The sequence below is a fragment of the Streptomyces sp. DSM 118878 genome, assembly GCF_052936595.1.
This window is the reverse complement of the sequence record NZ_CP193622.1, coordinates 7,759,191-7,816,861: the sequence shown is the minus strand read 5'-3', so window position 1 is coordinate 7,816,861 and position 57,671 is coordinate 7,759,191. Positions and strand designations below refer to the sequence as shown.

Here is a 57,671-nt window from a genome sequence, read left to right as displayed (position 1 = left end):
GGCGGCCACACCTTCATAGGCGGCGACAACTACGCCCGCGTCATCAAGGACGTCACCGTCTGGCAGGCGCTCGGCAACACCCTGATATACAGCGCCATCGGGCTCACCGCGCTGCCGATCGCCATCGTCGTCGCGTCCCTGCTCAACCGGCGCGGACTGCGCGGCGTCTCCCTCTACCGCGCCCTGTACTTCGTGCCGTTCGTGACGCTGCCCGTCGCCGTGGGCCTCGTGTGGAACTGGCTCTACAACGGCGACTACGGCCTCTTCAACGAAATGCTCGGCTGGTTCGGCATCGACCGGAGCTACTGGGTGTCCGACCCCTCCACCGCCGTCTACGCCATCGGCACGGTGATGGTCTGGTCGACCACCGGCTACTACCTCATCATCTTCATGGCGGGCATCAAGGGAATACCGCGGGACTACTACGAGGCGGCGGAGCTCGACGGAGCCGGAGCGCTGCGCAGGTTCTTCACCATCACCCTGCCGCTGCTGAGCCCGACCCTCTTCTTCGCCTCCATCATCTGCATGATCAATTCACTGCAGACCTTCGACCTCATCTACATCATGATGGCCGAGAAGAACCCCGCGATCGGCGATACCCAGTCGGTCGTCGGCCTCTTCTACAAATGGGCCTTCATCGAGAACGCCCAGGGCGCCGCCGCGGCGCTCGCCTTCCTGCTCATGCTGCTCATCGCCGCACTGACGTATGTCCAGTTCCGGCTCCAGAAGAGGTGGGTGCACTATGCCTGAGACGCCCGAGACACGCACGGCACCCGCGACGCGGCGGCGTGTGAACGCCGGTTCCTTCGCCACCCACGCCGCGCTCTCGCTCGGCGCCCTCGTGATGGTCTTCCCGTTCCTGTGGCAACTGCTCACCGCGCTCAAGACCCTCGCGGAGACGTCACGGGTGCCGCCCACCTTTCTGCCCGACCGCTGGAACTGGTCGAGTTTCGAAGAGGTCTTCACCGCACTGCCGTTCCGCGAAATGCTCACCAACAGCGCGATCAACACCGTCGGGCGCACGCTGGGCCAGCTCGTCTTCTGCTCCCTCGCCGCCTATGCCTTCGCGCGCCTGCAATTCAGGGGCCGCAACGTCCTCTTCGCGCTCTTCCTCTCCGTCCTGATGGTCCCGAGCTCCCTGCTCGTCCTGCCGCAGTACGACATCATCCAGCAGCTGGGGCTGCTCAACTCCGCGCCCGCGCTGTTCCTGCCGGGCATGTTCAGCGCGTTCGGCACCTTCATGCTGCGTCAGTTCTTCCTCGCGCTGCCCAGGGAGCTCGAAGAGGCCGCCCGCATCGACGGCGCGGGCTCCTTCCGCATCTTCTGGTCGGTCATGCTGCCGCTGATCAGGCCCGCCCTCGCGGCCCTCGCCGTCATCACGGCGATGTGGTCCTGGAACGACCTGCTCTGGCCCCTCATCGTCAACACCGACCCACGGGCCATGCCGATCAGCGCGGGACTGACCTCACTCGAAGGGCAGTACGAGACCAACTACCCGGTGATGATGGCCGGTTCCCTGATCGCCAGCCTGCCCATGCTGCTCGTCTACCTCTTCCTGCAACGCCACTTCGTCCAGAGCGTCGCCCTGTCCGGCTCCAAGAGCTGATCCCCCACAACGCCCCCTACGAAAGGCAGTCCCTCTCCATGCCTCCGCTCCACATCGGCATGCTCGGCGCGGGCGGCATCGCCCGCGCCCACCTGCCCGGCTGGCTGGCGCTCGGCGCCCGCGTGAGCGTGTACACCCTCGACGGCTCCGCGCGAAAGCTCGCCGGTGAGTACGCCGGACGCGGCCACGACGTACGGGCCGTCGACGACCTCCGCGGCCTCCTGACCGAGGTGACCGCGGTGGACGTCTGCACCCCCACCCCGACCCACAAGGAGCTCGCCCTCGCGGCCGTCGCCGCGGGCCGGCACGTCGTCTGCGAGAAGCCGCTCGCCCTCACCGCCCGCGACGCCGAGGAGATGGCCGCCGCGGCGGTCACGTCGGGGGTGCGGCTGCACCCCGCCCACGTCGTGCGCCACTTCCCGGCCTACGCGGCGCTGCGCACGGCCGTGGCCAGGGGCGACCTCGGGGAACTCGCCGTGCTGCGCTTCACGCGCGGCGGGGCGCGCCCGCAGTGGGCGCCCTGGTTCGGTGACCCCGCGCAGTCCGGTGGCGTGATCATGGACCTGATGATCCACGACATCGACATCGCCCGCTGGCTCGCCGGCGACGTCGTACGGGTGCACGCGCGCACCCGCGGTGTCGAGCACGCCACCCGCACCCCCGCCGAGGTCGTCACCGCCACCGCCGTCCTCACCCACGCCTCGGGCGCCGTCAGCCACGTCAACGGGCTCTGGGGCCTGCCCGACCAGCAGTTCCGTACGACGTTCCGGGTCGCGGGCGCCGACGGGCTGCTGCACCACGACTCCACGGCCGTGCCGGGCTTCCGCATCTCCGCGCAGGGCGTGCGCGCGGCGAACGAGGGGATACCCACCAGCCCGATGACCGAGAGCCCCTTCCTCGCCGAACTGCGCGACTTCGTCGCCTCCTGGCGGCCCGGCGGCCCCGAACCGCGGGTGAGCACCCGCGACGGCGTCGAAGCGGTACGGATCGCCGAGGCCGCGGTGGAGTCCAGCCGTACCGGCCGCGTCATCGAGATCGAGGAGGCAGCGCGATGAAGGTCGCCGTCCTGTCGTTCGCCCACGTCCACGCGGCCGGCTACCTGAGGCTGCTCTCCCGGATCCCGGGGGTGGAGGTCCTCGGCAGCGACCCCGACCAGGACCTCGCGGCCCCCGGCGAGGTGCGGGGCCGCGCGCTCGCCGACGAGCTGGGGGTCGCGTACGCGCAGACGTACGAGGAGGCCTTCGCCTGGGGCCCGGACGCGGTGATCGTCTGCTCCGAGAACGCCCGCCACCGCCCGCTCGTGGAGCGCGCCGCGCTGCACGGCGTCGACGTGCTGTGCGAGAAGCCGCTGGCCGCGTCCGTGGCGGACGGCGAGGCGATGGTCGAGGCCTGCCGTGCCGCCGGGGTGCGGCTCGCGGTCGCCTTCCCGGTCCGCTTCAGTCCCGCGTACGCCGCGGTGAAGGCGGCCGTCGCCTCGGGTGGGGCGGGCCGCGTGCTCGCCGTGTCGGGCGCGAACAACGGCTCGATGCCGAACCGTGCGCGCCGCTGGTTCGCCGAGCCCGAGCTGTCGGGCGGCGGGGCGCTGATGGACCACACCGTGCACATCGCCGACCTGCTCGACGACCTCTTCGCGGGCGCCCGCCCCGTCGAGGTCTACGCGCAGACCAACAACCTCATGTACGCGGACGAGGTCGCCGTCGAGACGGCCGGGCTCGTCAGCGTGACCTACTCCGACGGGGCCGTCGCCACGATCGACTGCAGCTGGTCCCACCCGCGCTCGCACCACTCCTGGGGCGGCCTGGAACTCACCGTCGTCGGGGAGCGGGCCACCCTGGAGATGGACGCCTTCGACCAGAAGGTGCACGGCTTCGACGAGCGCCGGGGCAGCGGCACCGAGCTGTCCTTCGGCGCCGACCTGGACGAGCTGATGCTCCGCGCCTTCCTGTACGGGCCGGGGGAGGGCGGCATGGACGTCGCCGACGGGGAGGGCGGCCTGCGGACGCTGCGGGTGGTGGCCGCGGGGTACGCGTCGGCGCGCGGCGGAGTACCGGTGGCGGTCGACTGAGGCGGGGCGGCGAGGGCCGGTCGGCGCGCGGGTATTAGCGTGGACGGGACAGATCGATCGATTCAGATCCGAGGTGCCCGGTTCATGACAACCCGCAGCGAGAGCCGTACCCAGCTCATCGAGTCACTCATGGAGCGGTTCCCGCACGTGCCGCGGGAAGCCGTCATCAAGGAGGATCTGCTGCGCGGCGGCATGGCCTTCGACGAGTCGGCGCTCAGTGACAACGAGGGCGGCGAGGTCAAGCCGAAGTCGTACTTCATCTTCTCCTTCGACCACAGCACCCTCCCCGAGCTCGGCGCCGCCGCCCTGCGCCGCCCGCCCGAGGAGATCGTCCTCACCGGCGGCCCCTACGAACTGCGCCGCACGGTCGTCTCGGTCCGCGTGAACCCGTCCTCGCCCTACCGCGTCGCCGCCGACGACAACGGCGTGCTCGGCCTCTACCTGGACGGCGTACGCATCTCCGACGTGGGCCTGCCGCCGATGCCGGACTACTACCGGCACACGCTGGAGAACGGCAAGTCCGTGATGGAGGTCGCGCCCACCATCCAGTGGGGCTACCTCATCTACCTGACGGTCTTCCGCGTCTGCCAGTACTTCGGCGCCAAGGAGGAGTGCGGGTACTGCGACATCAACCACAACTGGCGCCAGCAGAAGGCGGCGGGCCGTCCCTACACGGGCGTGAAGCCGATGGAGGAGGTCCTCGAAGCCCTCGCCATCATCGACAAGTACGACACCGCCAAGTCCTCCACCGCGTACACGCTCACCGGCGGCGCCATCACCTCGCACATCGGCGGCAAGGACGAGGCCGACTTCTACGGGCAGTACGCCAAGGCCATCGAGGAGCGCTTCCCCGGCCGCTGGATCGGCAAGGTCGTCGCCCAGGCCCTGCCCAAGGCCGACGTGCAGCGCTTCCACGACTACGGCGTGCGGATCTACCACCCCAACTACGAGGTGTGGGACCCGTACCTCTTCGAGCGCTACTGCCCCGGCAAGGAGCGCTACGTCGGACGTGACGAGTGGCACCGCCGCATCCTCGATTCGGCCGACGTCTTCGGGCCGCGCAACGTCATCCCCAACTTCGTCGCGGGCGTCGAGATGGCGGAGCCGTTCGGCTTCAAGACGGTCGACGAGGCGATCGACTCCACGGTCGAGGGGCTCCAGTACTTCATGTCCCGCGGCATCACGCCCCGCTTCACCACGTGGTGCCCGGAGCCCACGACGCCGCTGGGCAAGGCGAACCCCCAGGGGGCGCCGCTCGAATACCACGTCCGCCTCCTGGAGGCCTACCGCGCCACGATGGAGGCCAACGGCCTGTCGTCGCCCCCCGGCTACGGCCCCGCGGGCCCGGGCAACGCGGTCTTCTCCGTGAGCAGCTTCATGGACAGCCTGCCGGCGGAGGCGGCGGCCCCGGAGGACGCGGTCGTCTCCCCCCAGGGGTAGCCCGATCCGTAGGATGACCGGCGGCGCGACGATCGAAGACCCACAGCCGGAGGCCCCCGTGCAGAACAACCCCGTCCACCGTCGTCGGGTCTTCGATCGTCGCGCCGCCGGTCATCCTACGGATCGGGCTACCCCTGGGGGGAGACGACCGCGTCCTCCGGGGCCGCCGCCTCCGCCGGCAGGCTGTCCATGAAGCTGCTCACGGAGAAGACCGCGTTGCCCGGGCCCGCGGGGCCGTAGCCGGGGGGCGACGACAGGCCGTTGGCCTCCATCGTGGCGCGGTAGGCCTCCAGGAGGCGGACGTGGTATTCGAGCGGCGCCCCCTGGGGGTTCGCCTTGCCCAGCGGCGTCGTGGGCTCCGGGCACCACGTGGTGAAGCGGGGCGTGATGCCGCGGGACATGAAGTACTGGAGCCCCTCGACCGTGGAGTCGATCGCCTCGTCGACCGTCTTGAAGCCGAACGGCTCCGCCATCTCGACGCCCGCGACGAAGTTGGGGATGACGTTGCGCGGCCCGAAGACGTCGGCCGAATCGAGGATGCGGCGGTGCCACTCGTCACGTCCGACGTAGCGCTCCTTGCCGGGGCAGTAGCGCTCGAAGAGGTACGGGTCCCACACCTCGTAGTTGGGGTGGTAGATCCGCACGCCGTAGTCGTGGAAGCGCTGCACGTCGGCCTTGGGCAGGGCCTGGGCGACGACCTTGCCGATCCAGCGGCCGGGGAAGCGCTCCTCGATGGCCTTGGCGTACTGCCCGTAGAAGTCGGCCTCGTCCTTGCCGCCGATGTGCGAGGTGATGGCGCCGCCGGTGAGCGTGTACGCGGTGGAGGACTTGGCGGTGTCGTACTTGTCGATGATGGCGAGGGCTTCGAGGACCTCCTCCATCGGCTTCACGCCCGTGTAGGGACGGCCCGCCGCCTTCTGCTGGCGCCAGTTGTGGTTGATGTCGCAGTACCCGCACTCCTCCTTGGCGCCGAAGTACTGGCAGACGCGGAAGACCGTCAGGTAGATGAGGTAGCCCCACTGGATGGTGGGCGCGACCTCCATCACGGACTTGCCGTTCTCCAGCGTGTGCCGGTAGTAGTCCGGCATCGGCGGCAGGCCCACGTCGGAGATGCGTACGCCGTCCAGGTAGAGGCCGAGCACGCCGTTGTCGTCGGCGGCGACGCGGTAGGGCGAGGACGGGTTCACGCGGACCGAGACGACCGTGCGGCGCAGTTCGTAGGGGCCGCCGGTGAGGACGATCTCCTCGGGCGGGCGGCGCAGGGCGGCGGCGCCGAGCTCGGGGAGGGTGCTGTGGTCGAAGGAGAAGATGAAGTACGACTTCGGCTTGACCTCGCCGCCCTCGTTGTCACTGAGCGCCGACTCGTCGAAGGCCATGCCGCCGCGCAGCAGATCCTCCTTGATGACGGCTTCCCGCGGCACGTGCGGGAACCGCTCCATGAGTGACTCGATGAGCTGGGTACGGCTCTCGCTGCGGGTTGTCATGAACCGGGCACCTCGGATCTGAATCGATCGATCTGTCCCGTCCACGCTAATACCCGCGCGCCGACCGGCCCTCGCCGCCCCGCCTCAGTCGACCGCCACCGGTACTCCGCCGCGCGCCGACGCGTACCCCGCGGCCACCACCCGCAGCGTCCGCAGGCCGCCCTCCCCGTCGGCGACGTCCATGCCGCCCTCCCCCGGCCCGTACAGGAAGGCGCGGAGCATCAGCTCGTCCAGGTCGGCGCCGAAGGACAGCTCGGTGCCGCTGCCCCGGCGCTCGTCGAAGCCGTGCACCTTCTGGTCGAAGGCGTCCATCTCCAGGGTGGCCCGCTCCCCGACGACGGTGAGTTCCAGGCCGCCCCAGGAGTGGTGCGAGCGCGGGTGGGACCAGCTGCAGTCGATCGTGGCGACGGCCCCGTCGGAGTAGGTCACGCTGACGAGCCCGGCCGTCTCGACGGCGACCTCGTCCGCGTACATGAGGTTGTTGGTCTGCGCGTAGACCTCGACGGGGCGGGCGCCCGCGAAGAGGTCGTCGAGCAGGTCGGCGATGTGCACGGTGTGGTCCATCAGCGCCCCGCCGCCCGACAGCTCGGGCTCGGCGAACCAGCGGCGCGCACGGTTCGGCATCGAGCCGTTGTTCGCGCCCGACACGGCGAGCACGCGGCCCGCCCCACCCGAGGCGACGGCCGCCTTCACCGCGGCGTACGCGGGACTGAAGCGGACCGGGAAGGCGACCGCGAGCCGCACCCCGGCGGCACGGCAGGCCTCGACCATCGCCTCGCCGTCCGCCACGGACGCGGCCAGCGGCTTCTCGCACAGCACGTCGACGCCGTGCAGCGCGGCGCGCTCCACGAGCGGGCGGTGGCGGGCGTTCTCGGAGCAGACGATCACCGCGTCCGGGCCCCAGGCGAAGGCCTCCTCGTACGTCTGCGCGTACGCGACCCCCAGCTCGTCGGCGAGCGCGCGGCCCCGCACCTCGCCGGGGGCCGCGAGGTCCTGGTCGGGGTCGCTGCCGAGGACCTCCACCCCCGGGATCCGGGAGAGCAGCCTCAGGTAGCCGGCCGCGTGGACGTGGGCGAACGACAGGACGGCGACCTTCATCGCGCTGCCTCCTCGATCTCGATGACGCGGCCGGTACGGCTGGACTCCACCGCGGCCTCGGCGATCCGTACCGCTTCGACGCCGTCGCGGGTGCTCACCCGCGGTTCGGGGCCGCCGGGCCGCCAGGAGGCGACGAAGTCGCGCAGTTCGGCGAGGAAGGGGCTCTCGGTCATCGGGCTGGTGGGTATCCCCTCGTTCGCCGCGCGCACGCCCTGCGCGGAGATGCGGAAGCCCGGCACGGCCGTGGAGTCGTGGTGCAGCAGCCCGTCGGCGCCCGCGACCCGGAACGTCGTACGGAACTGCTGGTCGGGCAGGCCCCAGAGCCCGTTGACGTGGCTGACGGCGCCCGAGGCGTGGGTGAGGACGGCGGTGGCGGTGACGACCTCGGCGGGGGTGCGGGTGGCGTGCTCGACACCGCGGGTGCGCGCGTGCACCCGTACGACGTCGCCGGCGAGCCAGCGGGCGATGTCGATGTCGTGGATCATCAGGTCCATGATCACGCCACCGGACTGCGCGGGGTCACCGAACCAGGGCGCCCACTGCGGGCGCGCCCCGCCGCGCGTGAAGCGCAGCACGGCGAGTTCCCCGAGGTCGCCCCTGGCCACGGCCGTGCGCAGCGCCGCGTAGGCCGGGAAGTGGCGCACGACGTGGGCGGGGTGCAGCCGCACCCCCGACGTGACCGCCGCGGCGGCCATCTCCTCGGCGTCGCGGGCGGTGAGGGCGAGCGGCTTCTCGCAGACGACGTGCCGGCCCGCGGCGACGGCCGCGAGGGCGAGCTCCTTGTGGGTCGGGGTGGGGGTGCAGACGTCCACCGCGGTCACCTCGGTCAGGAGGCCGCGGAGGTCGTCGACGGCCCGTACGTCGTGGCCGCGTCCGGCGTACTCACCGGCGAGCTTTCGCGCGGAGCCGTCGAGGGTGTACACGCTCACGCGGGCGCCGAGCGCCAGCCAGCCGGGCAGGTGGGCGCGGGCGATGCCGCCCGCGCCGAGCATGCCGATGTGGAGCGGAGGCATGGAGAGGGACTGCCTTTCGTAGGGGGCGTTGTGGGGGATCAGCTCTTGGAGCCGGACAGGGCGACGCTCTGGACGAAGTGGCGTTGCAGGAAGAGGTAGACGAGCAGCATGGGCAGGCTGGCGATCAGGGAACCGGCCATCATCACCGGGTAGTTGGTCTCGTACTGCCCTTCGAGTGAGGTCAGTCCCGCGCTGATCGGCATGGCCCGTGGGTCGGTGTTGACGATGAGGGGCCAGAGCAGGTCGTTCCAGGACCACATCGCCGTGATGACGGCGAGGGCCGCGAGGGCGGGCCTGATCAGCGGCAGCATGACCGACCAGAAGATGCGGAAGGAGCCCGCGCCGTCGATGCGGGCGGCCTCTTCGAGCTCCCTGGGCAGCGCGAGGAAGAACTGACGCAGCATGAAGGTGCCGAACGCGCTGAACATGCCCGGCAGGAACAGCGCGGGCGCGGAGTTGAGCAGCCCCAGCTGCTGGATGATGTCGTACTGCGGCAGGACGAGCAGGGAGCTCGGGACCATCAGGACGGAGAGGAAGAGCGCGAAGAGGACGTTGCGGCCCCTGAATTGCAGGCGCGCGAAGGCATAGGCGGCGAGGGAGCAGAAGACGAGCTGGCCCAGCGTGCGCCCGACGGTGTTGATCGCGCTGTTGGTGAGCATTTCGCGGAACGGCAGTGCGGTGAAGACCTCTTCGAAACTCGACCAGTTCCAGCGGTCGGGCAGAAAGGTGGGCGGCACCCGTGACGTCTCCGCGAGGGTCTTGAGCGCGGTGAGCAGTTGCCACAGGAACGGGAAGACCATCACGAGGGCGCCGAGCGAGAGCGCGGCGTGGGTGGCGAAGGAACCGGCGTTCACACGCCGCCGCGTCGCGGGTGCCGTGCGTGTCTCGGGCGTCTCAGGCATAGTGCACCCACCTCTTCTGGAGCCGGAACTGGACATACGTCAGTGCGGCGATGAGCAGCATGAGCAGGAAGGCGAGCGCCGCGGCGGCGCCCTGGGCGTTCTCGATGAAGGCCCATTTGTAGAAGAGGCCGACGACCGACTGGGTATCGCCGATCGCGGGGTTCTTCTCGGCCATCATGATGTAGATGAGGTCGAAGGTCTGCAGTGAATTGATCATGCAGATGATGGAGGCGAAGAAGAGGGTCGGGCTCAGCAGCGGCAGGGTGATGGTGAAGAACCTGCGCAGCGCTCCGGCTCCGTCGAGCTCCGCCGCCTCGTAGTAGTCCCGCGGTATTCCCTTGATGCCCGCCATGAAGATGATGAGGTAGTAGCCGGTGGTCGACCAGACCATCACCGTGCCGATGGCGTAGACGGCGGTGGAGGGGTCGGACACCCAGTAGCTCCGGTCGATGCCGAACCAGCCGAGCATTTCGTTGAAGAGGCCGTAGTCGCCGTTGTAGAGCCAGTTCCACACGAGGCCCACGGCGACGGGCAGCGTCACGAACGGCACGAAGTACAGGGCGCGGTAGAGGGAGACGCCGCGCAGTCCGCGCCGGTTGAGCAGGGACGCGACGACGATGGCGATCGGCAGCGCGGTGAGCCCGATGGCGCTGTATATCAGGGTGTTGCCGAGCGCCTGCCAGACGGTGACGTCCTTGATGACGCGGGCGTAGTTGTCGCCGCCTATGAAGGTGTGGCCGCCGAACGCCCCGAATTCGGTGAAGCTGAAGTAGAACGTCTGGAGGAGCGGCCAGAAGTAGAAGACGGCGAAGCCGATGCCGAGCGGTGCGATGAAGAGGTACGCGGCGCGCTGGCTGCGGGGCCGGGGGCGTGACCCTGAGGCGGTGGCGCGGCGTTCCGCCGCCTTCGCGGCGGCCGTGGCGGGAAAGACACTCATGAGCCGCTCTCCTCCTTCAGGGCCCGGTCCATCTGTTCGCCGAGGGTCCGCGCGGCGCTCTCGATGCCGCCCTTTCCACTGAACGCGGCGCCGAGGAGCGGGTATTGCATGCTCTCCCAGACCGCGGTGTTCCGAGAGCTCGGATAGGGGACGCCGTACTCCTGCATGTCGATGCAGCTCTTCAGGTCGAATTCCGGCATCGACTTCAGCCAGGCGTCCTGCGTGCCCTCGTACGAGGAGATGGTGGCGCCCGCCTGCGCCTGTATCTCGGCGGCCTCGCGTCCCGCCATGAAGTGCACGAATTTCCAGGCGGCCTCCTTCTTGCGGCTCTTGGCGGATATGACGTTCGCGAGGCCGTGGATGATGGTGGCCCGCCGGCGGCCCTTGGGCAGTACGGCGACCCCGCCGTGGTCCTTGAGCGCCGGCACGGCGTACATCTGACCGGCCATCGCGGAGACGTCGTAGTTCATGGCGACCTTCTCCGACCAGTAGCGCACCCGCCCCGTGGACTCGGTCATCGCGCTCTGCGGCGGTGACCAGCCCCGGTCGATCATGTCGGTCAGGAAGCGCAGTCCCTCGATGGACCGCTCGTCGCCGAAGCCCGACCGCCCGTCCTGAAGGATGTGGCCGCCCGCCCCGCAGACGGCCGGGTAGATCTTGAACTGGCGGTCCATCTCGGCGGCGAAGCCGTGCACCCGTTCGCGGGGGTCGGTGAGTTCGGCGGCGGCGTCGCGCACGTCATCCCAGGTCCAGCTCGCGTCGGGGTAGGTGATGCCCGCCTTGTCGAAGAGCTTCTTGTTGTACCAGAGGCCGATGGTGTCGAAGTCCTTCGGCAGCCCGTACTGCGTGCCCCGGTAGGCGTAGAGCTTCACCAGGGCGTCCGGGTGGCGGTCGACCGGCGTGGCGTCGGCCTTGATGTGCCCGGAGAGCGGTTCGAGGACGCCGCTGGACGCGTACAACTGGAAGTTGACGGCGTTCATCCAGAAGACGTCCGGTGCGGTGCCGCCGCGCATGGACGTCTTGAGCGTGGTCCAGTAGCTCGCCCAGGGCGTGAGTTCGATCCGCACGGAGATCCGCGGGTTCTCCTTCTCGAACGCGGCGATGATCTTCTCCATGCCCGGCGCCTGCGCCGGGTCCCAGATGCCGTACGAGAGCGTGGTCCTGCCCCCGCCGTCCGTGCCGCCGTCCCCGCCGGAGCAGGCGGCGAGCAAGGGGGCCGCAAGCGCCCCGCCGAGCAGAGTCCTTCTGCGCATACGCACCTTCGCCTCCCGATGTGCCGGCCGATGTGCCGTCGGACGCCCCCGCGCCCCGCCCGCGCGTGCACGGGCGGGCGGGCGGGGCCGTTACGGCGCCTTGTCCGCGAGCAGGTCCTCCTCCACCCGGTCGAGCGCCATGCGTACGGCGCCGATGGCCACGCCCCGCTCGCCGAGCGTGCTCAGCGCGATGCGGGGGACGTGCAGGGTCACGGGGCGCAGCCGCTCCCGGAGCAGCGGCAGCAGGTGCGGGCCGACGGGGGTGGCGCCGCCGGTCAGCACGACCAGCTCCGGGTCGACGGCCAGGGCGAGCGCGGCGATGCCCGGGGTCAGCCGGTCGGCGAAGTCCGCGACGGCGGCCAGGGCGCGCGGGTCCGCGGCGTCGGCCGCGCGGGCGAGTGCGGCCACCTCGGACTCCCCGGGGCGCCGCGCGCCGTCCCAGGCCAGGGCCTGCTGGGCGATGCTCAGGCCGAGCAGCGGCAGCATGCCGAGCTCCCCTGCGCCGCCCTGCCTGCCGCGGTGCAGCCGGCCCCCGATGGTCAGGCCGCAGGAGACGCGGTGCCCGGTGAGCACGCAGACGACGTCACGGGCCAGGGTGGCGGCGCCCTGCCAGCGCTCGGCGAGGAGCGCGAGGTTCACGTCGTTCTCGACGAGGGTGCGGTCGGGGCCGTCCTCGGAGAGCAGCCGCCCCAGGTCGGTGCCCGACCACTCGGGCACCACCACGGTGGTGACGACCCCGTCCCCGTCGACCATGCCGGGCACCCCGACACAGCGGGCGAGCACGGCGGCACGGCTGGGGGCGTGGGCGTCCAGGAACGTGTCGACGGCGTGGCGCAGCAGGTCGAGCCGGGGGCCGCCGCCGAGGTCCGGGGCGATCTCCGCGTGGTGCGTGGCGATGACCGTGCCGCCGAGGTCGGCGAGGAGCAGCACCATCTTGTGCAGCCCGATGTCGGCGCCGAGCACGTACCCGGCCTCGGTGCGGAAGCGGAAGCGCCGCGCGGGCCGCCCCGGCGTCCGCTCCCCCGCCTCGTGAGCGGCCTCGCCGACGAGGCCCCGTTCGGTCAGCTCCTCTACGGCGGCTTCCACGGTGGGGCGGGAGAGGCCGGTGACGACGGCGAGGCCGGCGAGGGTCTGGGGGCTGCGGCGGTGCAGCGCGCGCAGGACGACGGTGGTGTTGAGGCGTCGCAGAGCGACCAGATCGTGCCCGCGTGCCGCATGACGCATCGCTGCTTCACCCCGAATCCGGGCCGCGACAGCCCACTTGACGGGCTCGAACACCTGGTCGCCCGCTGAATTCGGTAGGACACTTTCATATCTGTCGCGGCGCGGAAACCCCCCTGACGGCGATGGTGCCGAGACGAGACCCGGCCCCTTGGCGGGGCCGGGTTCATGTGCGGCGGGCGGGGGCCGTCAGTCGAAGTACGACTCCAGCGTGCCGCGCCGCCGGATGTCGAGCGTCGCGCAGTGGAAGGAGCCGCCGAACGGCGCGTAGTGCAGCAGGTCGCACGGGATCGGTTCGAAGCCCCAGGATTCCAGGGCGCGCAGCATGCCGGTGTGGTGCCGCTCGGCGATCACCCGCTTCTCGTCGATCATCAGCACGTTCATGCTCAGCCACTTGCCGCACATCGACGTCACCTTGAGCAGCCGCTCGTCGATCGGTTCGGGCTCGGGAGCGATCAGGACGTCCCAGGTACCGAGCACGTCCGGCAGCCGGTCGACGTCGACGTACTCCGGGTTGACCAGGACCTTGCCGGGCGCGAGCGGGACGAACGTCGTGTCGATGTGCATGGGGGCGCGGCAGCGGCTCTCGATCTCGTGGACGCGGTAGCCGGGGCCCAGGTGGCGGCGCAGCCACTCGATGCCCGTCCGATTGGTGACGTTGCTGCGCGTGACGAACAGGTCCCGCCCCGCGCGCACGAAGTCCGCGGCGTCGAAGACCGGTTCGTGCTCGGTGAGGATGTAGCGCATGGGCTCACCGGCCTCGGGGGGACGGAAGCCCTCCTCGAAGAGCGCGTCGGTGAGCTGCGGCCTCGGGGCCGCCGTCCAGCGTGCGCCGCGCCGGAAGTAGTCCTTGAGCAGCGAGCGGTAGGAGTGGCCCTCGAAGTACCGGCTCGGCCAGGCCATGGGGGTCTCGATGATCTCGTCGCCGATGACGAGCATGCCGTCGCGCGGACACGCGTTGCAGAACCCGCGCGAGGACCAGTCGGGGGTGGCGAAGCGGCGCTTGTGGTCGACCGCGTCGGGCCGCCGGACGGTGACGCCGAGGGATTCCAGGAGCTCGATGAACCCGTCCAGTTCCCGCTGCGCGGGCTCGATCAGCCTGCTCGGGTACTCGAAGCCGGCGGCGAGGCCTTGCAGGCGTGCCGCCCAGGGCGGGATGTTGCAGGTCACGACCGGGTGGCTGGAGGGAATGGTGGCTCCGTCGAGCCGCCCGACGACGACCTCCTCCAGGGGGTCCCACTCGTTGTGCGAGTTGACCGGCGAGACGAGCGGCTCCACGGCTTCCATGGACCCTGCGGGTTCCCCGGATTCCACGGATTCCACGGATTTCACGAACTCCTCGGATTCCACGGATTCCACGGAACCCGCGGGGCTGTTCCGGCCGGGTCCGGCCGCCGGAATCACGGACCTGTCCGCTGTCGCCATGCTGAACCGCTCCCGATCGCAGAAACCGTCGACTACACCATGAACGCATGCCCACAGGTGGCGCGCGCGTCATCGGCCGCCGTGCGCGTGGGCCGGCCCCGGGGGCACGCGGCGAGGACGGGTCACCCGAACGGCCCCGTCCGCCCGTCCGCGCGTCCGCTCGTCCGCTCGTACGTCCGGGCATGGCCGATTCGTGAAGATCGGACAGGGGTATGCACACCCGCCGTCCACGGATACGGCAGGATGACGACCGCGCCGGGCCCTTCGCCCCGGTGCGATCGAACCCCCGGAACCGAGCAGGTAGCAAAAAGTGACGTCACATCACATATCCCGGGCAGGCGCGCGTTTCGCCTCTGCGGCACAAGTGGACCGAGCCCTCCCCGCCCGCACGACGGAGGTGAACCGATGACCCGTGCCCTGACACCGCACGACTGGATCATGGCCGGGATCGCCGTGGCCGCCGGGATCACGGCGGGACTGCTGCTGCGCACGCTGCTGCGCTGGCTGGGCGAGCGGGCGAGCCGGACCCGGTGGAGCGGCGACGACATCATCGTCGACGCCCTGCGCACGCTCGTGCCCTGCGCGGCCATCACCGCGGGTCTCGCCGCGGCGGCGGGCGCGCTGCCCCTCACCTCGCGGACCGGCCGCAACGTCACCATGACCCTGACCGCGCTGCTCATCCTCGCGGCGACGCTCACGGCGGCACGGATCGTCACGGGCCTGGTCAAGGCCGTGGCGCACTCGCGCTCCGGGGTGGCGGGGTCGGCCACCATCTTCGTGAACATCACGCGGGTCCTGGTGCTCGCCATGGGCTTCCTCGTCGTCCTCCAGACCCTCGGCATCTCCATCGCGCCGCTGCTCACCGCCCTCGGCGTCGGCGGCCTCGCCGTGGCCCTCGCGCTCCAGGACACCCTCGCCAACCTCTTCGCGGGCGTGCACATCCTCGCCGCGAAGACCGTGCAGCCCGGTGACTACATCCGGCTCAGCAGCGGCGAGGAGGGCTATGTCGTCGACATCAACTGGCGCAACACCACGGTGCGGCAGCTCTCCAACAACCTCGTGATCATCCCCAACGCCCAGCTGGCGAGCACCAACATGACCAACTTCAACCGCCCCGAGCAGGAGCTGTCGATCATGGTGCAGGTCGGGGTGAGCTACGACAGCGACCTGGAGCAGGTCGAGCGTGTCACCATCGAGGTGGTGAACGAGGTGATGACCGAGATCACGGGCGCGCTCCCCGACCACGAGGCGGCCGTCCGCTTCCACACCTTCGGGGACTCGCGGATCAGCTTCACGGTGATCCTCGGCGTCGGCGAGTTCAGCGACCAGTACCGCATCAAGCACGAGTTCATCAAGCGCCTGCACCAGCGTTACCGCGCCGACGGCATCCGCGTCCCCGCGCCCGCCCGCACGGTCACCGTCCAGCAGGGCGAGCTGCCGCCCCCGCTCGGCATCCCGCACCAGCGCGACATCTCGATGCCGCCGCGGGTGCACTGAACCCGGCTCCGGCTCCGGCTCCGGCTCCTGCTCCTGCTCCGGTACGCCCCGCCGAGTGGCGGCCCGCGGACCCCCGTGTTCCACTCGCCGCCATGGGGCACGACCACGGCCCGCCCGCCGTGACGGCAGCGGCGAGCGGCACTCTCAGCGGGGCGTACCGTGGCCGGCTGCTGTGGACCATCGCCATCAGCGGGGCGATCACCCTCATCCAGGTGGCCGGCGCGCTGCTCTCCGGCAGCCTCGCGCTCCTCGCGGACGCGGCGCACAGCCTGACGGACGCGGTCGGCGTCTCCCTGGCCCTCGGCGCCATCACCCTGGCCCAACGGGCGCCGACGCCCCGGCGTACCTTCGGCTTCTACCGGGTGGAGATCTTCTCGGCGGTCCTCAACGCGCTGCTCCTCGTGGCCATCTTCTGCTGGGTCCTGTGGTCGGCGATCGGCCGGTTCAGCGAGCCGGTGGAGGTCAGGGGCGGCCTGATGTTCGCGGTGGCGCTCGGCGGGCTCCTCGCCAACCTCGTGGGCCTGTGGCTGCTGCGCGACGCCAGGGCGAAGAGCCTGAACCTGCGCGGCGCCTATCTGGAGGTGCTCGGCGACGCGCTGGGCTCGGTGGCCGTGATCGTGGGCGGCCTGGTCATCCTCCTGACGGGGTGGCAGGCCGCCGACCCGATCGCGTCGATCGTCATCGGCCTGCTGATCGTGCCGCGCTCCTACGGGCTGCTGCGCGACTCCGTGCACGTCCTCCTGGAGGCGACCCCGCAGGACGTCGACCTGGACGAGGTCCGGCGCCACCTCCTGGCGGAGCCCGGGGTCGTGGCCGTGCACGACCTGCACGGCTGGACGGTCACCTCCGGGATGCCGGTCCTCACCGCCCACGTGGTGGTGACGGACGCGGCCCTGTCCCACGGCTACGGCGAACTCCTCGGGCGCCTTCAGAGATGCGCGGGCGACCACTTCGACGTGCGCCACTCGACGCTCCAACTGGAGCCACTGGGCCACCGCGAGGAGGACGGCACGCTGCACAGCTAGCACCGCCTCTCCGCCTCCCCGCCCCTCCGCCTTTCCCGCGGCGGCGTCGACGGGCCCGGGACCGGCTGTCTCCCTGTCGCTCTCTACGATGACGCGGCGAGGGCGCGGCTCCACGCCGCTGACCACTCCGCAGGGCACAGGAGGACAGCACATGTGTGGGATGACCGGCTGGGTCGCGTACGACCGTGACCTCACCCGCGAGCGCGAGACCCTGGAGGCGATGACCCGGACGATGGCGTGCCGGGGGCCGGACTCCTCCGGCACCCGGATCGAGCGGCACGCCGCCCTCGGCCACCGGCGGCTCGGGGTGATCGATCTGCCGGGCGGCAAGCAGCCGATGACGGTACGGACACCGAACGGCGACGTCACGCTCGTCTACACCGGCGAGACCTACAACTACGTCGAGCTGCGCGAGGAGCTGATCCGGCGAGGGGAGCGCTTCGAAACGGCCGGCGACACCGAGGTGGTCCTGCGCGGATACCTGCGCTGGGGCGAGGCGCTGGCCGACCGTCTCAACGGCATGTACGCGTTCGCGATCTGGGACGCGCGTGACCAGAAGCTGGTCATGATCCGCGACCGGCTCGGCATCAAGCCCCTCTTCTACTACCGCACCGCCGACGGCCTGCTCTTCGGCTCCGAGCCCAAGGCGATCCTCGCCAACCCGCTGGCCAAGCGCGTGGTGGACGCGGACGGGCTGCGCGAGGCCTTCTCGTACTGCTTCACGCCGGGGCACGCCATGTGGTCGGGCATGCGGCAGGTCGAGCCGGGCACCATCGTCACGCTCGACCCCACCGGCCCGCGCGAGCGCACGTACTGGCGTCTGGAGACGCGGCCGCACACCGACGACGTGGAGACCACCGTCGGCCGCGTCCGCGAGCTGCTCGACGACACGGTGCGCCGGCAGCTCGTCGCGGACGTGCCGCGCTGCGTCCTGCTCTCGGGCGGCATCGACTCCGGCACGCTGACCGCGCTGTCCGCCGCCCACCTGGGCGAGGAGCGCGTGCGGACCTTCTCGGTCGACTTCATGGACCACGTGGAGAACTTCACGTCGGACGTTCTGCGGGACACCCCGGACGCGCCGTACGTGAAGGACGTCGCCGAGCACGTCGGCTCGGACCACACCGACATCGTGATCGGCCCGAAGGACCTGGCCGACCCCGAGATCCGCAGGGCCGTGATCAGCGCCCGCGATGTGCCGGTGACCATGGGCGATCTCGACTTCTCGCTCTATCTGCTCTTCAAGGAGGTCCGGCGGCGGTCGACGGTGGCGCTGTCCGGCGAGGCGGCGGACGAGATATTCGGCGGCTACAAACACATGCACGACCCCCAGGTCCAGCAGGCCCGCGCCTTCCCGTGGATCGCGCGGGACATCGGCGCCTTCGACAAGGACGGCACGGGCGTGGATCCGCGGCTCTGGTCCGCGCTGCGCATCGACGAGTACCGGCGGGACGCGTACGCGAGCGCGGTGGGGCAGATCGAACGGCTCGGCTCCGGGGGCGGTGCCGACGCGGAGGACGACTTCACGTACCGCATGCGCGTCATGACCCATCTGCACGTGACCCGGTTCATGCGCTTCCTGCTCGACCGCAAGGACCGGCTGAGCATGGCGCACGGGCTGGAGGTCCGCGTGCCGTTCTGCGACCACCGGATCGCCGAGTACGTCTACAACGCCCCCTGGGCGCTCAAGACGTACGACGGCCGGGAGAAGAGCCTGCTGCGCGGCGCCGTCAAGGACATGCTGCCGCGGTCCGTCGCCTGGCGCCCGAAGAGCGCCTACCCCTCGACGCAGGACCCGTACTACGCCCAGGAGCTCCAGCGGCAGGCCAAGGACCTGCTGTCCGACCGCGGTCACGCGGTCTTCGACCTGGTGGAACGCCGCCGGCTGGAGACCGTGGCGGGCGGCGACGCGGCCGCGATGGACCGCCTGACCCGGCTGGGCCTGGAACGGACCCTGGATCTGGCCACGTGGCTGGAGGTGTACCGGCCTTCGCTGGAGCTGCCGTAGCGGGGAACGCGTGAGGGGCCGTACGAGGGAGGCGTACGAGGGGGCCGCACCGGAGATTTTCCGGTACGGCCCCTTCTGTACGTCCGCGAGTCGAGATCACTTAACCGGTTCCGTAGAAACCATTGTGCTCGTCAACCGTGGCCCCTAGTGTCGTGGCCGTCGCCGGACGGAAGCATCAAAACCAGCCACCATTCCTGTGTTTACGCAGGTCAGGTGGCGTGCCGTAGAGAGAGCGCCCCACGCCGCCCGGCTGATGACACCTCGCGCCCGAAAGCCGCCGATGCCGGCTGCCGAAAACCGGCGCGCACCGACCGAACCGGGAGCAGTAGATGAGACGAACACGAGCCGCCGTCGCCTCGGCCACCCTGCTGGCCGCCTGCGCCGCACTCCTCACCGCCACCCCGTCCGCCCAGGCCGCCGACTCGCCCGGCTTCCACATCCGGGACGGCCGTCTGCTGGACGCCAACGACAAGGAGTTCGTGATGCGCGGGGTCAACCACGCGCACACCTGGTACCCCGACAAGACCGACCAGGCGCTGAAGGACATCAAGGCCAAGGGCGCCAACACCGTCCGGGTCGTCCTGAGCACCGGAGGCCAGTGGACCAAGAACGACACCGCCGACGTCAGGCGCGTGGTCGACGAGTGCAAGAAGAACCGGCTCATCTGCGTCCTGGAGGCCCACGACACGACGGGCTACGGCGAGGCGGGCGCGGCCGTCCCGCTGTCGAAGGCGGTCGACTACTGGCTGAGCATCAAGGACGCCCTCGTGGGCCAGGAGAAGTACGTCCTGGTCAACATCGGCAACGAGCCCTACGGCAACACCAATTACACCGACTGGACCAAGGACACCAAGACCGCCATCGGCCGGCTGCGCGGGGCGGACCTGGACCACACGCTGATGGTCGACGCTCCCAACTGGGGCCAGGACTGGTCCTTCACCATGCGGGACAACGCCGCCGGGGTGCTGGCCGCCGACCCGGACCGCAACGTCATGTTCGACATCCACATGTACGGCGTCTACGACACTCCGGCCGAGGTCACCGACTACCTCACCCGGTTCACGGACGCCAAACTCCCCATCGTGGTCGGTGAGTTCGGGGACATGCACTCCGACGGAAACCCGGACGAGGGCGCCATCATGGCCACCGCCCAGTCACAGGGCATCGGCTATCTGGGCTGGTCCTGGAGCGGCAACGGCGGCGGCGTCGAATACCTCGACCTGGTGCAGGACTTCGACGCGAGCCGGCTCTCCGGCTGGGGCAAGCGCCTGTTCGACGGGGCCAACGGCATCAAGGCCACCGCCAAGGAGGCGAGCGTCTTCGCCGGCACCGGCGACGGCGGGGGCGACGGTGCCTGCGCGGTCGCCTACCGCCTGAGCGACTGGGGCAGCTCGTTCAACGCCGACATCACCATCCGCAACACCTCCGCCCAGGCCGTCGACGGCTGGAAACTGGGCTTCTCCTTCACCGGGAAGCAGAAGATCAACTCGGTGTGGAACGCCAGGGCGGTCCAGGACGGCGCCGCCGTCCGCGTCACCCCCGAACCCTGGACGCACTCCATCCCCGCGGGCGGCACGGTGTCGTTCGGGCTCAGCGGATCCTCCACCGGTGCCAACACCGCACCGGCGGCCTTCACGCTGGGCGGCAAGACCTGCGCCGCCGCCTGAGCCCTGGTTCAGTGGCCGGATGAACGCACTTCAGCGGCCGACCGGTAAGGTCGGCCGCTGAGGAGGGCGCATGAAACGGCCGACGATCGCGGACATCGCGCGCCAGGCGGGAGTCTCCAAGGTCGCGGTCTCCTACGCGCTCAACGACCAGCCGGGCGTCTCCGCGCAGACCCGCGCCAGGATCAAGGCCATCGCCGAGGAGGTCGGCTGGCGGCCCAGCAGCGCCGCCCGCGCCCTCAACGGCGCACAGGCCCGGGCCGTGGGCCTGGCCGTGTGCCGTCCCGCCCGCACGCTGAGCGTCGAGCCGTTCTTCATGGAACTCATCGGCGGTATCGAGTCGGTACTCGCGCCGCGCTCCATCGCGCTCATGCTCCAGACCGTCACCAGCCACGACGACGAGGTCGAGCTCTACCGCCGCTGGTGGGGCGAGGGCAGGGTGGACGGCGCGCTCCTGGTGGACCTGCACGACGACGACGTACGCGTACCCGCTCTCGCGGCCATGGATCTGCCGGTGGTGGCCCTGGGGCCGCCGAGCGCCACCGGGGCCCTGCCCGCCGTCTGGTCCGACGACGGCGCGAGCATCCGCGAGACCGTCGCGTACCTGGCCGCGCTGGGACACCGGGGCATCGCGCGCGTGGCGGGACTGCCGCAGCTCGCGCACACGACCGTACGGGACGCCGCGTTCGCGGAGAGCTGCCGTGCGGCGGGGCTGCCCGAGCCCGTGGTGGTGCACACCGACTACTCCGGCGAGGAGGGGGCACGGGCCACCCGCAGGCTGCTCATCGCCCAGGAGCGTCCCACCGCGATCGTGTACGACAACGACATCATGGCCGTCGCGGGCCTGTCGGTCGCGCAGGAGCTGAGCCTGGATGTTCCGCGCCGGCTCTCCCTCGTGGCGTGGGACGACTCCCCCTTCACCCAGGCGGTACGTCCGCAGCTCACCGCCCTGACCCGGGACATCGCCGAGTACGGTGCCTGCGCCGCGCGGACGCTGCTGGCCGCCGTCGACAAGGAACCCGTCGGGCACCGGCAGATGCCCGCCGCCCGGCTCGTGCCGAGGGCGAGCACCAGCCCACCTCACTCGCGCTGATCAGGTCTGCGGCGCCCGCGGGGAAGCCGTGGAGGCGCGGGGTGTCAGCGACGGGGTCCTGACCGGGTGCGGCGTCACCTCCCGGCCCGCGATGACGGCGAACAGCTCGCGGGTGACCTCGGCGCCGAAGCCGTGCACGTCGTGGCTCATCGCCGACAGCGTCGGGTGCGTCAGCCGGCACAACTGGGAGTCGTCCCAGGCCAGCAGCGACAACTCGTCCGGCACGGTGACACCCATCTCGGCGGCGACACCCAGCCCGGCGACCGCCATGATGTCGTTGTCGTAGACGATGGCGGTCGGCCGCTCGGGCCGCAGCAGCAGTGAGCGCGTCGCCCGTGCCCCCTCCTCCCCCGCGAACCCGGTCGTCACCGGGGGGCTCGGCCGCAGACCCAGATCACGCAGGGTGTCCTCGAAGGCCCGTTCACGGATGGCGCTGTGCCCAAGGCCCGGCGGGCCACCCACGCGGGCGATGCGCCGGTGGCCCAGGGCCGCCAGATACCGCACGGCTTCGGCCATCGCCGTGGCGTCGTCCGTCCACACCGCCGGGATGCCTCCGGTCAGATCGGGGTGACCCACCGCGACCGCCGGGACGCCGAGCTTCGTGAGCGGCTCGATCCGGGGGTCGTCCCGGTGGAAGTCGACCAGGATGGACCCGCCGACCTGCCGTTCGCGCCACCACGTCTCCTGCACGGCGATCTCCTCGTCCAGGCTGCTGACCAGGCGGAGGAGAAGGGAGCAGGACCGCTCGGCCAGGATGCTCTCGATGCCGGAGATGAACTCCATGTAGAACGGTTCGAGGCCGAGCAGCCTGGCCGGCCGGCACAGGGCGAGGCCGATGGTGTCGGTCCGCTGCGTCGAAAGGCTCCGGGCGGAGGAGTTGGGTGCCCAGCCCAGCTCCCGTGCGACGGTGAAGATGCGTTCCCGGGTGGCCTCGGACAGGCCGGGTTTGTGGTTGAACGCGATCGAGACCGCGCCCTTCGACACCCCGGCCGCCGCCGCGACCTCCTTGATGGTGATGCGCTGGGTGGGAGCGCTCACGCCGGTTCCACACAGAAGAGCGCCTCGCGGATCGTGTTGGCGCCCGCGCCCCCGGCCCCCCGCACGCGGATGCGGGCCCGCTCCCCGGGCAGCAGAGTGATCAGGCCGCGGTCGGCTGTCGCGTGGGGCGCGATGCGGTCGGGCTGGAGCAGCAGGTCGCGTACGAGGGTCCGGGCGCTGACCACGACGTCGACGGTGTCCCGGCTGCTGCCCACGGTCTCCACCGCGATGTCGAAGCGTGGCGCCGGGTAACCGAACTCCTTGTCACGCACCGGAAGGTGGAGGGCGCGCAGGTCGTCGGCGTCGGCCACCAGGTACTCCTTGGTCGCTCCGGCCGACGGCCTGACCTCCTCCGGCGCGGGCAGTCGCAGCACCTCACCCGCGGGCACGGTGAGCCCGAGCGGGACCTCCGCGGAGACGGTGCCGTCGGTCCGCATCAGACGCAGCGTGACGTCGGTGCTCCATGGCCGGGAGCCGAGGTTGGACAGGACGAGCTCGGGTCCTTCGGTGCCCGGCTGGAGAGTGAGGAGCCGGTCGGCGTAGACGCGGCGCAGCTCGTGGTGGAGCGGCTTGAGGCGGCCGTCGCCGTCGATCGCCGACCAGGAGCTGACCGGCCAGCAGTCGTTGATCTGCCACACGATCGTGCCCGCGCAGCGCGGCCAGTTGGCGCGCCAGTGCTCGATACCGGCGGCGACGGCGCGGGCCTGGACGACCTGGGTGAGGTAGTGCCAGCGGTCGAAGTCGCCCTCGGGCGGTGCGAAGTGCCGGGCGATTCCGCGGTTCAGCTTGTCGTTGCCGTCCTCGGCCTTCTGGTGGTGCAGCATTCCGGGTGAGTCCGGTGCGAGGGTCTCGCCGGGCAGGGCGCGCCGCAGTGTGGCCATCGCCGGGGGTGCCTGCCAGCCGAACTCGGAGACGAAGCGCGGCACGTTCGCGAGGTACTCGGTGTAGTCCTGCCGGTTCCACACCTCCCACGAGTGGTAGGTGCCGTGGTCCGGGTCGTTGGGGTGGTGGTCCCAGGAGCCGGACCACGGGCTGCCCGCGCTGTACGCGCGCGTGGGGTCCAGCTCGGCGACCACGCGCGGCAGCACCCCGAGGTAGTAGCCCTCGCCCCATGAGTTGCCGGCGAGCGGCTCCTCCCAGTCCCAGTCGCGAAAGCCCCACAGGTTCTCGTTGTTGCCGTTCCACAGGACGAGGCTGGGGTGCGGCATGAGGCGGACGACGTTCTCGCGGGCCTCGGCCTCGATCTCGCCGCGCAGCGGCTGTTCCTCGGGATAGGCGGCGCAGGCGAAGAGGAAGTCCTGCCAGACCATCAGGCCGAGTTCGTCGCAGGCGTCGTAGAAGGCGTCGTCCTCGTAGATGCCGCCGCCCCAGATCCTGACGAGGTCGACGTTGGCCGCGGCGGTCTGCTCCAGGCGGGTGCGGTAGCGCTCGGGGGTGATGCGCGAGGGCAGCACGTCGTCGGGGATCCAGTTCACGCCGCGTACGAAGACGCGCTCGCCGTTGACGACGAACGTGAACCCGGTGCCGTGCTCGTCGGCGCTCCGGTCCAGCTCGATGGTGCGGAACCCCACCCGCCGATGCCATGTGTCCAGCGGAGCCTCTCCGGCGAGGAGCGTCAACTCGACGTCGTACAAAGGCTGTTCGCCGTGTCCGCGCGGCCACCAGAGCCGCACGTCCGGCACGTCGAGCACGACGGTGACGCCGTCGCCGCCGACGTCGGCGCGCGCCGTCACGCCCGCGACCGTGGCGAGCGCGGTCAGCGGCCGGTCCGCGCCGGCCTCGGTGCGCTCGATGTCGACGCGCAGCTCCACGCGGCCACGGGCGCCGTCCACGGTCACCAGCGGACGCACCCGCGCGATGCGCGCCGTCGACCAGTGTTCGAGCCGGACCGGACGCCACATGCCCGCGGTGACCACGGTCGGCCCCCAGTCCCAGCCGAAGTTGGCCGCCATCTTGCGGATGTACTGGAACGGCTCCGGATAGACGTTGGGGCGCTCGCCGGTCAGCTCCCGCACGGCCGCGGCCTCCGCGTAGGCGGAGTCGAAGGTGACGTTCAACTCGCCGGTCCGGCCCGTGACGTCGAACCGGTACGAGCGGTGCATGTTGCGGGTACGCCCCAACTCCGCGCCGTCCAGGGTGATGTGGGCGGCGGTGTCCAGACCGTCGAAGACCAGGTCGGTGCGCTCGTGCGGCGACGGGCTCGACGCCTCGTCGCTCAGCGAGCGCGTGTAGGTCCAGGACTGGCGTCCCACCCAGTCCACGTACCGCTCGTTCGTGCCGAGGAAGGGGTCGGGGATGAGGTCCGCGGCGAGCAGATCGGTGTGGACGCAGCCGGGCACGCGGGCTTCCAGCAGCGCCCCGTCGTGACTGAGTCTCCAGCCTTCCGTCAGCTGGACGATGTGCTTCATCAGCGGCTCCAATCGGACAGGCGCAGAACCTGGTGGTGTGCGACGTCGGTCAACTTAACCTTCTGTTGGTTAACCGGTCCAGTCCCCATGAGCGATCACGCTCACACAGAACAGCGCAGACCAGAGCCGTCCCCGGGAACCTGCGTGGAATCAACCGGTAACGATTAGGTATCACGCAGGAAATGGATGCTTTACCGGTTCACGGATCGCTGACATAGTGCCGTCAGCCGCTGGGGCCTGAGCCGTAACCCTTGAAAGGAGTTGGGCACATGAGGAGGAAGCCGCTGAGCACGGTGCTGCTTGCCACCGCGCTGCTGACCGTCGCGGGGTGTGGTGGCGGAGGATCCTCGTCCGGGGAAGCCGCCACCGCTCCCTCGGACCCCGACAAGGTGTCCGGCACGATCACCGTGCTGAGCAACCGCACCGACCTCGTGCAGGACGGCACGATGAAGAAGTACGCCGCCAAGTTCAACAAGGAATATCCCAACGTGACGGTGAAGTTCCAGGGCGTCACCGACTACGAGGGGGAGGTGAAGATCAGGATGAACACCGACAACTACGGCGATGTCCTCCTGATCCCCTCCGTGATCGCCAAGGGCGACTACCCCAAGTTCTTCGCGCCCCTGGGCGACACGAAGACCATGGCGAAGAACTACCGCTTCACCGGCAAGACCGACGTACGCGGCAAGACGTACGGCATCGCGAACTTCGGCACGGTCAACGGCCTCGTCTACAACAAGGCGGTGTGGAAGAAGGCCGGCATCACCGACTGGCCGACCACTCCGGCGGAGTTCCTCGGCGACCTGAAGCAGATCAAGGCCAGGACGGGCGCCACGCCGTACTACACCAACTTCAAGGACGGCTGGCCGCTCAGCAGCCCCTGGACCAACAGCGTCGGCTCGGTCAGCTGTGACGCCAAGGCGTCCGACAAGCTGGCCACCTCCGACAAGCCGTGGGCCAAGGGCAGCGACCTCAACGTCCTGGACTCCCTGCTCCACGACATCGTCCACGACGATCTGGCGGAGAAGGACCCCACCACCACCAACTGGGAGACGTCCAAGACCGACCTGGCCAAGGGCAAGATCAGCAGCATGCTGCTCGGCTCCTGGGCCGTGAACCAGATGCGTGACGCCGCCACCAAGGCCGGCGAGAACCCGGACGACATCGGCTTCATGCCCGTGCCGGTCCAGAAGAACGGCGCGTTCTGCGCCACCATGCTCTCCGACTACCAGCTTGCCGTGAACACGCACTCCGACAACAAGGGTGCCGCTCGCGCCTGGATCGACTGGTTCACGGAGAAGTCGGGCTTCGCCGCGAAGGAGGGCGGGGTCTCGGCCCTGTCGTCCATGAGCTTCCCCGACGTCCTCAAGCCGTACCAGGACAACGATGTCAAGCTGATCGAGCGCTCCGAGGCCAAGACGGAGCAGGTCAACGCCATCGACAACGCCTCCGAGATCGGCCTCGCCAAGCAGGACTACCGCCAGAAGCTGATCGACATCGCCCGGGGAGCTCAGAAGGGGTCCCTCCAGGACTACTTCGACGAGCTCGACAAGCGCTGGTCCGAAGCCGCCGCGACCGCCGGCAACTGACCCGAACACGAGCACGGGGCCCCGCACCGCCAGCGGGGCCGGGCCCCACGCCTGCACAACGCTCGACGCGGATCACGAAAGGCCGTCCGACATGACCGACACCACGTCCAAAGCGCCGCCCACGCCGGCCCGGCGTGCCTCCATCACCCCCCGGCGCCGGGCGCGGCACCACACTCCTGCCACCCGTTCCTGGCGGGACCATCCGCTGCGGCGGATCACGCCGTGGCTGTTCCTGCTCGCGCCGCTCGCCCTGCTGATCACGTTCACGTACGTCCCCGTGGGCAACATGATCTATTACAGCTTCACGGACTGGGACGGCGTCAGCCCCGACCGGAACTTCACGGGACTCGACAACTACACCCAGCTCTTCACGCGGCCCGAGCTGTTCCGGGTGTTCTTCGTCAGCTTCTACTACCTGGCGGCCTCGGCGGCGCAGATCGTGATCGCGCTGTACTTCGCGACGATTCTCAGCTTCGACCTGCGATTCCGTAACTTCTTCAAGGGGATCCTGTTCTTCCCCTACCTGATCAACGGCGTCGCCATCGGCTTCGTCTTCCTGTACTTCTTCCAGGACGGCGGCACCCTCGACTCGATCCAGTCCTGGTTCGGCATCGGCGGCGACCACGCCTGGCTGGGTGACCCCGAGTCCGCCAACACCTCGCTCGCCGGGGTGTCCGTCTGGCGCTTCACGGGCCTGAACTTCGTGCTCTTCCTCGGCGCGATCCAGTCGATCCCCGGTGAGCTGTACGAGGCGGCGCAACTCGACGGGGCGAGCCGCTGGCAGCAGTTCCGGCACATCATCGCGCCGAGCATCCGGCCCGTGCTCAGCCTCAGCGTCATCCTCGCGATCTCCGGCTCACTGGCCGTCTTCGAGATCCCGTACATCATGACCGGCGGCGCGACCGGCACCTCGACCTTCGTCATCCAGACGGTGAAACTCGCTTTCCAGTTCAACAAAACGGGGCTGGCCTCGGCCTGCGCCGTCGTGCTGCTGCTGATCATCCTGGTGGTCACCTGGGTCCAGCGGCGACTCGTGCCCGACGACAAGGTGGACCTCGTATGACCACGCTCACCACTGACGACCGGACCCGGACCCGGACCCGGACCGGAATCCGGCGGCCCCGCATCGGCACGGCTCTGACCTACCTGTCGTTGGTCGTCGCCTCGCTGGTCGTCCTGGTCCCGCTCGTCGTCGTCTTCCTCACCTCGCTGAAGTCCTCTCGCGAGGTGAGCGACGGCGGGGCCCTGAGCCTGCCGGACGACTGGCTGAACTTCTCGAACTACGTCACCGCGTTCCGCGACGGCCACATGCTCACCGCCTTCGGGAACACCGCCTTCATCCTGCTGTTCTCGATCACCGGCACCGTCCTCATCGGCTCGATGACCGCGTACGCGATCGACCGCTTCGAGTTCCGGCTCAAGAAGACCGTGATGGCGCTGTTCCTGATCGCCACGCTCGTGCCCGGCGTCACGACGCAGGTGGCCACCTTCCAGGTGGTCAACAGCTTCGGCCTGGTGGACACCCACTGGGCGCCGATCCTGCTCTACACGGGCACCGACATCGTGTCGATCTACATCTTCCTCCAGTTCATCCGCGGGATCCCGACCTCGCTGGACGAGGCGGCCCGGCTCGACGGCGCGAACACCTTCACCATCTACCGCAAGATCATCCTGCCGCTGCTCAAGCCGGCCATCGCCACGGTCGTCATCGTCAAGGGCATCACGACGTACAACGACTTCTATATCCCGTTCCTCTATATGCCCTCCGAGGACAAGGGGACCATCTCCACGGCGCTGTTCCGCTTCAAGGGTCCCTTCGGGGCCCACTGGGAGAACATCTCCGCCGGCGCGATCCTCGTGATCCTGCCGACGCTCCTGATCTTCCTCTTCCTCCAGCGCTACATCTACAACGGGTTCGCCCAGGGGGCCACCAAGTAGCGGCCCTACTGGGACGTCAGCCCCTGGTGGTACGTCAGCCCGTCGCCGTCGCCGCGACCCCGGCTTTGGTGATCAGCATGTCCAGGAGCGCGAGCAGCACACCGCGCGCGTCGTCATGGGAGCGGGCATCGAGCATGCGGATGGGTGTGTTCGGGTCACGCAGGTGCAGCGCCGCCCTGATCTCCTCGTCGGTGTAGGGCTGTTCGCCGTGGAAGCAGTTCGCCGCGACCACGAACGGAAGCCCTCGGTTCTCGAAGAAGTCGACGGCAGGGAAACTGCGGTCGAGGCGTCGGGTGTCGACGAGGACGATCGCCCCGAGCGCCCCGTTCAGCAGGTCGTCCCACATGAACCAGAAGCGCTCCTGGCCAGGTGTGCCGAACAGGTAGAGCACGACCTGTGCGTCGGTGAGGGTGATGCGGCCGAAGTCCATCGCGACAGTGGTGGCCGTCTTGGACTCGATGCCGTCGAGGTCGTCGACGCCGACGCCCGCGCTCGTCAACCGCTCCTCGGTGCGCAGCGGCTCGATCTCGGAGACCGTCTCGACCAGGGTCGTCTTGCCGACGCCGAATCCCCCGGCGACGAGGATCTTGACGGGGGCCGCTTGCTTGGCTGCTTCCTCGGCCGCTTCCTGGGCTGGTTCCTCGGCAGGGGCAGGGATGTCATATCCGGGCAAGGTTGTCCCTGATTCTCATGAGCAGGTGGACATTGGTGGTCTCGGTCTCTTCCAGGGGCGGCCGGTGCTCGATCAGCCCCCGCTCCGCGAGTTCGCCGAGAAGCAGCGTCATGGGAGTGAGGCGGATCCTCATGCGCGCCGCGATCTCGGCGACCGCCCGGCCGCCCGGCGGCGAGCACATCGCGAGGATGGCCTGCCACTCGCTGGGCAGACCGCGGTGGCCGTCCGCGACGGCCACCGCCGTGATCGTGGTGTCCATGGTGAGGACTGTGTGTGCCGCCGCCGTACGCCCGTCGGTCAGCGCGTACAGCCGCGTCCGGCGGTGGCCTCCCTCCCGCGGCCCGGGCTCGTCCGCCATTACGACGGCTGCGCCTGGCCGCGATCAGGCGTGCTCAGCCACTCGCCGAGCGCCTGCGCGGTGCGCACGGCTTCGCCACCCAGCTCCCCGAGCCGTGCCTTGCGGGAGGTCACCACGATGAGTGTGCTGCCCTCTCCGCACCCGACGATGCAGAGGTAGCAGTCGTCCATCTCGACCAGCTGGCGGATCACCCGGCCGCCGTCGACCTCCCTGGAGATCGCCTTCATCGTGGAAGCGATGCCGGAGGACGCGGCGGCGATACGCTCCGCCTGGTCCCGTTCCAGCTCGTACGAGCTGAGCTTGATCCCGTCGTTGGACAGGAGTACGGCTCCCTGGATGCCGGCGATCCTGCTCAGGTTGTTGTCCAGGACGCTGTAGATCATGTCGTTCGTTGTCGTCGTCATGGCTGATCCTGTCGGAGTTCTGCTTCCACTGTCTGAGTCCCGTGTTCGTAGTCCGCCCAGGCGTCGGCCACTTCTTCGGGTGTCGCCGCGTCCTGGTCGACGGCGGTCTTCGGTGCGTGCGGCGCGCGGAGCTGCTCGGCGATGTGGGTCTGCGGGACCCGCTCGGGGAGGGCCGGCTTCGCGCCACCGCCCCGTGCCATGGCAGGGACCGGCGGCTTGCTCCGCACCGACGGCTCGCTCTCCACCGACGACTCGCTCTCCACCGACGGCTGCCTCTGCACCGGCGGCTTGCTCTCCACCGGCGGCTTGCTGCCCACCGCCCGCTTACTGCCCACCGGCCGCTCGGGCAGGCGCTCCGGCGTCCCGGTGCCGACGGCGGACCCGGTCGCCGCGCGCGGCGCTTCCTTGCCTGCCCCGACCGGTTCGGTCGGCACGAGGAGTTCCCCGGGGAAGATCACCACGGCCGACGTCCCCCCGTACACCGAGCGGCGCAGCGTCACCGTGGCCCCGAGCTGTTCCGCTATGTGGCCGACCACGAAGAGTCCGAGCCGATGCGCGTTCTCTGCCAGGACGGAGTACGGCGGGGCCGACCGCAGACGCCCGTTCATCTCCTCGTAGGTCGCGGCGGTCACCCGAGGCCCGCGGTCCTCGATGTCGACCAACAGCCCGTCCGTCACCAGTTCGGCACGGACGACCACCTTGGACTGCGGCGGGGAGAACCGGGTCGCGTTGTCGAGGAGTTCCGCCAGGAGGTGGCTGATCTCGCTGATCACCCGCGGTACCACGCTGATCTCGTCCAGGGCCTGGCGCTCGATCCGCCGGAAGTCCTCGACTTCGGCGGCGGCTTCGCGCAGCAGGTCGGCGACGCGCATGGGCTCGGTGTGCGGATCGGGGATCTCCCCGCCCGCCAGGATGAGCAGGTTCTCGATCTGCCGCCGCATGCCCACGGTCAACTGGTCGGATCGCATCAACCGGGCGAGGAGCTCCTCGTCGTGACCGAAGGCGTCCTGCAGTTCGTCGGTCAGGGTCAACTGGCGGCTGACCAGGTTTCCGGTGCGCGAGGCGATGCCCGCGGCGAACATGCCGAAGCCCTGGCGCTCGGCCGCGAGCCGCGCGTGCCCGTCGACGGACACGGAGACGACCCGGGCGAACGCGTCGCTGATACGTCCGACCTCGTCCCGGTCCCCGGTCACCGCGGGCAGCGCGTCGTCGTCGACGGGCAGCCCGCGCTGGAGCCGGTCCACGACGTCCGGCAGCGTGTCCTCGGCCATGGCCACCGTACGTCGGTGCAGACCTCGCAGACGGCGGAGCACCGAGCGCGTGGTGAGCACGATGACGGCCGCGACGGCGAGGACGGCCGCGCCGTTGACGACGGTCAGCCAGATGACCTCGTTCTCCAGCTGCGTGGCCTTGGCATCGGCGCGCACGAGCAGTGCTCGCCCCTGTTCCGCGTCGAGCGCGGCAACGCGCGCCGCGAACTTGTCGTACGCGGCCCGCCAGGCGTCGGTCTCCTCGGGCAGCTTGATGCCGGACGCGGTGTTCTGGTGGTGGGAGATGACCGCGTCCTCGATGCGGACCTTCGCCTTCCAGCCGTCCGAGGCGAACACCCGGTCGTAGGCCGCTCTGTCCTTGGCCGTCAGATACGGCGCGACCCACTCGTCGTACTGGTACCGCTGGGACCCGACGGAGTTGACGAATTCGGCGAACCCGGAGGGGCTCAGGCGCTTGGACGGCCCGGCCATGGCGAGGATGGTGGTCTCGCGTGCCACCATCTCGGACACGGTGAACACCGTGACGACCACGCCGCTCTCCTGGATGAGCTCGGCGTCTTCCGCATGGCTGAACTCGTTCTGGTACACCCGGATGATGCGGTCGACGAGGTCGGAGTAGTAGCCGATCGTCCGATCCACGCTCCCGCTGCGGGCGTCCGCGCGCTTGCGGTGGTCGGCCAGATCCGCGAGGCCGTGCTTCAGCTCCGCGACGTAATGCTCGTCCTCGCGCCCGTTCGCCGCCAGGGCTCCGTCGGCCGCCCGGCGGAACTCGTCCGCGGCCCGGTCCGTGGCCGCGCGCCGCTCGCGCACCTCTTTCTCGGCCACGGAGCCGCCCGCCCACCGTGTGGCGGTCATCGTCCGCTCGGCCTGCAATGTGGCCATCAGCCTGGTCAGGGGTGCGTCGATCCGCTCACCGACCGCGACATCGGCGCGCAGTTGCTCCGACTCGTGCACCAATCGTTGTGCGGTGATCACCACTTGGGTGCTCATCGCCAGAATGGGGATGATTGCCAGCCAGATGAGCAGCGTACGCAGGCGCAGGGTACGCCGCCGACGAGTCGGCGGCTTCCCTCGTGCGCCTTCGGGTTCTTGGGGAGACAGGGGAGACATCGGTCCTCGGGGAGCGGGGAGACAGTGGGGACGACTCAACAGCCGAGCCCGGACACAGCCCTGGGTGCGGGGCTGGGGGAAGTCCGGTTCGGCTCTGACGCGATGTGGGGCTCCGATCATAACCAGCCGCATCGGAGAAACGGAGAGATGTCTTCCGTTCGTCGCCTGTGGTAGAGCGACGGAGAGGTCCGCTCGGGACGGCGCGTTCGCCTGCCGCCGGGGCGCGGGTGCGCTCGCGGGGACAGGGAAACCGACCCGCCCCGACGTCCCACTTACTTCCCCTACTTCCCGCTGCTCAAGCTGAACGACCGTTTTTGCAGGGGCACTTGGCGAACCGGGGGCGCGCTTTCCCGTTGCTCCGGCGGCAGGGCCCACGCTTCTCGGACCATGGCGAGGGAGAGGCTCGGCGACGGGCTCTACGGTCGCCTGCCGGCACACCTGAGCGACAGCCCCCTTCACGAACCCCACACGTGGGCGTGAGGATCCGGACGAATTTGCGCCCCTCGCCGGCCGGCTCCCCCTTGACCCCGGTCCGCTTCCGGAGCGTTTCCGGCAGCCGTAATCCTCGCCACTGTGAATGTAGACATGACATCGTGACGACAGGGTCGGTGGAAGAACAACAGTGAAGCTTCCCTGGGTGGTGAACACCTGGATACGTGGATCTGAGACATGCCAGAGGAAGCAGCGATCAGGTGGAGAACAAGTCCACGAAACAGTACTCGGACGAGTACAAGCGGGACGTGGCCAAGGTCGTGCGCCCCTCGGGGCGGGCGGCGACCGCTGTCGTCCGCGTATCCGGCGCCAACGGCAACACCGGCCCGGCCGTCCCTGCGGAGGGCACGTCCGTCGGCTCCGCCGCCGACCGGATCACCGTCCGCCCCGGCCCAGCAATAGGACTCGCCGGTAGGGGCACCAGGCTCGGCTCGACGGAGATGTGCCGGTGACCGGGCGGCCGGGCCGTACCCTTGCCGCGGCTGTGCTCGCGCTGGCCGTGCCGCTCGTCGGCTGCACCTCGGACGGCGGCGGAGACGGCCGGGCCGCCGACCGGCCGCCCGCCAAGGGCAAGCCCTCGAAGAACCCGTCCCCCGACGACCTCAACGGCGACGGCTACGGCGACTTCGCGTACACCGTCCAGCCGAAGGAGGCCGGCACCTACACCGGCCGCAACACGCTGATCGTCGTCCCCGGGTCCCCCGACGGCCTCGACCCGCACCGCACCCGGCGGTTCGAGAACATCGAGCAGTACGGCACCACCCCCCGCGGCGACCTGGACGGCGACGGCTACACCGATCTGCTCGCCCTGCGCACCACAGGCGAGGAAACGATCCCCGTCGTCCTGTACGGAGGCCCGCACGGCGTCTCAGCACCCCGTCGCATCGCCCTTCCGGCCGGCTTCACCGCAACCGCCCTCTCTCTCGGCGACTTCGACGGCGACGGCCGCGCCGATCTGTACGCGCCGTCCTTCCGCTTCACCCCCGACGACAGAGGGGAGGGCGACGGCGGGCCGGTCCCGCCGGGCTACGACCCCGAACAGCTCCGCGACCCGGCACTCCCGGCCGACGAGTACCCACCGCGTCCGGCCGCCACCGAGTCTCCCGACCCGCGGGCACCGGCCGGCCCGGTCGCGCACGGCCCCTTCGACCGTCGGAGCGGGAAACCGTCCCGCGTCACGGGCACCCCCGGCAACGCGTCCGCCGACCGTACGGTCATCGGCGACTTCAACGGCGACGGACGCGACGACGCCCTCCTCACCTACGACTTCCACACCGAGGACGAACAGGACGACGACGCCCCCGTACGACCGCCCAGTGTCCGCTTCCACCGGAGCACCCCGCGGGGCATGGTCGTCGACCCGGCCGCTCCGGCCGGAAGCATCGCCGCCGACCTCGCCTCGGTCTCGCACGACGGTCTCGCCGGCGCATACACCGGCGACGTCGACGGAGACGGCATCGACGACGTCATCACCCCCGCTGCCAATCACGTACGCTCCAACTCCGGCGGCGTACGCATCCGTTACGGCTCGCGCGAGGGCCTCGGCGAGGGCCGCCCCGACCAGTTGATCGGCGGCAGTCGCCACCTCACCTTCGGCCAGTCCACCACCGTCGGCGAGATCAACGGCGACAGCCACCCCGATCTCCTCATCGACACCCCCGGCTACCAGCACAACAACGGCAAGATCGTCCTCGTCCCCGGCGGCCCGGGCTCCCGCCCCGACTGGACCCGCTTCAAGGAGATGGACGCGCTCGCCGTTGGCCTCCCGCCCACGCCCAACCCCAACGGCTGGAACGCCTTCAACCACCTCGCCCTCCTCGACACCGACAACGACGGCCACGAGGACGCGATCATCCTCGACCCCCTGATGGACAAGCACCGCGGCCTGTTCATCGAACTCCGCGGCGGCAAGGACGGCTTCGCCCCACACAGGCACCGCACATTCCGCCCCGCCGACACCGGAGCACCCCTGAAGGAGAAGTGACAGCACTGTCTGCGCGGGAGGCAGCCTTGTGGTCGTGAACGAAGTACGCGCGTGTCCGTGAGACGGAAGCGGCCGACCAGCTCGATCCGGGCGCTCTCGACACGTGGGGGGGGCTGGCGGCTCCAGTTCCGACTCCGTGAACCTAGGAGTACATCGTCCAGCAGCACGGTCTCCGCAGCCTCGACAACCAGTACACAGCGGTCCGAAGACAGCTGGCGGGCTCCAGTACGACCACTTCGGCACCCGCCCCGGCCTGCTGCTCGCGCTCTACCGACGCCTCGACGAACGTCACCGAGCCCCGATCGCCCAGGCGTTGCGCGAGGCCGCACCCACCACCGACGAGGTCGCCCGCGTCATCAGCACCGCATGCTTCGCCTGCGCCACGGACATGCCGGAACTCAGCGCCGTTTCCGCCGCGCTGAAGGGAAATCCGGAGATGGAGGCGGTCCAGCGCGAGATGCTCGACAGGGAGTACTCGGCGCGGCCGAGGCGATCGCCGCCGAGCTGAACCAAGGACGGGCATCCGCCGACGACGCGGTCACCGCGCTGACCGACCTGATCACGGGCGGCCTCCACACCCGAACCGACCCTCGGACTCACGGCTTCGCTCGGAGTGGGGTAGTTCATAGGGCCGTAGGCACGAACTGTGCCAGTCCCGGCGGAAGGCGTTTTCTGTGTGCATATCGGTTCACGACCTTACGCCGGGACACGGCTGCTGGCGGATCTGGCCTGGGCGACCCGGCGGGGACCGTGCGGGACTCAGCGCGTCCGGTGGCGGCATCATCAGTCGGACCAGGCACGTCGGTGGGCTGTGGCCAGGTGGGCCGCTTCGCCGGAACGAACCGGCCCCCCCTGCGCGGTTCAGTCGCAGTCCGGCTCGGATGTCCGCTGTATCGGCGTCATTCCGGCCGGTGCCGATGAGCCACCCCGACGCCCGGCGAGTCAAGGGGGGCCTACGGCTAAGGTCTCGTGCAGTGAACAAGGACAGCTCTCGCATGCATTCTCATGGGCGCGGACCCGAGAGGCGTCATCGGCACTCCCCGTTTGCGACCCTGGCGTGCGATGTCACTCGCCGCGGTCCGGTACCTTCTTCGGCTTGGGTACGCGGCCCAGCAGCGGTCGCAGGACGGGTGCATGGCGGGCCAGGAAATCCCACAGCTGGTCGGCTACCGGGCCGTGCGGCCGGTCGCGTCGGCGTGCTGCCGAGAGTTCCTCGACCACACCGGGAAAATGCCGTCCAGCGATGGAAAGCAGTCGTCCGTCACGCAACTCGGCCTCGATCATGAACCGCGGCACGTGTCCCCACGCCATGCCGTGCAAGATCAGTGCCTTCTTCATGAGGTGGTCGGGAACGGAGCTCTGGGGCGCGCCTTCGACCAGGAAATGGCCTTGTTCGGACGGGTGCCGCGCCGAATCCCGGACCACGCATTGGGTGAAGGCCTGCATCCGCTGCGGTGTGATGTCGGTGTCCGGAGGGAAGGGCAGGAAACCGGGCGCCACTACGGGCACCAGCGCGACGCGGCCGAGATCGATCCACTCCATCCGCACGTCGCTTTTGGGAACGCGGTGCACGATGAGGTCGGCTTCGTCCTCCAGCAGTCGCTCCCAGGGGCCGGTGACCGTCTCGTACTGCAGGTGGAGCCGTGTCTGCGGGCACTGCGCGAAGAAGGTGCTGAGCATCTCCAACACCGGCGTGAGCGGGCACAGATCCCCCAGCACCACACGCAGCTCGGCCTCTTCGCCCATCGCCAACTGCGCGGCGTAGCTCCGCAGTTCCTCGGCCTCGTGCAGCAGGAAGCGCACCTTGCGGTGGAAGGTGCGCCCCGTCTCGGTGAGCTGAACCCGGTAGCCCGAGCGATCCAGCAGGTCCAGGCCAAGCCGGCGCTCCAGCTTGGCCACTGCTGCGAACACGGAAGGGTGTGAGCGGTGCAGCCGCTCGGCGGCGGCCTGGAAGCCGCCGTCGAGCACCACGGCGTTGAAGCACTGCAACTCGTGGAGCGTGAAGTCCGTCATTGTCCAAGGAACCTACAGGGTTCGTCCGATCTTTGTAATAGCGCTCGGCCAAGTGGGGTTCCTAGGCTGCGTACATAGCCGCTGCCACTGGATCACTGGAGCTGACATGACTTCTCAGACCGCTACCGCCATCACCACCGGTGACGGTGTCCGCATCGCCTACCGCTTCGACGGCGGCGAGGACAAGCCGGTGCTGCTGCTGTCGAACTCCATCGGTACCGACCTGCACATGTGGGACGGCCAGGTGCCGGCTTTGAGCGAGCACTTCCGGCTGCTGCGCTACGACGCGCGCGGTCACGGCGCCTCCGATGTCCCCGGCGGCCCGTATTCCCTGGACCGGCTGGGTCGTGACGTGGTGGAACTGCTGGATGCCCTGGGCCTGCAGCGGGTGCACGTGCTGGGCCTGTCCCTGGGCGGCATCGTCGCGCAGTGGTTGGGGATCCACGTTCCGCAGCGCGTCGACCGCCTGGTGCTCTCCAACACCGCCGCGAACCTCGGCCCGGCCAGTCAGTGGGACCGGCCGATCGCCGAACTGCTGGAAGCCCCCGACATGCACGTCACCGCGGAGAGGTTCCTGCACAACTGGTTCCCGGCCCGCATGCTCCAGGGCGACAATGAGGTCGTCGAGGGCTACCGCCGCACCCTGCTCGCCACGCGGCGCGAGGGCGTGGCCGGCAGCTGGGCCGCAGTGCGCGACTACGACCTGCGCCGCACCGCCACGCTCATCCCCAACCCGACACTGGTCATCGCGGGCGAGCACGACACCGTCACGTCAGCCGACCATGGGAAGGAACTCGCGGCGACCATCCCTGGCGCCCGGTTCACCCTCCTGCCCACCGTGCACATGGCGAACGTCGAGAGGCAGGGGCAGTTCCTGGACACCGTGGTGGCCTTCCTCACCGAAGAGTACTGACGGCTTCTGCCTCTGACCCGGCGCGGAACGGATCAAGCTCGCTCCACAAGACCGGTGTTCCTTGCCGCTCCGCTGGTGCCGACTTCAACCGACTGGTCACCGAATGGGGCGAGATCGCTCGACAACGCCAACCCGGCAGGCGTGCCAGCGGGAGTCAGCGGCTCCCGCCCGGCCCGGGCAGCTTCAGCTTCAGCGGGCCGCAGCCGAGGCGGGCGGCCTCGGCCTCGACGTAGCGGGGAAAGAGGGTGCGCACGTACGCGCCCGCCCCGCTGTCGTTGGCCTGTACGAGGAACACGGTCTCGCCTGCCTGGCAACGGGCTGAGAAAACACCAAGGTTGAGGCCGAGGCTGCCGTAGCCGGAGGAGGAGCGTACCTGGTCGCCCTCATTCAGCGCCTTCCTCGTGAAGATCCCGGCCAGCCGCGGGTCCTCGACGGTCATCATGCGCTGCCTCGGCTGCGAGCCGGTGACGTCCCGGTCGCAGGTGCGCACCGGCCCGTGCCCGACGGTGATCATGGGGTACTTGTTCGGCTTGCGCTTCTTGCCCAGCGTCAGGCCCTTGATGCCGCAGAGCGCGTCCGCCTTCTCGGTGCGGGTGTAGCCGGCGGCCTTCGGCAGGCGTTCGACCGGATCGGCGATCGTACCGGTGCAGCCCAGGTCGGCGCTGACCTTGTTGGCGAGCTTCACGACCAAGCGGGCCATCCAGTCCCGTTCCTCGGTACGCGGCTCCTGGTCGCTGATCCAGCTGCCCTCGGTGATGTCCACGACGGTCGGCCCGTTGGACTGACCCGGGCGGCCCAGGCAGCCGTCCGGGATGGCGAGCCAGGCGCGGTCGTCCGAGGCCATACCGAGGAGGCCGCCGCCGAGCGGAGTGAGGCGGGCCGCGAGGAACTCGTCGGCCCACCTGCCGTCGCCGACCCGGTCGTCCAGCCGGTGCACCCGTGCGGTGAGTGCCCATTCGCTGCCGTCGCTGTTCGTCAACTGGCAGCTGCCGGTGGGGCCGTTCAAGGAGCGCGCACCGTGCAGCACCGGCGCCTCGACCGTCTTGACGTCCTCCGGCTCGCGGAACAACACGGCCAGGTCGTCGCGGGACAGCGCGCCCCAGCACAGGTCGTCCGGCGCGAACGGCCCGGCCTCTGTCTGCCAGGCCATGCCGCCGGCGCCCAGCAGCACCCCGGCGAGACCCGCGGCCACCAGCGGCCGGACCCGGCCGCGCAGCAGTCGGCGCCAGTTCCACCGGTGGTGGTGCCGGCGCCGGCGCCGCTCGCTGAGCAGTTCTCGCTCGGCGGGCAGCGGCTGCTCGTAGCGGTTCGGCTCGTCCTCGGTGCCGCTCACCGGGAGGCTCCCTTCGGGGCGATGGGGGCGCAGCCCAGGCGGGCCGCGACCGCGTTGACGAAGGCGGCGAGATGGCCGGAGTCGCTGGAAGCGCCCATCAGGAAGGTGGCGGCACGGCCGGAGCAGTCGGCCCGGACGATCGCGTGCTTCTCACCGATGGTGCCCGTGCCGCGCCAGCCGCGGGCCACGGGGCGCTCGCCCACGATGCCGTCGAAGACCGCGGCCAGTCGCGGCTGCGCGACCATCGCCAGGTCCAGGTGCGGCACGTCGTCACGATCACCGTGGACGCTGCATGTCTGTAGGTCGCGGGTGACCACGCCGGTCTGGTCCTTGATGTCGCCCGTGCCGAGACGCAGGCCGCGGATGCCGCAGACGTCGCTGGAAGCGCTGAAGACACTATCCTCCTCGCCCGGCAGGTCATAGACCGGCGAGCTGACCCTCAGCGGCTCGTCCGGAGCACAACCGGCCGCCGCCATCCCGCGGTTGGCCGCCGCGACGAGCAGCACCGCGGCCTCCCGGGCGCCGCCCAGGCCGGGCGGTTCGTTCTGGGTGTACGAGGGGCCGCTGGAGTACCTGCCGGACGCCTCCATGGTGACCACGGTTGGCCGACCCTCCTCCGTATCACAGGTCTTCGGGAGCACCAGCAAGCCGCCGCGCCCGTTGACCGTGCCCGGCAGGCCGTCCGGGAGCGGGACCATGTCACCGCCCAGGAACCCGTCCTGGACCATCGAGAGCCGGGCCTCCGCGGCCTTGGGGACCGGGCCGTACCTGACGGACACCCGCTGGTCGACGGAGACCTCGTCGCCGTCGTAACTGCTCTTGTAGTCGGCGTCGATGGCGACTTCACAGCTGCCGGTCGGGCGCTCGCGGGTGGGCGCCGTCTCCTTGGCGGTGCGTGACCCGTCGTCATCGTCGCCGAAGGCCTCGTCGCCGAGGAATTCCGGGCCGCTGTCCGCTTCCCAGGCGTCCCAGCAGTAGCGGTCCTTCGGCCACGGCCAGGTGTCCGCCGCCCACGTACCGATCCCGGTGCCCGCGAGTCCGAGCACCAGTGCGGATATCAGCAGCAGCCGACCGCGCCTGCTGTGCGGCAGCGCACGGCGCAACCGACCGGGCGCCGTGGGCGCCTCTTCCTTCTCACTCACCCCGTGATCCCCTCCGACGGCGGAGTGTATCCCCGCAATGGGGAGGGGCACTCAGCCGGACCCGCGATCGAGGCACAAGTGCAACGCCGCCAACTACCCGGCCGGGGCGAACGGTGGTGGCGAGTGCGTGCAGAGAGCACAACGCCGTCCCTCATGTGGTGTTGTTCTACACGTGCAGGGGACGCCACTCCACCTCGTCGAGCGACACCCGCTTCGGGTTCTCCCACAACAAACAGCCGAGTGCGATGCCGGGTTGATGGTCCGCAGTGGCCAAGAGCCCCGTTCCCTTCTCAAGAGCCTCTGACACAGCCGTGAGGTACGCGGCGATGGAGCTGAACTCAGGAGCGACGGAATCAAGTGGTGCCGTCCCGTCGTCAGGAAAGCGCACAACCTGCCCTGAACCTCCGTCGACGCCGAACCCGACCTCACCGTCTCCTGGCGCGGCCCAAGGAGCCCAGCCGGGGCGCGGCGCACCGTGCGGGGCAACAGCGGGCAGGCCGAGCATGCGGTCCAGGGGAAGCCATTCGCACCCTTCCGGCAGCCAAGCCGCTGGGTTCACCTCGCCCTCCTCATCCCCCTCGACCTCGTACCCTTCACTCCCGTCATGCAGCTCGAGCAGGGACCGAAGGTCGGCGTGGATAGGCATGTACTCATCCGCCTGGGCCAGGTCGGCATCTGATGCCGGTGACCTCAGGGAGCGGTAGGACCCGGGGGCGTTCCGCGCGAGCCAATTCTCGACACGGTGCCACGCCCGCGCGATCTCCATACTCATGATCGGCAGCATACTGACCGAGCACGTGTCGTCACCGCGCGGATCAACTCACCTGGCCCCAGAGGGGTCCAGGTTCAGGGACCGCCGCCATGCCACCACCAGACGACAAACATCCTCGCGGCTTCTCCACTCACGTGAGGTCGCTGGGGGAGGCTATGGGGAGGACGTCGTTCTCTTCGCCGCGTCCACTGCCGCACGAGAGGAAGTCCGTCCCCTGGTCGCTCAGCGCGTCCTGTCCGCCGGCCCGAATCCCGATGCCCGCCTGTTCACCGGCCCCGCGCGGCGGACGCATCTCCACCGCCGTCCTGCGCGACGCGACTCACCAGGACAACGTGGTCACCAAGCTCGGCCACGAGCACCGACGCCGCCACATAGCGCTACCTACATCCGGACGTACACAAGATCACGGCAGCCGGCACAGCACTCCCCACGACACCTCAGCGTGCTCCACGCACCGCGCTCCCTGCCGAGCCCGGTCGTCATGACCCGCTGACGCCGGTCAAGGAGGCTGGTCCCCGGCTGGCCCCCGAGAACGACTCAGGGCCGGTTTCGGATTTCTCCGAAACACCCTACGGGCCCCTCCGGACACGCTCACGCGCAAGCGCTCACGAAGCGTGTACGCAGCCTGACAGCGAATCGTTCGTCGCCTCCCTGCTCATCAAGTCTCAGAGGCCTTTGCAATGCGGCTCTTACCATCCATGGGGGAGGTCCGTGTTTTCAGCCATCTCATTGGAACAGAACGTCCTAACTGCACTGAATGCGCACCGCGAACTCGCAGCCCCCTACCATCACCACATTCTTTTGCGCTTGCACGCCCCGCGCACCTCTTGAGATCACTCCTGTAGCAATTTTCCATAAATCTAATGTTAAGCGACCAAGACAGCTACTCTTGATTGATTGTTACTCAGGAGGGGGGTCCTGTGGGCAAGAGGATCGTTGTCGTGCACGGCATCGGGCAGGAATACGGGGGGCCCAACACACTCCAGCCAGGCATCGCGCGGGCGATCCAGGACGGGCTGGAATTGGCTGGAGGCCCGCACATCGATGCGTCAGACGTGGTGGTCGGCTTCTACGGACACTTGTTCCGGCCAGGGCAGAGTCAGCAAACCAAGGGAAGCCAGGATGCATACACCTTCCGCGATGTGCACAGCCCTGCGGAGGTAGCCCTGCTGGCTGCTCTGTGCGAGGGCGTCGGGTACGGCGGTTCCCTTCAGAGTCCGGCCGGCTCGAAGGCGGTCACACCTAGGTTCGTGCAACGGTCCCTCTTGGCACTGAGCAGGTCCCCCTTCTTCGCCGGAGCCGGTGAACGCTTCTTAATCGGCGTGCTCAAGCAGGTCACGGCGTACCTGAACGACGACGGCGTACGTTGCCGTGTCCAGGCTGAGATTTCTGCTGCGATCCGACCGGAGACCGAGGTGGTGGTCGGGCACTCTCTGGGATCAGTCGTGGCATATGAAGCGCTGTGTGCCCGCCGCCCGGACTGGTCGGTGAAGGCGTTCGTCACGATCGGTTCTCCCCTCGGTATCCCCAACCTCGTTCTCGGCCGGCTGAGGCCAGTTCCCGTGTCCGGTCGAGGCCGGTGGCCCCTGGGGATCTCGAGCTGGTCGAACTTGTGCGATACGCGAGATGTTGTCGCCCTCGTCAAACAGCTCAAGCCACTTTTCGGTTCCGATTCACCTGAGATCGAGGACGTCCTCATCGACAACGGCTGGCAAGCGCATTCCATCGACCGTCATCTCACGGCCAAAGAAACAGGCGCAGCGATCGCTAGGGGGCTGAGCGGCTCGGGCGGCAAGGACGTGCCATGACCGAGCACCCTACGACCCCGGGTCAAACGGGTCCGCGTTATGTCGTCGTCGCGGGCAGTGCCGCATATGACCACGTGGCGGATCTCCCTGCGGTCGAAGAGGACCTGGACACTGTGCTGGATGCGTTCGGGAGTCTCGCGTACGGGCGGGGGGCACGATTACTCGACTGCACCTCCGACGAGTTGCGCAGCGCGCTGTCAGAATGGGCGGAGCACCAATCTCATCCCGACGCATCAATGGTCTTCTACTACAGCGGGCATGGGGAGTTCGACGACGACAATCGCCACTATCTTCTGGGGAAGAACGGCCATGGCAGGCGGTTGGCGGCGACTGGCCTGGCCGCCGAGGATGTCGTGCGGATCATTGGTCAGGCGGGAATCCGGCGGCTCCTGCTCATCATCGACACCTGCTATGCCGCTCAGGGAGCTGTGGACGCGATCCGGCAGATCGCCAGCAGCCTGGCATCATCGCTGACCGCCACACGCGGAGCACACCCGCTCACACTCGATGCCTTCTCGGTCATCGCAACAGCGACTCCCCTAGAAGCTGCCCAGGACGGGGCCTTCGCCAGGACGCTTAGGAGCGTGCTCAATGACCCCGCCCTCGGCGGGATGCGGCAGCCCAAGCTGTATCTGGAGCAGATCGTGGATCGGGTGAACGTGATCCTGGCAGGACTCGTTCCGCCTCAGACGGCAACTTGGGGAACTTTGCCCAGCGGCCCGGGCTTCACGTTTCTTCCCAATCATCGATTCCAGCCCAATGCTCCGGCCATAGGAACCGACCTGGCAGAAATGGCCGCGTGGCTTCTCAGGACTGTCTCCCCTCCCAGGGAGGAACGGTACGTCCTTTCGGCGGGCGGGGTGTCGGCCAACAGGCAGCCCGAACCCTTCGTTCGCCCCTTCATCGGACGCCGCAACGCACTCGAAGAATTGCGCCGGTGGACAACTGGCACCTCACAAAGCGCCGCCCCGGCGCTGATACTCACCGGGCCCGCAGGAACGGGGAAAACCGCGCTCCTTGAGCATTTGGCCGTTGGCACCCCGTGTGCAGGCAATTTCACGACTGCCGCATCTCCCGACACCGGTTTCAGCATTCAGGCGTCGCGGCAGCTGCTGCCCTCACTGGTGGAAGCCGTTGCAGCGGCCGCGAAGCTAGCGGACGGCACGTCCCTGGAAACTCTCCTGGAGCACCTGAGCCACCGCCACACTTCGATGACCATCGTGGTGGATGGCCTCGACGAAGCCGGCACCCCACCGGACAGCGAAGAGCCCCTCCGAATCATCCGTGAGTTGTTGAAACCGCTCGTCGGCACGGAGCGTGTCCGCATGCTGGTGGCCACCGACGAAAAGTTCCTCCCCGCGCTCAAGCTCGCCTTCCCCTCCGCTGCCCACATGGATCTCACCACTGGCCAGTGGAATGCCGCTAAGGATATGGCGGTCCAAGTCGGGCAGTTGCTGCGCAGTCCGGACGGACCGGGCGCCACAAACTCTTTCACCCCGCTGCCAGATGAGGACCTCGCCCCTCTTTCCCAGACGATCGCCCAGTACGCAGGCGGAAACTTTCTCGTGGCCCGGCTCCTCGCACGGGCCTGCGCCCATGTCCACGGCAAGGCGCCCGAGCCCCGCACCGCCCTCGACGAAGCACGGCAACTCCTGCCTGCCCCCTCTGCCGACGGCACCTTGAACGTCGACGTCACGGTGAAGCACGTCCTGTGGAAACACCTCGATCAGACGGACCACGGCCAAGGTCTCTTGATCCCGCTGGCATTCGCGGAGGGAGACGGGCTGCCCCGATATGCGCTCTGGCCCCGGATCTCCTCGGCAGTGCTGGGCCGCGAGGTCAGTCACGAGCACCTCACCGAGTACCTTCAAATCGCGTCGCCCCACGTCATTGAGGCGATCGACGCTCAAGGACGGTCCGTGTACCGCCTCGCCCACGAATCTCTGGCACTGTGCCTAAGGAAGTCGGCCCCAGCTAATGTCCAGGCAGCAGTGACGCAGGCCCTGCTGAGCATCGCGGAGGAACACCGCAGCAACGGAGGCAACGGGCCGATCGACTGGCCTACGGTCGACCCATACATCAAAGACCATCTCGCTACACACGCAGCAGCCTGCAAAGCGCTCGACGCACTGCTAATCGATCCCCTGTTCCTCCTCACTGCCGACACCAACCGCCTGCTGCGGGCCACGAGGTCAGCCGGCAGTAAGAACCAACATGTCGCAGCCGCATTCTGTCTGTACGCAGAGATCCGCGCTGCCATGCCAGATCACCGGTCGCCGGCAGGATGGCTTGCCTGGTGTGCGCGCAGAGTCGGTGCCCACCAGCTGGCCGACGAGACAGAACGGCGCTTTCCCGACCACGCGCAATGGGTCAAGCCTCCGCACCTGGATCCGGCCGAAAGCCATCTGATCATCAGCTGCCCGGAACCGCTCGTCTACCAGATCATGTCCCGCCCAGACGGCTGGCAGGTGGTCGCCACCACCACCTCGCCTGGGGGCTTCCATGTGCCGTACCACATTCGGGGACTACGCAGTGGCGCCGCAGGAAATCTTGCAGGGGAGGCGCACCGCTGACCGTCATAGCTGCTGTGAGGATGGATTGCGCTGCTGGCGCGATCGGAGTCTTCCAAGAACGCGGAGATACTCGTACTGCGGCACCAACTCTGCGCCTGCCGAGAATGTCTTCCATGCAGCTCAGAAGCCTGGTCGGGGTGGCGCGGCAGGATGAGCACCCGTGCTGCTTCGCCTCGCCTACCTGACCGTCACCAACGTGTTCGCCGTGCTGCGGCTGCTGCCGATAAGCGACCGCTGCAAGGATGCGGAGATCCCCGCCCTGCGCCGTCAACTCACCGTCCTGGGACGGCAGCTCGGGGCAGACCGGATCAAGCTCACTGCGGGAAGACCGGGCATTCCTTGCCGCTCTGTGACACCACTCCCCCGTCAGGTTCTGCGCCGACTACGGCTACAGGTCCGGCCCGACACCGCGCTGCGCTGGCACCGCGACCTGAATCAAACGGCGCCACGCCCACACGTGCCGACCGAAGAAGCCCGGACGGCCGCCCACAGTCCGCTCAATCCGCGTGCTGATCCTGCGCCTGGTCCGGGAGAACCCGTCCTGGGGCTACCGCCGAGTGCACGGCGAACTCGTCACCCTCGGCATCCAGATCGCCGCCTCCACCCTCTGGGACATCCTCACGTCCGAGGGCATCGACCCCGCGCCCGACCGAGCCGCCACCACCTGGGCCAACTTCCTGCGCTCCCAGGCCGATGCCCACATGGCCTGCGACTTCATTGAGACTGTCACCCTGACCGGGCAGCGTCAGTACCTCCTCGCCGTCATCGAACACGCCACCCGCCACATCCGGATCCTCGGCACCACCGCACACCCCACCGCGGCCTGGGTCAGCCAAGCCGCCCGCAACGTGGCCATGGACCTGACGGTCGCCCAAGCCACCCACGCGTACCTGATCCGGGACCGGGACGCGAAGTACCCAGCCCCCTTCGACGAAACCCTGTGCAACGCAGGCATCCAAGTCGTGCGCACCGGCATACGGATCCCGCGCATGAACGCCATCATGGAACACTGGGTCCAGACCTGCCGCCACGAACTCCTGGACCGCACCCTCGCCTGCGGGCATAGCTGGCCACAGCGGCTACACCCGCCGCTTCGCGGAGCATCTGGCGAGCCGTGGCACCCGAATCCCAATAACACGTGACCCCGCCCTGTGGGCGGAGGTAGTCGAGGCCGGTCGGCGTACGGTGTGGCCCCACACGTACGGGCAGCGCTTCGCGTCGGCACAGCACGGCCGACCCGCCGGACAAACGCCACGACTCACTGCAGCGGAACAACCCGTCTGCACCATCGCCATCGGCGAGGAAGCCAAGGGAGTGCCCGAGAGTATTTCCTACGACACAGAGACCCGAACCCTCAAGGTTGGAGCCGACTCTATCGGTCCTGTCGCGCCCGAGGTCTGGGACTACCGAATCGGCGGCGTACAGGTGATCCGAAAATGGTTCAGCTTCCGAAAGCGCAAACCTGACATCGAGCCGCACCTCTGAATGACATTTTGCCCTCAACGTGGCCTACACGATGGTCCGTTGACCTACTAGATCTCATCAATGCACTCGCCCTACTGATTGCGCTCGAACCCGAACAGGCCCGGCTCCTGGACGCCGTCAGCTCAGGCCCGACAGTCACCACGGAGGATCTCCGGGACCACGGCGTCCTGCCGGTCCCGCCCTACGCGGCGAAAGAGCCAAAGGCCCCGCGAACACCCCGCCCCGCTCCAGGGACCGTCCAAGACACCTTTGACTTCCCAAGCTGAGACGGCAGACGACTACGTCGAATCCGGCAAGCCAGTCACCCTGCTGAGCAGCAGGCCAGCCCTGAACGACTGGGCAGCCCGGCGTGTCCAGCGAGGCGGCGTCCAGAGCGGAACAGCAGCTCGGGCCTGGGATGATCAGTCGCGCTACGCCAGCCAGGCATTCTTGTCCTCATCACCAGGCAACCTCAGTAGCGGGAACGGCGGCGGCCTGCCTGACGCCACGCGTCGAAACAGTTTGTACGCCCCAGTGTGACCAGCATCATCCTTACGACCCTCCGGGACAGCACACCGGCCAAGCCTGGCCCACACTCCTCCAGCTCCAGCCCTCTACGGTCGACCCCTTCGAGCGCCAGCGGACGCACGTGAAGGGGGCGCCCTGTACGCCCGAATCTCCGAGCCCGTACTGCAGGTCTCAATACCGCGTCCTACAGACACGAACAGCCACTTACGTTGAGACAAGGGGACCCACGGGAGCAGCCGCCCCTCAACCGACGCCCCTTCGACCTGCACCACACCTCGCCACCGCGTTCAACCACTGGATGACCTGTGCAACAAGGCAGGGCGTACGCACAGACAAGGGGTCGGTGAAAACCGTCAAGGGGTCGAGTGGGAGCACGGCCCCATGACGAGTATTCGGACAAGGGGGCGAACGGCGCGGCCCCTTGTCTCGAACATCAGACCGGGCAGCGGAGACGCTCCCTGGGAGCGCTGGGAGCCGCTCCCCGCTCCCAGAATTGCTCCCAAACACGAAGTAGGGGCCATCCGAAGATGGCCCCTACCTGCGACGTTTCCGTCGGGACGACAGGATTTGAACCTGCGACCCCTTGACCCCCAGTCAAGTGCGCTACCAAGCTGCGCCACGTCCCGGTGCCCGTCTGACCTGGGGTTTCCCCCTGGCTGAACGCGCACGGAAACAATACCGCACTCCTACTGGTGATCGCTCACCCCTTTCGGGGCGGAGGCGCTCGGGCGCCCGGCCGGGCCTCGCCCCGCGCCGTCGCCGGAGGCCGCCGGGGGGCCGGCCCGGGCGTCGACTCTGACCAGGCCGCGTATCGCCGGCACCGAGAGCAGTGCCAGGCAGACCACGACCGTCATCGCGCCGCCCGTGATCAGTACCGCCTCCGCGCCGAAGGCGCTCGCGGCGGGGCCCGCCAGCGCCTGGCCCACCGGGAGCATCGCGAGCGAGCCCGCGACGTCGTACGCGTGGATCCGGTTCAGGACGTCCGGGGGCACCTGGGTCTGGACGCTCGTGGCCCACATCACACCCCAGAACGACGCTCCCGCGCCCGCGACGGCCGCGCCCACCGCCATCAGCGGGACGTCGACCTGAGCACCCACGGCCGTCGGGAACGCGCAGTACGCGACCAGCGCGAAGCTTCCGGCGCGGAGCATGCGGCGGGGACGCAGCCGCAGGGCGATCAGGCCGCCGACCACGGTGCCCGCGCCGAGGGCGGAGTTCACCAGGCCGTAGGCGCCGGACCCGTGCTCCTGTACGACCAGGGTGGCCACGAGCGGCACGGTCGGGCCGATGGTCGTGATCATCAGCGCGCTGTAGACCGCGATGACGCCCCACAGCCAGGTGCGGGCCCGGAACTCCCGCCAGCCCTGGACCAGGTCCGCCCGGAAACCCTCGCTGTGCGGCTGCGAGCCCGGGCGCGCGGGCGGGAGGCGGAGCAGGACGAGGCACAGGGCGCTCAACCCGTACGTGGCCGCGTGCGCGGCGAAGACCGCGCCGGGTGAGGCCAGGCCGACCAGGACGCCGGCCACGGCCGGTCCCGCCAAGGACGCGGTCGACTCGGCCACGCGTATCGCTCCGTTGGCCTTCTGCACGTCGGCGGCGAGGCGCGGGACCGTACTGGCGACGCCCGGCTGGAACAGCGCCGCCGCCGCGCCGTTGACCGCGCCGATCGCGCAGATCTGCCACAGGACGACGTGTCCGGTGAAGAAGAAGACCGCCGCGAGGGACTGGGCGCCGAGGCGGACCAGGTCGGCGCCGATCATGAGCAGCCGCGTGCTGAACCGGTCGGCGAAGACCCCGCCGAAGATCACGAGCCCCGCGAAACAGACGGTGGTCGCGGCCATGGCGAGGCCGACCGCCCCGGCGCCGTGCCCGTGCCGCAGCAGCCCCGCCGCGAGGGCGACGGGCAGCATGGTGTCCCCGAGCTTGGCCACGGCCCGCGCCCCGAAGAAGAGTCCGAAGTCCCGGCTCCAGATGCCGGCACCCCCGCCCCGCGCCCCGGTCTCTGACGGCACGCCCGCCACCTTTCCTCTGTGGTCGTGACGGGATCATGCCATGCGGCGCGGACAGCGTTTTCTCTATGTTTTTCCGTGGACCTCTACGTGTCTGTCCACATGGATGTCCACTCGACATTTATTCCGTGGGCGGGGCACCCAACTCCGGGTGCTCGTCCAGGAGTCGCTGTGGCGCCGCCTGGCGCCAGGAGTCCGACAGGATGTCCGTCAGCTCCTCCGCGTCCAGCTCCGCCAACCTCACCCTCACCCACGCCGAGCCCGCCTCGTGGGCCGCGACCCAGAACTTCTTCGGCTCGGCGAGGACCAGCTCGTCGCGCTCCACCTTCGGGCAGCGCACCGCGATGGACGTCTCGTCGTCAGGAACCGTCACGAACATCTTTCCGGACACGCGGAACGTGGGCATGCCCCACGCGATCTTCTCCACCGTGTCGGGCAGGGCGAGGGTGATACGGCGCACGTCATCGGAGGTGACGCGGGCCCGGGATCTGGCTTTCGGCATGGCAGGAACGTTAGCCAACGCCACTGACAGCGCCCGCCACTGACACCGCCCGACGACCACGGGCGGGCACGCCCGAAGCCAGCGGGTCAGCCCGTCAGCGGGCCGCGCCCGGAGCCAGGGGGCCACGTCCGAAGACAGGGGGCCACGTCCGAAGCCAGGGGGCCAGCGGGCCTCACCCGCGCTTCCCCCCTCACCGCCCCCCCCTCTCGCCCGCACTCCCTCACAGCACCCGCTCGTCCAGCCACACCCTCAAGTCCTCCTGGACCTCGTCCCGGTTGGTCTCGTTCAGGATCTCGTGGCGCGCGTCCCGGTAGCCCTTCCACGTCAGGTCCTCCACACCCACGTACCGGAAGTCCTCCAGGAGTTCGTGGACCAGCGTCATCCCCTGGTTGCACGGGTCCTGCTCCCCCACCGCCACGTGGACCGGCAGATCGGCAGGCACGCGCGCGAGGCTGCGCGGATCGTTGATCTTGCGCACGGCACGCACCCAGTCGAGGGACAGCCCCGCCGAGAAGGCGAACCCGCAGCGCTCGTCGGCAACGTACGCGTCGACCTCGCCCTCGTCGCGCGAGAGCCACTCGAAGCCCGTGCGGTGCGGATACGGGTCGTTGAACGAGGCGAAGAGATCGGGGACGTACGAGGAGAGCGCGGCGCGCCCGCCCTCGGCGATCTCCCCCTCCAGGCGCTCGATCGCCCCCTGCGTATCGGCGCCGGGCAGCGAGCGGAACGTACCGGAGAGGATCAGGCCCGCGAGGCCGTCCGCGTACTCCTGGGCGTAGTCCCGCGCGAGCATCGAGCCGAGGCTGTGCCCGAGGAGGAAGAACGGAAGCCCGGGGTGCAGGGTGCGCACTTGGTCGCCGATGGCCTTGAGGTCGTCGACGATCGCCCGCCAGCTGTCGGCGTCGTCCGCGCCCCCGCCCTTGGAGGTCACTCCGTAGCCGCCGGTGGCCTGCGCGGTGGCGCCGTGGCCCCGGTGGTCGGAGGCGACGACGCCGTAGCCGTGCGCGGTCAGGTGCCGGGCGAAGCGGTCGTAGCGCAGGGCGTGTTCGGCGGCTCCGTGCGCGATCTGCACGTAGGCGCGCGGCCTGCCGTCGGCGGGCAGCCAGGTGTACGTGGCGACGGGCACGCCGTCCGCCGCGTTGAGCAGCCCCGCGGTGTACGTGGCGGAGGTGGTGGTGGGCGTCGCGTCGTCGGCTCGGTCGGGCATCGCAGCGGGCTCCCTCTTACGGCGGTGTGCGGCTGTCGTGCGGCGTCACGTGGATTTCGTGCGGCGCCACGTGGGTGTACGGCTGTCGTGGGCTGTCGTGCGGCGTCGTGTGGATTTCGTGCGGCGCCACGTGGGTGTACGGCTGTCGTGGGCTGTTGTGGGCTTGTCGGGCGGCGTCGTGTGTTTTGGGCGGCGCCACGTGCTGTCGTGCGGCGCCGCGTGCGTATGGCGGCTGTCCTTCGGGCGCCACGCGGGTGTCGTGCGGCGCCACGCGGGTGTCCTGCGGCGCCACGTGCGTATGGCGGCTGTCGTACGGCGTCTAGGTTCTCGCCAGGCCCCGGCCGGTTCCCCTCCGTTCCAGCCTCCCCCACGTCCGCCCCACCATGCGGACCACTCGCCGGGCGGGGCCGAACTCACCACGGAACAGATATCACCCCACCCCACCCCACCCCACCCCACTCATCGCCGATCCGTCGCCCACCGCCTCCCGCCGCCTCCCATCGCCTCCCGCCACCTCTCACCGCCTCCCGCCTTCCCCCTCACCTCCACCCCTCCCGACCCATTGACCCCCCGCGGGCCCGGAACCTACCCTGAACCCCGCTCCATGAAAGCGCTTTCTAGCGATACACCGCAGCGCACACGCAACTCAACGCACACCCGGCGACCGGCAGCCGTCCCATCAGCCAAGCCAGCCCAGGGAGCGCCATGAGTTCCACGGCCAGCAACAGCGCAGCGCCAGGCGGCGCACCACCCCGCGGTGGGCCACCCCGCGGTGGGCCAGCCCACAGTGGGACACCCCACGGTGGACGCGGCGGACCGACAGCACGGCGGCGGAGCGCGCCGAGGCCCGTACTCGTTCTGATCGCCCTGCTCGCCCTCGTCATGGGCCTCGGTCTCGCCGATCCGCCGCGTGCCGAGGCCGCGCCCGCCTTCCGTGTCCTGGTGTTCTCCAAGGTCACGAACTTCGCCCACGACTCGATCCCGGCGGGCATCGCGGCGGTCGAGAAGCTCGGCGCCGAGCACGGCTTCGAGGTCGAGGCGACCGACGACGCCTCGGCGTTCACCGACGTCAACCTCGCGCGCTTTCAGGCGATCGTCTTCAACAACACCAACTCGACGCCGGAGAAGGGCGATCTGCTCGACGCCGGCCAGCGCGCGGCCTTCCAGAAGTACGTGCGCGCGGGCGGCGGCTACGTCGGGCTGCACGCGGCGTCGGCGAGCGAGCGTGACTGGGACTGGTACGAGGGACTGGTCGGCGCGATCTTCGACAAGCATCCGGAAGTGCAGACGGGGCGGGTCAAGGTGCTCGACCACGCCCACCCGTCCACCAAGGCGCTCCCGGAGCTCTGGGAACGCACCGAGGAGTGGTACAACTGGCGCGCCAACCCCACGGGGAAGGTGCACACCCTTGCCCAGGTGAAGGTGCGGGACGGGGTCTCGGGGCTGGACGAGGGCGTCGACCAGCCCTGGTCCTGGTGCCAGAACTACGACGGCGGCCGGTCCTGGTACACCGCGGGCGGCCACGCCAAGGCGGCCTTCCAGGAGGAGGGTTTCCTCGGGCATCTCCTCGGCGGCATCCAGTGGGCCGCGGGCGACAAGCCGGGTGACTGCACCGCCACGAAGACCGGCAGCTTCCAGCGGACGCCGCTGGCCACCGCGGACCTGGCCGACCCCTTCGAGCTGGCGGTCGCGCCGGACCGCCGGGTCTTCTTCGTCCAGCGCACCGGCAAGCTGAAGATCATCGACCAGGAGACGCTCAAGGTCTCCACCGCGCTCGATCTCGCGTACACACCGGAGATGACGAGCCAGTCGGACGGGCTGCTCGGGCTGGCGCTCGACCCGGATTTCCGGGACAACCACTGGCTCTATCTGCTCCACTCCGACAAGACGGAGAACCGCATCAACCTCTCCCGCTTCACCGAGACGGGCGGAAAGGTCGACGCGGCGTCGGAGAAGCGGCTGCTGACCATTCCGACGCTGCGCGGCGAGGGCCGGGCCAATTCCCACATGGCGGGTTCGATCGCCTTCGACAAGAAGGGTGAGCTGTATATCGCCACGGGTGACAACACCGATCCGTTCGCCTCGGACGGGTTCACGCCGATCGACGAGCGCGAGGGCCGCCGGGCCTGGGACGCGCAGGGCACTTCCGGCAATACGAATGATCTGCGCGGAAAGATTCTCCGGATCACTCCGAAGGACGATGGGACCTATGCGGTGCCCGAGGGGAATCTCTTCCCGGCCGGCACCGGCAAGACGCGCCCCGAGGTCTACGCGATGGGGCTGCGCAATCCCTTCCGCATCACCACGGACCCGCGCAGCGGTGCGCTTTTGGTGGCCGACTACGGCCCCGACGCCAGGCAGGCGGTCGCCGACCGGGGCCCTGAGGGGACGGTCGAGTTCGACCGGATCACCGAGGCGGGGAACTACGGCTGGCCCTACTGCATCGGCGACAACACCCCGTTCAACGACTACGACTTCGCGACGAAGACCTCGAAGGGGAAATTCGACTGCGCGAAGATCGTGAACGACTCGCCCAACAACACGGGTCTGCGTGAGCTGCCGCCCGCGAAGCCCGCGAACGTCTGGTACGCCTACTCCGAGTCGAAGGACTTCCCCGAACTCGGCGCGGGCGGCGGCGGCCCGATGAGCGGCCCCGTCTACGACTACGACGCCGACAATCCGTACAAGACCAAGTTTCCCGAGTACTTCGAGGGAAAGTGGTTCAACTACGAGCTGACCCGGCAGTGGTTCAAGACGTTCTCGATCCAGGAGAAGGACCAGACGTTCACCGATCCGCGGTTCGAGACCGCCAAGGCCGGTGATCTTCAGTCCATCAACTCCGTCTTCTCCGACATGAAGTGGAACCAGCCTTTCGACGCCGATTTCGGGCCCGACGGGGCGCTGTACGTCATCGACTTCGGCCTCGGCAGCGGCACAGGCCGCGGCGGCAGCAACGAAGGCTCCGGCATCTACCGCATCGACTACGTGGCTGACGGACGCCTTCCCGACGCCCGGATCTCGGCCACCGCGGACAGCGGACGCGCGCCGCTGACCGTCGAGTTCTCCAGCGAGGGCTCCGGTCTCCCTGACGACAAGCCGGTCACGTACGCGTGGGACTTCGACGGGAACGGCACGACCGACTCCACCGAGGCCCACCCGACCCACACCTACACCGAGGAAGGGCAGTTCACGGCCCGCCTGAAGGTGACGGGGCCCGGCGGCCTCGACGGCCTGGCCGTGCGGGAGATCACCGTCGGCAACACCCGGCCGACAGTCACGATCCAGAAGCCGCCGAACGGCGGAATGTTCGCCTTCGGCGACACCATCCCGTTCACCGTCGAGGTCAAGGACCGCGAGGACGGGCGGATCGACTGCGACCGGGTCGTCGTGCAGTCCCAGCTCGGGCACGACTCGCATCTGCACCCGCTGGACAACTACACGGGCTGCGCGGGCGAGATCGTGACGGACGCCGGCGACAGCCACGGGCCGGGCCAGAACCTGTACTACGGCATCACCGCCCAGTACGAGGACAAGGGCGCCGGTGACGTGCCCGCGCTGACCGGGTCCGCCTCGCTGACCCTGCGCACCTCCTTCCGCGAGGCCGAGCACCGCACTGCCACGGGCGGCGCGCACGGCGGCGTGGACACCGGGGCCAGGGCGGACGCGTCGGGCGGCAAGCGGCTCATCGAGATCGAGGACAAGGACTGGGTCTCCTTCGACCCCGTCCATCTGAAGGGCGTCGACTCGGTGACGGTGGGTGCCTCCTCCGGCGGTCTCGGCGGCGACGTCGAGTTCCGGGCCGGGTCACCCACGGGCAAGCTGCTCGGCAAGGTGACCGTGCCGAACACCGGCGGCTGGTCCCACTTCGTCTCGCCGACCACGCGGCTCGCCGAGCACGACGGCACGATGAAGCTGTACGCGGTCTTCACCAACCCCGAGTGGGCGGCGGGGAAGCCGGACCTCCTGTCGGTGGACTGGCTGCGCTTCAACGGCCCCGGGGTCGAGAAGCGGTCCGGCGCGAAGGTCGGAGTCACGGCGGCCCCGGCGAGCGGCGCTCCTCCCCTGGCCGTCGACCTCACCGGCACGGTGAAGCTGCCCGCGGGGCGCACCGCCGCCTCCTACCACTGGGACTACGGCGACAACTCCCCACCGGCCGGTGGCACCGAGGGCCCGGCCGCGAAGCACACGTACGCGCGCGCGGGGACGTACACCGCCCATCTGACGGTGACCGACGACAAGGGCGACACGACGACCGGCGCGGTCCGCCTCACGGCGAAGGAGGGACAGTGATGAGCCCGGACAGTTCTGCGAGTTCTGCGAGGGCTTACGGGGGTACGCGGCGTGCCTTTCTCCGTACGTCCATCGGTACGTCGGTGGGGCTCGCGGCGGCCGTCGGCGGCGCGCTGCCCGCGTGGGCCGGTGGGGACCAGGGCAAGCGCCGGCGCATTCCGCGCGGCGGCATCGGCATGCACCTGTACACGATGCGCGACGCGCTCGCGCGGGACTTCGCGGGCACGCTGGAACAGCTCGCGGAGATCGGGTACGCGACGGTGGGCGTCAGCGGACGGCACGGGTACGACGCCGTCGCGATCCGGCGGATGCTGGACGCGGTGGGCCTGCGGGCGGTCCTTGAGCACGTCGCGTATCCCACCCTCACCGGCCCCGACCTGCCACGGGCGCTCGACGACCTGCACACCCTGGGCGCCGCGTGGCCCGTGGTGCCGAGCCTGCCGGGGGCCATGCACACCCCGGACGGCTTCCGGGAGGCGGCGCGGCAGTTCAACCGCATCGGCCGCGCCTCGCGCGAGGCGGGGCTCGGTCCTGTGCTGTTCCACAACCACGGCTCGGACCATGTGGTGGTGGACGGCCGGAGCCTGTACGACATCCTCCTGGCGGAGACCGATCCGCATCTGGTCGCCTTCGAACTGGACGTGTACTGGGCGGCGAAGGGCGGCGGCACCGGGCCCGGGACGTACTTCCGGTGCCATCCGCGCCGCTTCCCCGCGCTGCACGTGAAGGACATGGCGGCCGACGGCGGGTTCGCCGACGTCGGTTCGGGGACGCTCGACTTCGCCGCGATGTTCGCCCACGCGCGCGTGGGCGGCGTCCGGCAGTGGCTGGTCGAGCACGACTCCCCGGCCGATCCGTTCGCGACGGCGCGGAACAGTTACGCCTATCTGGCGGCGCTGCGCTACTGAGCCGTCGCTCCGGACCGTGCGGCGAGCCGCTTGTAGAAGAGCGTCGTCGCACGGAGGACCCCGGCCGGGTCGGTCGCGTAGTCGGGGATCGACCCAGCCGACGTCCATCCGGCCCTGCCGTAGAGCGTCTCCGCGGGGCTGCCGGTCTCGGTGTCCAGGACGAGCAGGGTCACGCCCGCGTCGGCCGCGGCCGCTTCGGCGGTGGCCAGGAGCGCGCGGGCGAGGCCCTGCCCGCGCGCGGACGGGTGGACCATCAGCTTGGTGACGTCGGCCCGGTGGCGGCCGTTGGGCTTGTCGGTGAAGGCAACGCCGACGGTTCCCATGACCCGTCCGGCGTCGAGCGCGGCCCATACCGCGAGGTCGCCCGCCTCGACCGCACCGGCGAGCCCACGCCACCAGTCGGCCGCGGTGGCGCCGTCCAGATCCGCGAGGAAGCCGAGCGAGGCGCCGCCCCGCACGGTCTCGACGAGCAGCTCCGCGAGACCGTCCGCGTGACCGAGAAGCCCCGCGACGTCCAAACGCGTGATATCGGTCCCAGCGGCGACCGGCCGCGTGATGCCGGTCCCGGCGGCAGTCGGCCGCGTGATGCCCGTCCCGCCGCCGGCCGGACTCGTAGCGTCGGTCGCCGTCACGGTTTCACGACCACCAGCGCGTACCGCACGGCCTCTTCACCTAGGCAGCGGAAGCGCGACGCGCCCCACACCCGGTAGCGCAGGCAGTCGCCGGTGCGCAGGGCGTGTGGCTCGCCCTGGACCGTGACCTCCAGGGCGCCTTCGAGCACCCAGATGTGCTGCTCCAGGCCGGGCACGGGCGGCCGGTCGTACGCGATGTCGGCGCCCGGCTGAAGCCGGCCCTCGACCAGCTCGCCGCGCATCCCGAGGTGCGGCGGCGAGACCGACCAGCGCATGAAGCCGGCTTCGTCGTCCGTCCAGACCGCTTGGTCGACGGCGCGCACGAGGTGCGCGGGCTCCGCCTCCACCTCGCTCAGGAGCTGCGACATGGTGCGCTGGTAGACGGCGCAGAGTCGGTTGAGGAGGGCCGCGGTGGGGCTGATCTCCGCGCGCTCGGCGCGGGACAGGGTGGAGCGGCTGATCCCGCTGAGCTCGGACAACTCGCCCAGGGACCAGCCGTGTTCGGCCCGCAGCTCCGCCAGCCGGGCGGCGAGGCGCGCGTCGGCTCCTTCATGTTCGCTGGAGAGTGCGTCCATATTCGGCAC

46 protein-coding genes and 1 tRNA gene (1 of these 47 only partly in view) are annotated in these 57,671 nt (G+C 69.5%); 22 read left to right on the top strand and 25 right to left on the bottom strand.

Annotated features, from left to right (window positions below; all coding sequences use genetic code 11):
• From ACRAKF_RS33810 to ACRAKF_RS33790, 5 genes are all read left to right on the top strand, one after another.
• Positions 1-750: the 3' portion of a carbohydrate ABC transporter permease gene (locus ACRAKF_RS33810; protein ID WP_447041715.1), read on the top strand. 195 nt of this gene lie to the left of the window's left edge; 750 of the gene's 945 nt are visible here — the last part of the coding sequence; the start codon falls outside the window, past its left edge; its stop codon occupies positions 748-750.
• Positions 743-1,606, top strand: a complete 864-nt coding sequence (locus ACRAKF_RS33805) for a carbohydrate ABC transporter permease (protein WP_447041717.1) — start codon at positions 743-745, stop codon at positions 1,604-1,606. Before ACRAKF_RS33810 ends, ACRAKF_RS33805 begins: the two co-directional genes overlap by 8 nt.
• A 38-nt stretch (positions 1,607-1,644) precedes the next feature.
• Positions 1,645-2,661, top strand: coding sequence for a Gfo/Idh/MocA family protein (locus tag ACRAKF_RS33800; protein WP_447041718.1), 1,017 nt, complete (start codon positions 1,645-1,647; stop codon positions 2,659-2,661).
• A complete protein-coding gene (locus ACRAKF_RS33795; protein WP_447041719.1) occupies positions 2,658-3,671 on the top strand; it encodes a Gfo/Idh/MocA family protein in 1,014 nt (337 codons plus the stop codon). Before ACRAKF_RS33800 ends, ACRAKF_RS33795 begins: the two co-directional genes overlap by 4 nt.
• Before the next feature lie 84 nt (positions 3,672-3,755).
• Positions 3,756-5,111: a radical SAM protein gene (locus ACRAKF_RS33790; RefSeq protein WP_447041720.1), complete on the top strand. Its 1,356-nt coding sequence runs from the start codon at positions 3,756-3,758 to the stop codon at positions 5,109-5,111.
• Positions 5,112-5,239: 128 nt separating this feature from the next.
• On the opposite strand, the gene ACRAKF_RS33785 is transcribed toward ACRAKF_RS33790, so the two are convergent.
• The 8 genes from ACRAKF_RS33785 to ACRAKF_RS33750 all read right to left on the bottom strand — a co-directional run bounded on the left by ACRAKF_RS33785 (position 5,240) and on the right by ACRAKF_RS33750 (position 14,306).
• On the bottom strand, positions 5,240-6,595 hold the full coding sequence (locus ACRAKF_RS33785; protein ID WP_447041720.1) for a radical SAM protein: 1,356 nt from the start codon (positions 6,593-6,595) through the stop codon (positions 5,240-5,242).
• 84 nt (positions 6,596-6,679) lie between these two features.
• A complete protein-coding gene (locus tag ACRAKF_RS33780; RefSeq protein ID WP_447041719.1) occupies positions 6,680-7,693 on the bottom strand; it encodes a Gfo/Idh/MocA family protein in 1,014 nt (337 codons plus the stop codon).
• The gene (locus ACRAKF_RS33775; RefSeq protein ID WP_447041718.1) at positions 7,690-8,706 is read right to left on the bottom strand and encodes a Gfo/Idh/MocA family protein; all 1,017 of its coding nucleotides are present in this window, start codon (positions 8,704-8,706) and stop codon (positions 7,690-7,692) included. The genes ACRAKF_RS33780 and ACRAKF_RS33775 overlap by 4 nt, the downstream gene beginning before the upstream one ends.
• Before the next feature lie 38 nt (positions 8,707-8,744).
• Complete coding sequence (locus ACRAKF_RS33770; protein ID WP_447041717.1) at positions 8,745-9,608, bottom strand: carbohydrate ABC transporter permease; 864 nt, start codon at positions 9,606-9,608, stop codon at positions 8,745-8,747.
• Entirely contained in the window at positions 9,601-10,545 is a 945-nt protein-coding gene (locus ACRAKF_RS33765) for a carbohydrate ABC transporter permease (protein ID WP_447041715.1), read from the bottom strand. The genes ACRAKF_RS33770 and ACRAKF_RS33765 overlap by 8 nt, the downstream gene beginning before the upstream one ends.
• On the bottom strand, positions 10,542-11,798 hold the full coding sequence (locus ACRAKF_RS33760; RefSeq protein ID WP_447041714.1) for an ABC transporter substrate-binding protein: 1,257 nt from the start codon (positions 11,796-11,798) through the stop codon (positions 10,542-10,544). Before ACRAKF_RS33760 ends, ACRAKF_RS33765 begins: the two co-directional genes overlap by 4 nt.
• 90 nt (positions 11,799-11,888) lie before the next feature.
• A complete protein-coding gene (locus tag ACRAKF_RS33755; protein WP_447041712.1) occupies positions 11,889-13,022 on the bottom strand; it encodes an ROK family transcriptional regulator in 1,134 nt (377 codons plus the stop codon).
• A 186-nt stretch (positions 13,023-13,208) separates the two neighbouring features.
• Positions 13,209-14,306 (bottom strand): amidinotransferase, encoded by a 1,098-nt coding sequence (locus ACRAKF_RS33750; RefSeq protein ID WP_447042302.1) that lies wholly within the window; start codon positions 14,304-14,306, stop codon positions 13,209-13,211.
• Positions 14,307-14,849: 543 nt separating this feature from the next.
• On the opposite strand from ACRAKF_RS33750, the gene ACRAKF_RS33745 reads away from it, so the two are divergent.
• The 5 genes from ACRAKF_RS33745 (at position 14,850) to ACRAKF_RS33725 (ending at position 21,728) form a co-directional block, all read left to right on the top strand.
• Positions 14,850-15,941, top strand: coding sequence for a mechanosensitive ion channel family protein (locus tag ACRAKF_RS33745; protein WP_447041710.1), 1,092 nt, complete (start codon positions 14,850-14,852; stop codon positions 15,939-15,941).
• A 92-nt stretch (positions 15,942-16,033) separates the two neighbouring features.
• Positions 16,034-16,966 (top strand): cation diffusion facilitator family transporter, encoded by a 933-nt coding sequence (locus ACRAKF_RS33740; protein ID WP_447041708.1) that lies wholly within the window; start codon positions 16,034-16,036, stop codon positions 16,964-16,966.
• A gap of 151 nt (positions 16,967-17,117) precedes the next feature.
• Positions 17,118-18,971 (top strand): asparagine synthase (glutamine-hydrolyzing), encoded by a 1,854-nt coding sequence (gene asnB / locus ACRAKF_RS33735; RefSeq protein WP_447041706.1) that lies wholly within the window; start codon positions 17,118-17,120, stop codon positions 18,969-18,971.
• Between the two features lie 329 nt (positions 18,972-19,300).
• Positions 19,301-20,638 (top strand): cellulase family glycosylhydrolase, encoded by a 1,338-nt coding sequence (locus ACRAKF_RS33730; RefSeq protein ID WP_447041705.1) that lies wholly within the window; start codon positions 19,301-19,303, stop codon positions 20,636-20,638.
• Positions 20,639-20,708: 70 nt separating this feature from the next.
• A complete protein-coding gene (locus tag ACRAKF_RS33725; protein ID WP_447041703.1) occupies positions 20,709-21,728 on the top strand; it encodes a LacI family DNA-binding transcriptional regulator in 1,020 nt (339 codons plus the stop codon).
• Here the strand turns inward: ACRAKF_RS33725 and ACRAKF_RS33720 are convergent, their stop codons facing one another.
• Both ACRAKF_RS33720 and ACRAKF_RS33715 read right to left on the bottom strand, forming a co-directional pair.
• Positions 21,729-22,766 (bottom strand): LacI family DNA-binding transcriptional regulator, encoded by a 1,038-nt coding sequence (locus tag ACRAKF_RS33720; protein WP_447041702.1) that lies wholly within the window; start codon positions 22,764-22,766, stop codon positions 21,729-21,731.
• Entirely contained in the window at positions 22,763-25,174 is a 2,412-nt protein-coding gene (locus tag ACRAKF_RS33715; protein WP_447041700.1) for a glycoside hydrolase family 2 protein, read from the bottom strand. Before ACRAKF_RS33715 ends, ACRAKF_RS33720 begins: the two co-directional genes overlap by 4 nt.
• A 269-nt stretch (positions 25,175-25,443) precedes the next feature.
• Here ACRAKF_RS33715 and ACRAKF_RS33710 point away from each other — a divergent pair, with 269 nt between their 5' ends.
• The 3 genes from ACRAKF_RS33710 (at position 25,444) to ACRAKF_RS33700 (ending at position 28,701) form a co-directional block, all read left to right on the top strand.
• Complete coding sequence (locus tag ACRAKF_RS33710; protein ID WP_447041699.1) at positions 25,444-26,763, top strand: ABC transporter substrate-binding protein; 1,320 nt, start codon at positions 25,444-25,446, stop codon at positions 26,761-26,763.
• 91 nt (positions 26,764-26,854) lie between these two features.
• Positions 26,855-27,826, top strand: coding sequence for a carbohydrate ABC transporter permease (locus tag ACRAKF_RS33705; protein WP_447041698.1), 972 nt, complete (start codon positions 26,855-26,857; stop codon positions 27,824-27,826).
• Positions 27,823-28,701: a carbohydrate ABC transporter permease gene (locus ACRAKF_RS33700; RefSeq protein WP_447041697.1), complete on the top strand. Its 879-nt coding sequence runs from the start codon at positions 27,823-27,825 to the stop codon at positions 28,699-28,701. The genes ACRAKF_RS33705 and ACRAKF_RS33700 overlap by 4 nt, the downstream gene beginning before the upstream one ends.
• A gap of 34 nt (positions 28,702-28,735) precedes the next feature.
• On the opposite strand, the gene ACRAKF_RS33695 is transcribed toward ACRAKF_RS33700, so the two are convergent.
• From ACRAKF_RS33695 to ACRAKF_RS33680, 4 genes are read right to left on the bottom strand one after another with little or no spacing between them, the layout of a single operon-like run.
• Complete coding sequence (locus tag ACRAKF_RS33695) at positions 28,736-29,359, bottom strand: GTP-binding protein (protein ID WP_447042301.1); 624 nt, start codon at positions 29,357-29,359, stop codon at positions 28,736-28,738.
• 1 nt (position 29,360) lies between these two features.
• A complete protein-coding gene (locus tag ACRAKF_RS33690; RefSeq protein ID WP_447041696.1) occupies positions 29,361-29,732 on the bottom strand; it encodes a DUF742 domain-containing protein in 372 nt (123 codons plus the stop codon).
• The gene (locus tag ACRAKF_RS33685; protein ID WP_447041694.1) at positions 29,732-30,136 is read right to left on the bottom strand and encodes a roadblock/LC7 domain-containing protein; all 405 of its coding nucleotides are present in this window, start codon (positions 30,134-30,136) and stop codon (positions 29,732-29,734) included. The genes ACRAKF_RS33690 and ACRAKF_RS33685 overlap by 1 nt, the downstream gene beginning before the upstream one ends.
• Entirely contained in the window at positions 30,133-32,397 is a 2,265-nt protein-coding gene (locus ACRAKF_RS33680) for a nitrate- and nitrite sensing domain-containing protein (protein WP_447041693.1), read from the bottom strand. Before ACRAKF_RS33680 ends, ACRAKF_RS33685 begins: the two co-directional genes overlap by 4 nt.
• Positions 32,398-33,209: 812 nt before the next feature.
• On the opposite strand from ACRAKF_RS33680, the gene ACRAKF_RS33675 reads away from it, so the two are divergent.
• The gene (locus tag ACRAKF_RS33675) at positions 33,210-33,461 is read left to right on the top strand and encodes a hypothetical protein (protein WP_447041692.1); all 252 of its coding nucleotides are present in this window, start codon (positions 33,210-33,212) and stop codon (positions 33,459-33,461) included.
• Positions 33,458-34,993, top strand: coding sequence for an FG-GAP repeat domain-containing protein (locus tag ACRAKF_RS33670; protein WP_447041690.1), 1,536 nt, complete (start codon positions 33,458-33,460; stop codon positions 34,991-34,993). The genes ACRAKF_RS33675 and ACRAKF_RS33670 overlap by 4 nt, the downstream gene beginning before the upstream one ends.
• A 288-nt stretch (positions 34,994-35,281) precedes the next feature.
• Here the strand turns inward: ACRAKF_RS33670 and ACRAKF_RS33665 are convergent, their stop codons facing one another.
• Both ACRAKF_RS33665 and ACRAKF_RS33660 read right to left on the bottom strand, forming a co-directional pair.
• Positions 35,282-35,569, bottom strand: coding sequence for a hypothetical protein (locus tag ACRAKF_RS33665; protein ID WP_447041688.1), 288 nt, complete (start codon positions 35,567-35,569; stop codon positions 35,282-35,284).
• A 489-nt stretch (positions 35,570-36,058) separates the two neighbouring features.
• Positions 36,059-37,006 carry a LysR family transcriptional regulator gene (locus ACRAKF_RS33660; RefSeq protein ID WP_447041687.1) on the bottom strand — a complete coding sequence of 316 codons (948 nt, stop codon included), beginning with the start codon at positions 37,004-37,006 and terminating at the stop codon, positions 36,059-36,061.
• 106 nt (positions 37,007-37,112) lie between these two features.
• Between ACRAKF_RS33660 and pcaD the strand changes: the two genes are divergently transcribed.
• Entirely contained in the window at positions 37,113-37,919 is an 807-nt protein-coding gene (gene pcaD, locus ACRAKF_RS33655) for a 3-oxoadipate enol-lactonase (RefSeq protein WP_447041686.1), read from the top strand.
• A 154-nt stretch (positions 37,920-38,073) separates the two neighbouring features.
• Here pcaD and ACRAKF_RS33650 read toward each other — a convergent pair whose 3' ends face one another.
• From ACRAKF_RS33650 to ACRAKF_RS33640, 3 genes are all read right to left on the bottom strand, one after another.
• Positions 38,074-39,252 carry a hypothetical protein gene (locus tag ACRAKF_RS33650; protein WP_447041685.1) on the bottom strand — a complete coding sequence of 393 codons (1,179 nt, stop codon included), beginning with the start codon at positions 39,250-39,252 and terminating at the stop codon, positions 38,074-38,076.
• Positions 39,249-40,394 (bottom strand): hypothetical protein, encoded by a 1,146-nt coding sequence (locus ACRAKF_RS33645; protein WP_447041683.1) that lies wholly within the window; start codon positions 40,392-40,394, stop codon positions 39,249-39,251. Before ACRAKF_RS33645 ends, ACRAKF_RS33650 begins: the two co-directional genes overlap by 4 nt.
• A gap of 166 nt (positions 40,395-40,560) precedes the next feature.
• Complete coding sequence (locus tag ACRAKF_RS33640) at positions 40,561-41,166, bottom strand: hypothetical protein (RefSeq protein ID WP_447041681.1); 606 nt, start codon at positions 41,164-41,166, stop codon at positions 40,561-40,563.
• Between the two features lie 920 nt (positions 41,167-42,086).
• On the opposite strand from ACRAKF_RS33640, the gene ACRAKF_RS33635 reads away from it, so the two are divergent.
• From ACRAKF_RS33635 to ACRAKF_RS33620, 4 genes are all read left to right on the top strand, one after another.
• Positions 42,087-42,974: a hypothetical protein gene (locus tag ACRAKF_RS33635; protein ID WP_447041680.1), complete on the top strand. Its 888-nt coding sequence runs from the start codon at positions 42,087-42,089 to the stop codon at positions 42,972-42,974.
• Positions 42,971-45,547, top strand: a complete 2,577-nt coding sequence (locus ACRAKF_RS33630; RefSeq protein WP_447041679.1) for a caspase family protein — start codon at positions 42,971-42,973, stop codon at positions 45,545-45,547. Before ACRAKF_RS33635 ends, ACRAKF_RS33630 begins: the two co-directional genes overlap by 4 nt.
• A gap of 506 nt (positions 45,548-46,053) precedes the next feature.
• A complete protein-coding gene (locus ACRAKF_RS33625) occupies positions 46,054-46,689 on the top strand; it encodes an integrase core domain-containing protein (protein WP_447041677.1) in 636 nt (211 codons plus the stop codon).
• The gene (locus ACRAKF_RS33620; RefSeq protein ID WP_447042300.1) at positions 46,610-47,032 is read left to right on the top strand and encodes a type ISP restriction/modification enzyme; all 423 of its coding nucleotides are present in this window, start codon (positions 46,610-46,612) and stop codon (positions 47,030-47,032) included. The genes ACRAKF_RS33625 and ACRAKF_RS33620 overlap by 80 nt, the downstream gene beginning before the upstream one ends.
• Before the next feature lie 1,059 nt (positions 47,033-48,091).
• Here ACRAKF_RS33620 and ACRAKF_RS33615 read toward each other — a convergent pair.
• The 4 genes from ACRAKF_RS33615 to ACRAKF_RS33600 form a co-directional block, all read right to left on the bottom strand.
• Positions 48,092-48,165: transfer RNA gene (locus ACRAKF_RS33615), tRNA-Pro, on the bottom strand.
• Positions 48,166-48,225: 60 nt separating this feature from the next.
• Positions 48,226-49,560, bottom strand: a complete 1,335-nt coding sequence (locus ACRAKF_RS33610) for an MFS transporter (RefSeq protein ID WP_447041676.1) — start codon at positions 49,558-49,560, stop codon at positions 48,226-48,228.
• Positions 49,561-49,669: 109 nt separating this feature from the next.
• On the bottom strand, positions 49,670-50,050 hold the full coding sequence (locus ACRAKF_RS33605) for an MmcQ/YjbR family DNA-binding protein (protein WP_447041675.1): 381 nt from the start codon (positions 50,048-50,050) through the stop codon (positions 49,670-49,672).
• A 220-nt stretch (positions 50,051-50,270) separates the two neighbouring features.
• Positions 50,271-51,257 (bottom strand): alpha/beta fold hydrolase, encoded by a 987-nt coding sequence (locus ACRAKF_RS33600; protein ID WP_447041673.1) that lies wholly within the window; start codon positions 51,255-51,257, stop codon positions 50,271-50,273.
• Between the two features lie 882 nt (positions 51,258-52,139).
• On the opposite strand from ACRAKF_RS33600, the gene ACRAKF_RS33595 reads away from it, so the two are divergent.
• Together ACRAKF_RS33595 and ACRAKF_RS33590 are read left to right on the top strand one after the other, a co-directional pair.
• On the top strand, positions 52,140-55,547 hold the full coding sequence (locus tag ACRAKF_RS33595; RefSeq protein ID WP_447041672.1) for a ThuA domain-containing protein: 3,408 nt from the start codon (positions 52,140-52,142) through the stop codon (positions 55,545-55,547).
• Complete coding sequence (locus tag ACRAKF_RS33590; RefSeq protein ID WP_447041671.1) at positions 55,547-56,455, top strand: sugar phosphate isomerase/epimerase family protein; 909 nt, start codon at positions 55,547-55,549, stop codon at positions 56,453-56,455. The genes ACRAKF_RS33595 and ACRAKF_RS33590 overlap by 1 nt, the downstream gene beginning before the upstream one ends.
• Here the strand turns inward: ACRAKF_RS33590 and ACRAKF_RS33585 are convergent.
• The gene (locus tag ACRAKF_RS33585; protein WP_447042299.1) at positions 56,449-56,982 is read right to left on the bottom strand and encodes an N-acetyltransferase family protein; all 534 of its coding nucleotides are present in this window, start codon (positions 56,980-56,982) and stop codon (positions 56,449-56,451) included. The genes ACRAKF_RS33590 and ACRAKF_RS33585 overlap by 7 nt on opposite strands.
• 101 nt (positions 56,983-57,083) lie before the next feature.
• Entirely contained in the window at positions 57,084-57,662 is a 579-nt protein-coding gene (locus ACRAKF_RS33580; protein WP_447041669.1) for a helix-turn-helix domain-containing protein, read from the bottom strand.
• Positions 57,663-57,671 lie beyond the last annotated feature (9 nt).

What these genes read in the sequence shown, in the direction of transcription:
- ACRAKF_RS33710 (WP_447041699.1), top strand. Translation starts at nt 25,444, where the DNA reads ATGAGGAGGAAGCCGCTGAGCACGGTGCTGCTTGCCACCGCGCTGCTG.
- asnB (WP_447041706.1), top strand. Translation starts at nt 17,118, where the DNA reads ATGTGTGGGATGACCGGCTGGGTCGCGTACGACCGTGACCTCACCCGC.
- ACRAKF_RS33600 (WP_447041673.1), bottom strand. Translation starts at nt 51,257, where the DNA reads ATGCCCGACCGAGCCGACGACGCGACGCCCACCACCACCTCCGCCACG.
- ACRAKF_RS33605 (WP_447041675.1), bottom strand. Translation starts at nt 50,050, where the DNA reads ATGCCGAAAGCCAGATCCCGGGCCCGCGTCACCTCCGATGACGTGCGC.
- ACRAKF_RS33755 (WP_447041712.1), bottom strand. Translation starts at nt 13,022, where the DNA reads ATGCGTCATGCGGCACGCGGGCACGATCTGGTCGCTCTGCGACGCCTC.
- pcaD (WP_447041686.1), top strand. Translation starts at nt 37,113, where the DNA reads ATGACTTCTCAGACCGCTACCGCCATCACCACCGGTGACGGTGTCCGC.
- ACRAKF_RS33590 (WP_447041671.1), top strand. Translation starts at nt 55,547, where the DNA reads ATGAGCCCGGACAGTTCTGCGAGTTCTGCGAGGGCTTACGGGGGTACG.
- ACRAKF_RS33745 (WP_447041710.1), top strand. Translation starts at nt 14,850, where the DNA reads ATGACCCGTGCCCTGACACCGCACGACTGGATCATGGCCGGGATCGCC.
- ACRAKF_RS33700 (WP_447041697.1), top strand. Translation starts at nt 27,823, where the DNA reads ATGACCACGCTCACCACTGACGACCGGACCCGGACCCGGACCCGGACC.
- ACRAKF_RS33660 (WP_447041687.1), bottom strand. Translation starts at nt 37,006, where the DNA reads ATGACGGACTTCACGCTCCACGAGTTGCAGTGCTTCAACGCCGTGGTG.
- ACRAKF_RS33740 (WP_447041708.1), top strand. Translation starts at nt 16,034, where the DNA reads ATGGGGCACGACCACGGCCCGCCCGCCGTGACGGCAGCGGCGAGCGGC.
- ACRAKF_RS33640 (WP_447041681.1), bottom strand. Translation starts at nt 41,166, where the DNA reads ATGAGTATGGAGATCGCGCGGGCGTGGCACCGTGTCGAGAATTGGCTC.
- ACRAKF_RS33795 (WP_447041719.1), top strand. Translation starts at nt 2,658, where the DNA reads ATGAAGGTCGCCGTCCTGTCGTTCGCCCACGTCCACGCGGCCGGCTAC.
- ACRAKF_RS33680 (WP_447041693.1), bottom strand. Translation starts at nt 32,397, where the DNA reads ATGAGCACCCAAGTGGTGATCACCGCACAACGATTGGTGCACGAGTCG.
- ACRAKF_RS33805 (WP_447041717.1), top strand. Translation starts at nt 743, where the DNA reads ATGCCTGAGACGCCCGAGACACGCACGGCACCCGCGACGCGGCGGCGT.
- ACRAKF_RS33580 (WP_447041669.1), bottom strand. Translation starts at nt 57,662, where the DNA reads ATGGACGCACTCTCCAGCGAACATGAAGGAGCCGACGCGCGCCTCGCC.
- ACRAKF_RS33750 (WP_447042302.1), bottom strand. Translation starts at nt 14,306, where the DNA reads ATGGAAGCCGTGGAGCCGCTCGTCTCGCCGGTCAACTCGCACAACGAG.
- ACRAKF_RS33725 (WP_447041703.1), top strand. Translation starts at nt 20,709, where the DNA reads ATGAAACGGCCGACGATCGCGGACATCGCGCGCCAGGCGGGAGTCTCC.
- ACRAKF_RS33765 (WP_447041715.1), bottom strand. Translation starts at nt 10,545, where the DNA reads ATGAGTGTCTTTCCCGCCACGGCCGCCGCGAAGGCGGCGGAACGCCGC.
- ACRAKF_RS33715 (WP_447041700.1), bottom strand. Translation starts at nt 25,174, where the DNA reads ATGAAGCACATCGTCCAGCTGACGGAAGGCTGGAGACTCAGTCACGAC.
- ACRAKF_RS33780 (WP_447041719.1), bottom strand. Translation starts at nt 7,693, where the DNA reads ATGAAGGTCGCCGTCCTGTCGTTCGCCCACGTCCACGCGGCCGGCTAC.
- ACRAKF_RS33685 (WP_447041694.1), bottom strand. Translation starts at nt 30,136, where the DNA reads ATGACGACGACAACGAACGACATGATCTACAGCGTCCTGGACAACAAC.
- ACRAKF_RS33705 (WP_447041698.1), top strand. Translation starts at nt 26,855, where the DNA reads ATGACCGACACCACGTCCAAAGCGCCGCCCACGCCGGCCCGGCGTGCC.
- ACRAKF_RS33775 (WP_447041718.1), bottom strand. Translation starts at nt 8,706, where the DNA reads ATGCCTCCGCTCCACATCGGCATGCTCGGCGCGGGCGGCATCGCCCGC.
- ACRAKF_RS33770 (WP_447041717.1), bottom strand. Translation starts at nt 9,608, where the DNA reads ATGCCTGAGACGCCCGAGACACGCACGGCACCCGCGACGCGGCGGCGT.
- ACRAKF_RS33790 (WP_447041720.1), top strand. Translation starts at nt 3,756, where the DNA reads ATGACAACCCGCAGCGAGAGCCGTACCCAGCTCATCGAGTCACTCATG.
- ACRAKF_RS33630 (WP_447041679.1), top strand. Translation starts at nt 42,971, where the DNA reads ATGACCGAGCACCCTACGACCCCGGGTCAAACGGGTCCGCGTTATGTC.
- ACRAKF_RS33785 (WP_447041720.1), bottom strand. Translation starts at nt 6,595, where the DNA reads ATGACAACCCGCAGCGAGAGCCGTACCCAGCTCATCGAGTCACTCATG.
- ACRAKF_RS33760 (WP_447041714.1), bottom strand. Translation starts at nt 11,798, where the DNA reads ATGCGCAGAAGGACTCTGCTCGGCGGGGCGCTTGCGGCCCCCTTGCTC.
- ACRAKF_RS33595 (WP_447041672.1), top strand. Translation starts at nt 52,140, where the DNA reads ATGGGCCTCGGTCTCGCCGATCCGCCGCGTGCCGAGGCCGCGCCCGCC.
- ACRAKF_RS33690 (WP_447041696.1), bottom strand. Translation starts at nt 29,732, where the DNA reads ATGGCGGACGAGCCCGGGCCGCGGGAGGGAGGCCACCGCCGGACGCGG.
- ACRAKF_RS33730 (WP_447041705.1), top strand. Translation starts at nt 19,301, where the DNA reads ATGAGACGAACACGAGCCGCCGTCGCCTCGGCCACCCTGCTGGCCGCC.
- ACRAKF_RS33800 (WP_447041718.1), top strand. Translation starts at nt 1,645, where the DNA reads ATGCCTCCGCTCCACATCGGCATGCTCGGCGCGGGCGGCATCGCCCGC.